At 58.2% G+C, this 57,433-nt stretch carries 50 protein-coding genes and 1 pseudogene (1 of these 51 running past the window's edge); 19 read left to right on the forward strand and 32 right to left on the reverse strand.

Annotated features, from left to right (window positions below):
* The 7 genes from malQ to TU81_RS27835 all read right to left on the reverse strand — a co-directional run.
* Window positions 1-200: the 5' end (the start) of a 4-alpha-glucanotransferase gene (malQ, locus tag TU81_RS27805; RefSeq protein WP_048397660.1), read on the reverse strand. The gene continues 1,879 nt to the left of window position 1, outside the view; only the first 200 of its 2,079 coding nucleotides appear in the window; its start codon is at window positions 198-200; the stop codon falls past the left edge of the window.
* Window positions 197-1,993 (reverse strand): malto-oligosyltrehalose trehalohydrolase, encoded by a 1,797-nt coding sequence (gene treZ, locus TU81_RS27810; RefSeq protein ID WP_048397661.1) that lies wholly within the window; start codon window positions 1,991-1,993, stop codon window positions 197-199. The genes malQ and treZ overlap by 4 nt, the downstream gene beginning before the upstream one ends.
* A 13-nt stretch (window positions 1,994-2,006) precedes the next feature.
* Window positions 2,007-3,593 carry a glycogen synthase GlgA gene (gene glgA, locus TU81_RS27815; protein WP_048397662.1) on the reverse strand — a complete coding sequence of 529 codons (1,587 nt, stop codon included), beginning with the start codon at window positions 3,591-3,593 and terminating at the stop codon, window positions 2,007-2,009.
* Between the two features lie 598 nt (window positions 3,594-4,191).
* The gene (locus TU81_RS27820) at window positions 4,192-5,139 is read right to left on the reverse strand and encodes a D-2-hydroxyacid dehydrogenase family protein (RefSeq protein WP_038983500.1); all 948 of its coding nucleotides are present in this window, start codon (window positions 5,137-5,139) and stop codon (window positions 4,192-4,194) included.
* A gap of 14 nt (window positions 5,140-5,153) precedes the next feature.
* A complete protein-coding gene (locus TU81_RS27825) occupies window positions 5,154-6,191 on the reverse strand; it encodes an alpha/beta fold hydrolase (RefSeq protein WP_048397663.1) in 1,038 nt (345 codons plus the stop codon).
* A gap of 149 nt (window positions 6,192-6,340) precedes the next feature.
* Window positions 6,341-6,775, reverse strand: coding sequence for a YqaA family protein (locus TU81_RS27830; protein ID WP_038983496.1), 435 nt, complete (start codon window positions 6,773-6,775; stop codon window positions 6,341-6,343).
* A complete protein-coding gene (locus TU81_RS27835; protein ID WP_028940492.1) occupies window positions 6,775-7,221 on the reverse strand; it encodes a DUF411 domain-containing protein in 447 nt (148 codons plus the stop codon). The genes TU81_RS27830 and TU81_RS27835 overlap by 1 nt, the downstream gene beginning before the upstream one ends.
* Before the next feature lie 463 nt (window positions 7,222-7,684).
* Between TU81_RS27835 and TU81_RS27840 the strand changes: the two genes are divergently transcribed.
* Complete coding sequence (locus tag TU81_RS27840; RefSeq protein ID WP_038983494.1) at window positions 7,685-8,215, forward strand: hypothetical protein; 531 nt, start codon at window positions 7,685-7,687, stop codon at window positions 8,213-8,215.
* 19 nt (window positions 8,216-8,234) lie between these two features.
* Window positions 8,235-8,423 (forward strand): annotated as a pseudogene (locus TU81_RS29995) (LysR family transcriptional regulator); the annotation flags it as partial.
* Here TU81_RS29995 and TU81_RS27845 read toward each other — a convergent pair.
* The 6 genes from TU81_RS27845 to TU81_RS30540 form a co-directional block, all read right to left on the reverse strand.
* Window positions 8,399-9,346, reverse strand: coding sequence for a GNAT family N-acetyltransferase (locus TU81_RS27845; protein ID WP_048397664.1), 948 nt, complete (start codon window positions 9,344-9,346; stop codon window positions 8,399-8,401). The pseudogene TU81_RS29995 and the gene TU81_RS27845 overlap by 25 nt on opposite strands.
* On the reverse strand, window positions 9,346-10,635 hold the full coding sequence (locus tag TU81_RS27850) for an AMP-binding protein (RefSeq protein WP_038983491.1): 1,290 nt from the start codon (window positions 10,633-10,635) through the stop codon (window positions 9,346-9,348). The genes TU81_RS27845 and TU81_RS27850 overlap by 1 nt, the downstream gene beginning before the upstream one ends.
* Window positions 10,636-10,700: 65 nt before the next feature.
* Window positions 10,701-13,103 carry an aldehyde dehydrogenase family protein gene (locus TU81_RS27855; RefSeq protein ID WP_048397666.1) on the reverse strand — a complete coding sequence of 801 codons (2,403 nt, stop codon included), beginning with the start codon at window positions 13,101-13,103 and terminating at the stop codon, window positions 10,701-10,703.
* 1 nt (window position 13,104) lies between these two features.
* Window positions 13,105-14,235, reverse strand: a complete 1,131-nt coding sequence (locus TU81_RS27860) for a LuxE/PaaK family acyltransferase (protein ID WP_048397667.1) — start codon at window positions 14,233-14,235, stop codon at window positions 13,105-13,107.
* A gap of 21 nt (window positions 14,236-14,256) precedes the next feature.
* Window positions 14,257-15,498 (reverse strand): MdfA family multidrug efflux MFS transporter, encoded by a 1,242-nt coding sequence (locus tag TU81_RS27865; RefSeq protein ID WP_048397669.1) that lies wholly within the window; start codon window positions 15,496-15,498, stop codon window positions 14,257-14,259.
* Window positions 15,499-15,805: 307 nt separating this feature from the next.
* Window positions 15,806-15,943 (reverse strand): hypothetical protein, encoded by a 138-nt coding sequence (locus TU81_RS30540; RefSeq protein ID WP_167344830.1) that lies wholly within the window; start codon window positions 15,941-15,943, stop codon window positions 15,806-15,808.
* Window positions 15,944-16,100: 157 nt separating this feature from the next.
* Here TU81_RS30540 and TU81_RS27875 point away from each other — a divergent pair, with 157 nt between their 5' ends.
* The gene (locus tag TU81_RS27875; RefSeq protein ID WP_007901365.1) at window positions 16,101-16,289 is read left to right on the forward strand and encodes a hypothetical protein; all 189 of its coding nucleotides are present in this window, start codon (window positions 16,101-16,103) and stop codon (window positions 16,287-16,289) included.
* Here TU81_RS27875 and TU81_RS27880 read toward each other — a convergent pair.
* Complete coding sequence (locus TU81_RS27880) at window positions 16,279-16,668, reverse strand: fe2+ zn2+ uptake regulation protein (protein ID WP_048397673.1); 390 nt, start codon at window positions 16,666-16,668, stop codon at window positions 16,279-16,281. The genes TU81_RS27875 and TU81_RS27880 overlap by 11 nt on opposite strands.
* A gap of 235 nt (window positions 16,669-16,903) precedes the next feature.
* On the opposite strand from TU81_RS27880, the gene pvdQ reads away from it, so the two are divergent.
* The gene (gene pvdQ, locus TU81_RS27885) at window positions 16,904-19,249 is read left to right on the forward strand and encodes a bifunctional acylase PvdQ (protein ID WP_048397675.1); all 2,346 of its coding nucleotides are present in this window, start codon (window positions 16,904-16,906) and stop codon (window positions 19,247-19,249) included.
* Window positions 19,250-19,304: 55 nt separating this feature from the next.
* Here the strand turns inward: pvdQ and TU81_RS27890 are convergent, their stop codons facing one another.
* On the reverse strand, window positions 19,305-20,306 hold the full coding sequence (locus TU81_RS27890; RefSeq protein WP_048397677.1) for a FecR family protein: 1,002 nt from the start codon (window positions 20,304-20,306) through the stop codon (window positions 19,305-19,307).
* Window positions 20,307-20,517: 211 nt separating this feature from the next.
* Window positions 20,518-25,347 carry a dermonecrotic toxin domain-containing protein gene (locus tag TU81_RS27895; RefSeq protein ID WP_048397679.1) on the reverse strand — a complete coding sequence of 1,610 codons (4,830 nt, stop codon included), beginning with the start codon at window positions 25,345-25,347 and terminating at the stop codon, window positions 20,518-20,520.
* A gap of 267 nt (window positions 25,348-25,614) precedes the next feature.
* Here TU81_RS27895 and TU81_RS27900 point away from each other — a divergent pair, with 267 nt between their 5' ends.
* The gene (locus TU81_RS27900; RefSeq protein WP_048397682.1) at window positions 25,615-26,658 is read left to right on the forward strand and encodes an Ldh family oxidoreductase; all 1,044 of its coding nucleotides are present in this window, start codon (window positions 25,615-25,617) and stop codon (window positions 26,656-26,658) included.
* A gap of 127 nt (window positions 26,659-26,785) precedes the next feature.
* Here TU81_RS27900 and TU81_RS27905 read toward each other — a convergent pair whose 3' ends face one another.
* Window positions 26,786-27,103, reverse strand: coding sequence for a DUF883 family protein (locus TU81_RS27905; protein WP_038983475.1), 318 nt, complete (start codon window positions 27,101-27,103; stop codon window positions 26,786-26,788).
* A 165-nt stretch (window positions 27,104-27,268) separates the two neighbouring features.
* On the opposite strand from TU81_RS27905, the gene TU81_RS27910 reads away from it, so the two are divergent.
* Window positions 27,269-27,520: a hypothetical protein gene (locus TU81_RS27910; protein WP_007897387.1), complete on the forward strand. Its 252-nt coding sequence runs from the start codon at window positions 27,269-27,271 to the stop codon at window positions 27,518-27,520.
* 89 nt (window positions 27,521-27,609) lie between these two features.
* On the opposite strand, the gene TU81_RS27915 is transcribed toward TU81_RS27910, so the two are convergent.
* Window positions 27,610-28,524, reverse strand: coding sequence for a LysR family transcriptional regulator (locus TU81_RS27915; protein WP_048397685.1), 915 nt, complete (start codon window positions 28,522-28,524; stop codon window positions 27,610-27,612).
* An 85-nt stretch (window positions 28,525-28,609) separates the two neighbouring features.
* On the opposite strand from TU81_RS27915, the gene TU81_RS27920 reads away from it, so the two are divergent.
* Together TU81_RS27920 and TU81_RS27925 are read left to right on the forward strand one after the other, a co-directional pair.
* Window positions 28,610-29,533, forward strand: a complete 924-nt coding sequence (locus TU81_RS27920; RefSeq protein WP_048397687.1) for a carbon-nitrogen hydrolase family protein — start codon at window positions 28,610-28,612, stop codon at window positions 29,531-29,533.
* Between the two features lie 67 nt (window positions 29,534-29,600).
* A complete protein-coding gene (locus tag TU81_RS27925; protein WP_048397689.1) occupies window positions 29,601-31,178 on the forward strand; it encodes an alkaline phosphatase D family protein in 1,578 nt (525 codons plus the stop codon).
* Window positions 31,179-31,181: 3 nt separating this feature from the next.
* Here the strand turns inward: TU81_RS27925 and TU81_RS27930 are convergent, their stop codons facing one another.
* From TU81_RS27930 to TU81_RS27940, 3 genes are all read right to left on the reverse strand, one after another.
* A complete protein-coding gene (locus TU81_RS27930; protein ID WP_038983467.1) occupies window positions 31,182-31,667 on the reverse strand; it encodes an LEA type 2 family protein in 486 nt (161 codons plus the stop codon).
* A gap of 55 nt (window positions 31,668-31,722) precedes the next feature.
* Window positions 31,723-33,198, reverse strand: coding sequence for a nucleobase:cation symporter-2 family protein (locus TU81_RS27935; RefSeq protein WP_048397691.1), 1,476 nt, complete (start codon window positions 33,196-33,198; stop codon window positions 31,723-31,725).
* Window positions 33,199-33,350: 152 nt separating this feature from the next.
* Window positions 33,351-34,244, reverse strand: a complete 894-nt coding sequence (locus TU81_RS27940; RefSeq protein WP_038983464.1) for a LysR family transcriptional regulator — start codon at window positions 34,242-34,244, stop codon at window positions 33,351-33,353.
* Window positions 34,245-34,345: 101 nt separating this feature from the next.
* Between TU81_RS27940 and TU81_RS27945 the strand changes: the two genes are divergently transcribed.
* The 7 genes from TU81_RS27945 (at window position 34,346) to TU81_RS27975 (ending at window position 40,308) form a co-directional block, all read left to right on the forward strand.
* Entirely contained in the window at window positions 34,346-35,437 is a 1,092-nt protein-coding gene (locus TU81_RS27945) for a polyamine ABC transporter substrate-binding protein (RefSeq protein WP_048397693.1), read from the forward strand.
* Between the two features lie 21 nt (window positions 35,438-35,458).
* A complete protein-coding gene (gene speB, locus TU81_RS27950) occupies window positions 35,459-36,418 on the forward strand; it encodes an agmatinase (RefSeq protein ID WP_048397695.1) in 960 nt (319 codons plus the stop codon).
* A 207-nt stretch (window positions 36,419-36,625) separates the two neighbouring features.
* Window positions 36,626-37,342 carry a helix-turn-helix transcriptional regulator gene (locus TU81_RS27955; protein ID WP_038983462.1) on the forward strand — a complete coding sequence of 239 codons (717 nt, stop codon included), beginning with the start codon at window positions 36,626-36,628 and terminating at the stop codon, window positions 37,340-37,342.
* Window positions 37,343-37,394: 52 nt separating this feature from the next.
* Window positions 37,395-37,736 (forward strand): nuclear transport factor 2 family protein, encoded by a 342-nt coding sequence (locus tag TU81_RS27960; RefSeq protein WP_007897370.1) that lies wholly within the window; start codon window positions 37,395-37,397, stop codon window positions 37,734-37,736.
* 245 nt (window positions 37,737-37,981) lie between these two features.
* On the forward strand, window positions 37,982-39,100 hold the full coding sequence (zapE, locus tag TU81_RS27965) for a cell division protein ZapE (RefSeq protein ID WP_048397697.1): 1,119 nt from the start codon (window positions 37,982-37,984) through the stop codon (window positions 39,098-39,100).
* Window positions 39,101-39,118: 18 nt separating this feature from the next.
* Window positions 39,119-39,700 carry a DinB family protein gene (locus tag TU81_RS27970; protein ID WP_048397700.1) on the forward strand — a complete coding sequence of 194 codons (582 nt, stop codon included), beginning with the start codon at window positions 39,119-39,121 and terminating at the stop codon, window positions 39,698-39,700.
* Between the two features lie 116 nt (window positions 39,701-39,816).
* A complete protein-coding gene (locus TU81_RS27975) occupies window positions 39,817-40,308 on the forward strand; it encodes a GNAT family N-acetyltransferase (RefSeq protein ID WP_038983457.1) in 492 nt (163 codons plus the stop codon).
* Between the two features lie 199 nt (window positions 40,309-40,507).
* On the opposite strand, the gene TU81_RS27980 is transcribed toward TU81_RS27975, so the two are convergent.
* Both TU81_RS27980 and TU81_RS27985 read right to left on the reverse strand, forming a co-directional pair.
* Window positions 40,508-42,253 (reverse strand): phosphoethanolamine transferase CptA, encoded by a 1,746-nt coding sequence (locus TU81_RS27980; RefSeq protein WP_048397701.1) that lies wholly within the window; start codon window positions 42,251-42,253, stop codon window positions 40,508-40,510.
* Between the two features lie 198 nt (window positions 42,254-42,451).
* Window positions 42,452-42,634 carry a DUF6026 family protein gene (locus TU81_RS27985; RefSeq protein WP_048397703.1) on the reverse strand — a complete coding sequence of 61 codons (183 nt, stop codon included), beginning with the start codon at window positions 42,632-42,634 and terminating at the stop codon, window positions 42,452-42,454.
* Window positions 42,635-42,906: 272 nt separating this feature from the next.
* On the opposite strand from TU81_RS27985, the gene gnd reads away from it, so the two are divergent.
* The 3 genes from gnd to TU81_RS28000 are packed head-to-tail and all read left to right on the forward strand — an operon-like array spanning window position 42,907 to window position 46,224.
* Window positions 42,907-43,887 carry a phosphogluconate dehydrogenase (NAD(+)-dependent, decarboxylating) gene (gnd, locus tag TU81_RS27990; protein ID WP_038983452.1) on the forward strand — a complete coding sequence of 327 codons (981 nt, stop codon included), beginning with the start codon at window positions 42,907-42,909 and terminating at the stop codon, window positions 43,885-43,887.
* Window positions 43,884-45,410, forward strand: coding sequence for a glucose-6-phosphate dehydrogenase (gene zwf, locus TU81_RS27995; RefSeq protein WP_048397705.1), 1,527 nt, complete (start codon window positions 43,884-43,886; stop codon window positions 45,408-45,410). The genes gnd and zwf overlap by 4 nt, the downstream gene beginning before the upstream one ends.
* On the forward strand, window positions 45,403-46,224 hold the full coding sequence (locus TU81_RS28000) for a Cof-type HAD-IIB family hydrolase (RefSeq protein WP_048397724.1): 822 nt from the start codon (window positions 45,403-45,405) through the stop codon (window positions 46,222-46,224). The genes zwf and TU81_RS28000 overlap by 8 nt, the downstream gene beginning before the upstream one ends.
* A 130-nt stretch (window positions 46,225-46,354) precedes the next feature.
* On the opposite strand, the gene nhaB is transcribed toward TU81_RS28000, so the two are convergent.
* From nhaB to TU81_RS28015, 3 genes are all read right to left on the reverse strand, one after another.
* Window positions 46,355-47,857, reverse strand: a complete 1,503-nt coding sequence (gene nhaB / locus TU81_RS28005; protein WP_048397707.1) for a sodium/proton antiporter NhaB — start codon at window positions 47,855-47,857, stop codon at window positions 46,355-46,357.
* 77 nt (window positions 47,858-47,934) lie between these two features.
* Window positions 47,935-49,224, reverse strand: coding sequence for an NHL repeat-containing protein (locus TU81_RS28010; RefSeq protein WP_048397710.1), 1,290 nt, complete (start codon window positions 49,222-49,224; stop codon window positions 47,935-47,937).
* Between the two features lie 283 nt (window positions 49,225-49,507).
* Window positions 49,508-49,771 carry a hypothetical protein gene (locus TU81_RS28015; RefSeq protein ID WP_038983446.1) on the reverse strand — a complete coding sequence of 88 codons (264 nt, stop codon included), beginning with the start codon at window positions 49,769-49,771 and terminating at the stop codon, window positions 49,508-49,510.
* A gap of 343 nt (window positions 49,772-50,114) precedes the next feature.
* On the opposite strand from TU81_RS28015, the gene TU81_RS28020 reads away from it, so the two are divergent.
* Window positions 50,115-51,440: a sigma-54 dependent transcriptional regulator gene (locus tag TU81_RS28020; protein ID WP_048397712.1), complete on the forward strand. Its 1,326-nt coding sequence runs from the start codon at window positions 50,115-50,117 to the stop codon at window positions 51,438-51,440.
* A 171-nt stretch (window positions 51,441-51,611) separates the two neighbouring features.
* Here the strand turns inward: TU81_RS28020 and TU81_RS28025 are convergent, their stop codons facing one another.
* The 6 genes from TU81_RS28025 to TU81_RS28050 all read right to left on the reverse strand — a co-directional run bounded on the left by TU81_RS28025 (window position 51,612) and on the right by TU81_RS28050 (window position 56,928).
* Entirely contained in the window at window positions 51,612-52,892 is a 1,281-nt protein-coding gene (locus TU81_RS28025; protein WP_048397713.1) for a hypothetical protein, read from the reverse strand.
* A gap of 47 nt (window positions 52,893-52,939) precedes the next feature.
* Window positions 52,940-53,677, reverse strand: coding sequence for a hypothetical protein (locus TU81_RS28030; protein ID WP_048397715.1), 738 nt, complete (start codon window positions 53,675-53,677; stop codon window positions 52,940-52,942).
* 32 nt (window positions 53,678-53,709) lie between these two features.
* Window positions 53,710-54,390 carry a C39 family peptidase gene (locus TU81_RS28035; RefSeq protein WP_048397716.1) on the reverse strand — a complete coding sequence of 227 codons (681 nt, stop codon included), beginning with the start codon at window positions 54,388-54,390 and terminating at the stop codon, window positions 53,710-53,712.
* A 62-nt stretch (window positions 54,391-54,452) separates the two neighbouring features.
* The gene (locus tag TU81_RS28040; protein WP_048397717.1) at window positions 54,453-55,865 is read right to left on the reverse strand and encodes a hypothetical protein; all 1,413 of its coding nucleotides are present in this window, start codon (window positions 55,863-55,865) and stop codon (window positions 54,453-54,455) included.
* A gap of 51 nt (window positions 55,866-55,916) precedes the next feature.
* A complete protein-coding gene (locus TU81_RS28045; RefSeq protein WP_048397718.1) occupies window positions 55,917-56,489 on the reverse strand; it encodes a hypothetical protein in 573 nt (190 codons plus the stop codon).
* A gap of 1 nt (window position 56,490) precedes the next feature.
* The gene (locus TU81_RS28050; RefSeq protein WP_048397719.1) at window positions 56,491-56,928 is read right to left on the reverse strand and encodes a hypothetical protein; all 438 of its coding nucleotides are present in this window, start codon (window positions 56,926-56,928) and stop codon (window positions 56,491-56,493) included.
* Between the last annotated feature and the right edge of the window lie 505 nt (window positions 56,929-57,433).

Raw genomic sequence — 57,433 nt, forward strand, 5'->3', positions numbered from 1 at the left:
AGGTGCCGGGTTTGTTGCACCTCCTGCAATTGCAGCAGGCTGGCGTCGATTTCCTGGGCGGTATTGGCGGGATGGCCAAGTCCGCTGAGCACCGAGCGCAACACCGCCGGGGTCACTTTCTGTGGACGGCCATTGGCATCGATCCAGTCGACGGCCAGGCCTGCTCGGCTGGCCAGTATTTCCAGTTGCGCATTGCTCATGGGCGCTCTCCATCCGGGGGTAGCAAAGGGGCTGCGGCCGTGAGGCTGACTAGCGCGCAATACGGGGCAAGGGTGCCCTGATCCAACAGACCGGCCGATTGTGGCGGGTGTTCGAACAGCAATGTCGCGTCGGCCTGTGGGGTGTGGACCACGGGCGCGTCGCTGAGGTTCAGGTCAATGCGCAACTGACTGCCATCGCCCAACCGCCAGCGCGCGGTCACCGCGCCCTCGGCCAGTACCTGCGCGCCCAGCGCCTGCGCGCCGGGCAGGTGCGGGATGATGTGTTGATGGCGGATCTGCAACAGTTGCCGATACAGGTGGTAAATCGGCGATTGGCGGCTGGTGGTCAGTGTCGGCCGCGAAGCTTCGAAGGTTTGCGTCGCGTTCGGGTCGGGAATCTGCTCGCGTGTGTGCGGGTCGGCAAAGGCGCTGAACGCCGCGAATTCATTGCGTCGTCCTTCGCGCACCAACTCCGCCAGTTCACCGTGGTGGCTGGTGAAAAACAGAAACGGTTGCTCGGCGGCGAATTCGTCGCCCATAAACATCAGCGGGATCATCGGCGACAACAGCAGCAACGCGGTAGCGGCGGAAAGGGCATCAGGATGGGCCAGCTGATGCAGGCGCTCGCCAAAGGCGCGATTGCCAATCTGGTCGTGGTTCTGCAGAAAAAGCACGAAGGCCGTGGGCGGCAAGTGACCGCTCGGCTCACCGCGCGGCGTACCGTGGCGGGTGATGTGGCCCTGAAACACGAAGCCCTGGCTCAGGCAACGGGCGAGCTGTTCGGTGGGCTGTTCGGCATAGTCGGCGTAATAGGCATCGGTTTCACCCGTGAGCAGAACGTGCAGGGCATTATGGCCATCGTCGTTCCACTGCGCGTCGAAACCTTGCTCCAGCAGACTGGCCTGGTTGTGCTCGTTTTCCGCCATGAGCCACACGTGTCGCGCCGGATCGGTTTGTCGCCGCACCCGTTGCGCCAACTCCTGAAGAAAGTCCGGGTCTTCGATGGCATGCACCGCGTCCAGGCGCAGACCGTCGAAGCGGTACTCCAGCAACCACATCAGCGCGTTGTCGATAAAGAAGTCGCGCACCTCGCGCCGCCGGAAGTCGATCGCCGCGCCCCACGGGGTGTGTTTGTCTTCGCGGAAAAAGCCTTTGGCGTAGCGGTGCAGGTAATTGCCGTCGGGGCCGAAGTGGTTGTAGACCACATCGAGAATCACCGCCAAACCATGGCCGTGGGCCGTGTCGATCAGGTGTTTGAGTTGTTCGGGCGAGCCGTAGGAGGCTTGAGGTGCGTAAAGCAAAACCCCGTCATAGCCCCAGTTACGCTCGCCGGGGAACTGCGCCAGCGGCATCAGTTCGATAGCGGTAATACCCAGCTCGACCAGGTGTTCCAGATGCTGCTCAACCTGGCTGAAACCGCCGAGTGCCCCGACGTGCAGTTCGTAGATCACCGCCTCATTCCACGGTCGACCCTGCCAGGCGCGGTGTTGCCACCGATAGGCGAGGGGATCGACCACCACGCTGTGGCTGTCGATATCGCCCGCCTGGGCGCGGGAGGCCGGGTCCGGCACCGTAAGCTCGCCATCGATGTTGTAGCGGTAGCGGGTACCTGCGGGGCAGCGGGTCTTGATCACAAACCAGCCATCGGCCTGAGGCAACAGCGGCAAGGATTGTCCATCTTCCAGTTCGAGACTGACGAAAAACGCATCTGGCGCCCACAAGGCAAAACGCGTGTGTTCTGCGTCCAGCATGATTGCGCCGTGGGGCCAGGTCTCAAGGGTCCGTAACGGCATCGTTGAAAGCCTCTTACTGTTTGCCCGATTTTCCCAGCGCTTTAGCCACCAGTTGTTCGTAGAGTTCGGCGTAGGGTTCGACTGCCTTGCACCAGTTGAAAGGTGCCGTCATGGCGCGGCAACGCATGGCGTTGAGCAGACCGGGGAAGGCGAACACTTTGAATGCGCGGCTCAGGGCTTCGCGATAACTCTCCACCGTGGATTCATCGAAGAGGAAACCGGTCATGCCGTTTTCTATAGTGTCCGCCAAGCCGCCGGTATTGCGGGCCACCGGTAATGAACCGAAGCGCTGGGCGTACATCTGGCTCAAGCCGCAAGGTTCATAACGCGAAGGCATCAGCAGGAAATCACTGCCGGCGAACATCCGGCGAGCGTCGGTTTCATTGAAGCCGATGTGCACGCCGATTTGCCCGGGGAAGCGCAATGCCAGTTCACGCATGGCTTGTTCTTCTTCTGGCTCGCCACGGCCGATGATCGCGATTTGCCCGCCGTTGTCGACAATGTATTCGGCCACCGCTTCGGTCAGGTCCAGGCCTTTTTGGTAGACCAGGCGCGAGACCACGGCGAACAGCGGACCTTCAGAATCTTCGAGGTCGAACAGCCTGCGAACGTGCGCGGCATTCACGGCTTTACCGTCCCAATCGCCGATGCCGAACGGGTGGAACAGGTGCGGATCGGTGGCCGCGTCCCAGCTTTCATCGATGCCATTGGGAATCCCGCTGAGCAGACCTTGCTGGGTCTTGGCGGCGAGAAAACCGTCGAGGCCGCAGCCGAAGGCTGGCGTGGTGATTTCCTGCGCATAGGTGGCGCTGACGGTGGTGATGTGGCTCGAGTAGGCCATGCCCGCCTTGAGGAACGACATCTTGCCGTAAAACTCCATGCCTTCCTGTTGCAAGGCATGCATGGGAATACCGAGTTCCGGGCACGAGCCGAGGCTGGTGACGCCTTGGTACGCCAGGTTGTGGATGGTGAACAGGGTCGGGGTGCGTTGGCCACGCCAGTGCATGTAGGCCGGTGCCAGGCCAGCGGGCCAGTCGTGGGCGTGCACCAGGTCCGGGCACCAGTGAATTTGTGCGAGGTTGGCGGCGATATCGGCTGCTGCGAGGCCGAGTCGGGCGAAACGAATATGGTTGTCCGGCCAGTCACGGCCGTTGTTGGCGCCGTAGGGCGAACCCTCGCGCTCGTACAATTCAGGGCAGATCAACACGTAAATGACCAGGCCGTCGGGCATGTCCATGCGTCCGATCTTGCAGGGCGGCAACGCTGCGTGCCCGCCCAGTTCACCGATGATATGAATCGGGTTTTCGCTGTTCATCACTTGCGGATAACCGGGGATCAGCACACGGACATCGTGCAGATGCGCCATGGCCCGTGGCAGTGCGGCGGAAACGTCGCCAAGACCTCCGGTCTTTACCAGGTCGGCAATCTCCGAGGTGACGAACAGGACTCTCTTCTTGTTGGGATTCTGGCTGGCTATCGGTGCCAGCGTTTTGGGGACTGGCGCTTTGACCGATTTGGCACTGAGGACACCGACGGTGCTCGTTTCCCCGACCTGCTGATGAGCACGTTCTCCCTGGACATCTAAAGCCGCACTGATCATATGAATCTCCCGTGTTGTTGATCTAATTCTAGGTCTGGCACAAACGGTGTTCGTGGCCAAATCCTGTGGCCGGGCGCAAACGCGCTACGCATCGGTGAGCAAGTGCTGCCCATGCGCTGAAGCAGAATGGGTGAAGTGGCTGTTGCAAGGAATGCACCAGTCGCTGTGGCCCTACCTTTAACCTGACACGAGGCCAGTACCAAAAGTTTCGATTATTTTCACCGAATGACCAGCCGGTTTTACTCCGCGAAAATCAGTCTAGGCCAGAACTTAGAGCGGGGGCGGCTATAGGGTGGAATTGTTCGACAATCGGTCAAATGAGGGTACAGGCATGGGGTTTTGCGGGGAGGCGCACCGACGAAGTGCAGGTTTGTTTTTTTGCGTGGGTCAAATCGGGACCAGGAAGTCACGATAATCGGGCGTGATGGGGTATGGGATGCGCCATTGTGGTGCGCTGGATCCCTGGGAGATGTGGTGAGGTTGAGGGCCTCTTCGCGGGCAAGCCACGCTCCCACAGGTTTTGTGTCGGACGCCGGTATTGGGCACGACGCCAAACCTGTGGGAGCGAGGCTTGCCCGCGATGAACGATAACTCGGTTTCAGCCTAACAGCCGAACCGGCTTCCCAGCCGCCCAGGCCTGTATGTCCTCGATCATCTGCGAAAAGAACAGTTGGTAATTCTGTCGGCTGACATACCCGACATGAGGCGTGGCCAGCACGTTGTCCAGCGTTCGGAAGGGATGATGACGGGGCAACGGCTCGTGCTCGAATACGTCCAGCGCAGCGCCCGCCAGGCGTTTTTTCTGAAGTGCCTTGATCAACGCAGACTCATCGACAATCGGCCCGCGGGCGGTGTTGATCAGCCATGCCGTGGGTTTCATCCAGTCCAGTGCCTGGGCATCCACGATTCCCCGGCTGCGCTCGCTGAGCACCAGATGGACCGACAGCACATCGGCCTGCTCGAACAGTTCCTGCTTGCTGACATAGGTGACGTCGACCTCGGCGGCCCGTTCGGCGGTCAGGTTTTCGCTCCAGGCAATCACCCGCATGCCGAACACCTGACCGAATCGGGCTACCCGTTGACCGATGCTGCCCAGACCGAGGATCGCCAACGTCTTGCCCTGCAGGTCGCCGCCCAGCCCTTGTTGCCATTGGCCTGCGCGCAAGGCATTGGCTTCGGTCACCAGGTTGCGGGTCGCGGCCATGATCAGTGCCCAGGTCAGTTCGGGGGCGGCGTGTTTGTAGCTGTCGGTGCCGCAGACCTGAATGCCCAGCGCGGCGGCGGCTTTCAGGTCCAGGGCGGCGTTGCGCATGCCGCCGGTGACCAGCAGTTTGAGTGCGGGCAAGCGGCGCAGCAGGTCTTCGTCGAATCGGGTGCGCTCACGCATCACGCAGATCACCTCGAATGCGCCGAGCCGCTCGGCCAGGGTTTCGTTGTCGGCAGGGTAGTCATGGATAAAACTCACTTGGCCGATGCTGTCCAGCACCGACCAGCCCACCACGTCGCGAGCCACGTCCTGCCAGTCATCGATCACCGCAATCTGCATTAGCCTTTACCTCATCAAGGAACGGTATTGGTTTGGTTCAGCCAGCCGAGCAACGCCTGATGGAATTTTGCCGGTTCCTCCATCTGCGGCGCGTGGCCCATCCCGGGAAATTCGATCAGCGTCGACCGGGGAATCAGTTTGGCCACTTGCTTGCCGAGTACGTCGTAATGACCGATTTTCGCCTTGACCTCGGGTGGTGCGATGTTCTTGTTGATGGCCGTGGTGTCGGAGGTGCCGATCAGCAGCAGGGTCGGCACTTTCAGGTCCTTGAACTCGTAGTACACCGGTTGAGTGAAGATCATGTCGTAAATCAGCGCCGAATTCCAAGCCACCGCTGTTTTGCCCGGCCCCTTGGCCAGGCCTGCGTACATGTTCACCCAACGGTCAAATTCCGGTTTCCAGCGGCCATCGTAATAGGTGCTGCGTTGGTAGTCGTGGATACCTTGCGCCGTGACTTTCAGCTCGCGCTCATACCATTGGTCAACCGTGAGATAGGGCACGCCAAGGGCTTTCCAGTCTTCCAGGCCAATGGGATTGACCAGTGCCAGTTGTTCGACTTGATCGGGGTATTGCAGCGCATAGCGCGTGGCAAGCATGCCGCCGGTGGAGTGGCCGAGCAGGGTGGCTTTCTGGATACCCAAGGCCTTGAGCAGTTGCTGGGTGTTGGTCGCCAGTTGCTGGAAACTGTATTGATAGTGGTCCGGTTTGCTTGAGGTGCAGAAGCCGATCTGGTCCGGGGCGATGACCCGGTAACCGGCCTCGCTCAGCGCCTTGATCGAGCTGTCCCAAGTGGCGCCACAGAAATTTTTGCCGTGCATCAGCACCACGCTGCGGCCGTTAACCTTGCCTTGGGCGGCAATGTCCATGTAACCCATTTGCAAGGATTTGCCCTGGGACTCAAAGGCGAAGTGCTTGACCGTGTAGGGATACTCGAAGCCCTGAAGTTCCGGGCCGTATTCCGGCGTTTCGGCCTGGGTCTGGTCTTGGGCGAGAACCGGTAGTGCCGCCGTCAGCAGCAGGCCCGGTAACCAGCGGGAGAAAATGCGCGACATGGGTGAGCTCCACAGGAAATCTGCCGATGCTGGATCGGCATGATTAGGGTGACATTAAGACCGTGGTGTCCGATCTTGGGGCCGCTTCGCAGCCCAACGGGGGCAAGTCCCCTCGCCACAAAACATAGGCACTGGCCGCGCATGATCGTTCAACCCATCCACCCTAGCGTAGCAAGGGCCAACACACCGTAGCGGGCGCCCTTGGCGAGCGTCACGATCATCAGGAAACGCCCCAGCGGCTCGCGCATGACGCCGGCCACCAGCGTCAGTGGATCACCGATGATGGGTACCCAACTGAGCAACAACGACCAATGACCGTAACGCTGATAGTGCTTTTGGGCTTGCTCGAGATGGCGAGGGCTGACCGGAAACCAGCGCCGGTCGTGAAACCGCTCGATGCCGCGCCCCAGCCACCAGTTCAACAGCGACCCCAGCACGTTGCCCAGCGTTGCGACTGCCAGCAACGACCAAAGCCAATACTGGCCGCTGAGCAACAACCCCACCAGCACCGCTTCGGATTGCAGTGGCAGCAGCGTCGCGGCACCGAACGCCGAGAGAAACAGCCCGATGTATGCGCCGAACATCAATGGGCAGGGTAGTCCGCCACCACCACGTCAGTGCCGTCCTTTTTCAGGCCGATCACTTGGTAGGCATCGCTCATGCCGTCCATTTCCATGCCAGGCGAGCCCATGGGCATGCCAGGGGCGGCAACCCCCAACAGATCGTCACGCTTGCTCAAGGCCAGTACTTGATCGGCCGGCACGTGGCCTTCGACGAACTTGCCGTTGATAAGGGCGGTGTGACACGACGCGAGGCGAGGTGGCACACCGTGTTGTTGCTTGAATTGGCTCATGTCGGCTTCGACGTGGTCTTCAACTTTGAAACCGTTGGCTTCCAGGTGGCTGACCCATTTTTTGCAGCAGCCGCAGTTGGCATCGCGGTGAACTTCGATGGGGATCAGATCAGCAGCCTGGGCCAGGGAAGAAATGAAGAGGGCGCTCAGGGCGGCCAGACGCAGGTGGATTCGCATGGGGATCTCGTCTCGGGTTGTGGCCAAAAAGATGCATTTTGACCAGTTTACCCAACAAAGAGACAGGGGATTGTTTCGAAGTAATACAGCGTTGGGTAAACCCCCTCACCACAGGGGGCAATGCACAGCCTGTTGAGATCAACGAACCTTGAGCGCCAGCAAGTTGGTTTGCCCGGCACCATTGATACTAACAAACTAACCAAGGCGTACATAAAGGCTTGATTAGTTACCTGCGCCAATACCGAAAAGTTTATGTAGACCAATGAAACAAGGCGCTTCTTGGTTTGTATCGTAAATGTATAAGAATTGTAAAAAATGGAAATATTTGTTGGTGACGTTAGAGCGCACATCGATACTCGCCCGCACTTAACTCGGTTAAACAAGGAACTTTTATGGTCGCCTCACAAGGACGTCTGTGTGTTTTGGATGATCGGCATCCCGCCACACAGTCGGGAGCCCGGTCATGACAATCGGCTATACAGGTGCCTGGACGAGCAAGGCAGGTTTACTGGTCAAGGATACTGGCGGTGGCAAGCCTGTCACCCACAGCGCCAGGGTCAAGCAGATGCTGGCACTGGTGGGGAATAATCCCAATGCGCTGAATACGGCGAAAATGGATGAACAGAAACTGCACAGGAACATCAAGGGCTTCGATCCGGAAAATGTGTCCGCCAAGCAGCTGGGCAATCTCAGTGCCTTTTTGAGAGGTAAAGGACTGATTTCCGATATTACTTCGATGACCTTGCTTAATGCCGGTGACAAGTTTGACCGGTTTGGCGTACAGAAAGACCCGGATGCGAAATTCAATGCGCTGGAGTATTTCGCCACGCAACTGGACACCATTCAGAACAACAGCATCAAGGGTGACAAGTACGCCATTGGCCTGATCCCGGAATACAAGACGGCGATCTACGTACTGCAGAACTTGCAGGCTTACGGCAAGGGCAACGGCACGACGGTACCTAATGACAAGGGCGTTAACGCCAAGGCGTGATGTCTGGCAGCGCTGGCCCGCTCGAACTATCGAGGAGGGCCGTTTGATCGAGGTCTTGAGGGGCGTACCGCCGCCGGGTATGCCGCTGACGGTGCTCTATCCTCCTCATCGCCAGTTGTCCCGACGGGTGCGGGTGTTCGTCGACTGGATGGTGGAACTCTGTGCGCAGTCGGCCAATGGTTTTTACAAAAAAGACTCACGCGGCTGAGCGGTTACCAATAGGGCGTTGGCGTTTTGCTGCAAGTCGTTATGCAACTGTTGCATGTGCGCGCAGTGCAGGTTGAGGGATCGAGACTGGACGCCCCGATGAAACAGTGCGAACCAGCCATTGTCACTTGGCATGGGCATCAGGCCGGTGAAGGTGAAGCCCAGAGCCGAAAGGCTGCGCAAGTTCCGGGCGAAGTGCCAGGACAGTTCGAGTCTGGCCGAGATCAGCCAATGCCTGGGCAGTTGCCAGAGTTGCTCAAGCAAGTGTTTGTTCAAGCGTTGAATGACAATGTCGAACCGATGCTGATGTTGCTTGATTTGTAAGGGGATCGCGGGCTGTGACGCTTTGTCCCGGTGGGTTCCAAACACCGAGCACAGGTGTTGCAAAAACGCCCGGCAGCTTGCGGGCCAAGGGATATCGGGGAGCGGGCGGGCGTATCCGCCGATCATGTGATAGCCCATCACGATGGTTTCCGGAAGTGATTCAGCGAATGGCGAAGGGACGTAGTCGGGAAGCAATCCAGTACTGTAAAAGCCAATTCTTTCTGCCATGCGTTGAGTAAACGGATGGTGGGTCACTTGCTTGATCGAGGCGCTCTTGAGCCCCAAAGAGTCTGATTGCATCAGTAATTGCTGGCCCAGACGGGTCGCGATACTCTGCCCCTGCGCGGCGGGATGTACCACGCTGAGGGCCAGTTCCGCGGTACTCGACGGGATATCGCGACACAACGCGGCATGCCCGAGAACGCGTGCGTCGTCCACTGCCAGCATTGATTGCCAGCGACCCTCGGTGTTGTGCTGACTGATCATGTTCGGCAGATAGACATCCGGCTGGACGTAATGACTGCCGTAGACTTCTCGAAACAACCGGCTTACGCCATGTGCGTCGGAAGGCCGGAAGGGCCGAACAATCAACCGGGTCATCACACAGGCTCCAGCGGGGGAACGTCATACACGCGCAAATCCAGCACCCGCAGTTGTTTACCTGAACGAGGGTGAAGCTTCAGGTCTGTGGTTGCGCAGGCCAGCACCCGCAACTCCAGCAGACCCTCGCGGCTCAGGTCGTCGATGGCGGGGTAGTGGGCAAGCAGCGCTTCACGCAATGCGCGGCGTGCCGGCTCGACGGTTTGTAACTGAGGTTCGGGCACCCACATCAGGCTCAACAGATCCTTGTGGCCGACCTGTTCGATCAGCAATTGCCATTGCTCGCTGCGTGCTGCACGCTGAACGATCTCGTGTATTTCTTCGGTAAACAGCGACAGCACACCCACTCGTATTCGTTGACTGTGGGCGCTGCGCCCCTTGAGGGCGAATTTACGCATCGGGGTTGCAGCCGGTTCACGCCAGCAAGCACGGTCGCCTACCGGGTAACGCAGCAGCGGCATGAGCCGGCGTGTCAGGTTGGTCAGTACCAACAGCCCGGTGCGGTCGCATTCTTCAATCACTTCACCGGTGTCTTCATCGACGATTTCCAGCAAGGTTTGCGGTTCGAATACTCGATGTTCGCCCAATGCACAGCCGCGATCGCTGGCGCCTATGAGCCCGGCGTCTACGCTGGCATAGCCAATGGAGGCGATACGGGCGCTGGGGAACACCTCGCCGAGGATTGCCAACTGCGGGGCAAACAGGCTTTCGCCGCCATACAGCAGCGTCTCGACCCCACACAACACACGCTGATGCTGTGCCAGGTAGGCGGAGAGTTGCAGTAACTGTGCGGGCACTCCCGCCAGAACGTTGATCCGATGTCGTGCGATGGCATCCGCCAGTACGTCCAGCGCGACGTCTCCGGTAAACGGAAACTCAGAGATGGATCGCCCGACATGGGCCAGGGAGTCGTGGATAAACAGAAAACTGGCGTAGAGATCCCCTGAAAAAAACAGGTTGGCGACCCGGTCGCCGTCGTTCAGTTGAGATGATATGCCGGCTCCGAAAGTGCTGACAAAGGCTTGCCACTCCATGTAGGAGTAAACCGCCAGCTTGCCCTGACTGGTCGAGCCTCCGGTTTTAAACACCAGCGCATTATCGACGTGTCCGGTCAGAACCGGCCAACGACTCAAATCGTTGCTGCCGGTCCAATAGTCGGCCACGTTGGTTAACGGTAAATCCTTTAAAGTAATACTCTGCGCTGGCAAGTGCTCCAGGTGTCTGCTGTAGAAGCTGGAGTGTTGTCTTATATAAGGTATTAATTGTTCAAGCGAATAAGTTGATTTCACTGAGTTCTCTTTTTTTTATATCAGGCGTCTTGATTGGAAAACAACCTCGTTGAAGTCGTTTTGATTTATTTTCTTTGATCGATAATTAATGGTGTTTTTCCGCTGTGTCTGTTTCGGGTAAATGCCTGTTCGGCGCACGTCGTCACTTCCACAATTAAAAAAGCGGCGCCCAATGCATTTGCCAAGGCTTCATGTGTCAGCAGTTTTTCGCGTACCCAGACGGCATCCGCATCCACTCGAACCTGCATTCGTTCGATCCCGTCGGCGGTGTGGTCCAGAACAATTTGAATGGGGGCACCCACGCTGTGTTCCAGCTCCGAAGGGGAAATGAATTCCGTGCCAATCCGCACCAGCTTGCCGTGCCGCTGTAGCAGTTCGAATCGTGGCGTTTCCAGTCCGCAAGGACAGGCCCCGGGTATCCAGCGGCCGGTATCACCGATGTCATATCGGTGCACGCGCTGACCTTGTCGGGCGCGGGAGGTAAACAGCAGACGGCCGATCTCATTGGCCTCCACTGGCACATCCTGTTCGAGCCGAACGATTTCCAGATGCTGGGTTTCGCACATCAAGTGAAACACGCCATCTGCCGTAGCCCGGCACGCATGACCCAGTGGGCCTGCATCCACGGAGCCATAGAGGGCGGAGCGAATCGTCGACACCCCACAGCTTTCCATCAGACGTCGACTGGCCTCTCCCGGATGCTCGCCGCCAAGCAACACTTTGCCGATACCGGCATAGGCGCGAAGTCGGGCCTGCTCTTTGATAAACAGGCGATGTAGCGTACTGGGCATGCCGATCAGCACGGTGACACGTTGCTCCACAATCAGTCGGGCGATTTCACTGAAGTCGTCGTCCTGGGGAGCCCCCATGGGCAAATGCGCAACGCCCATCTGTTCAAGAATGTTCGAAAAGCTGAAAAAACCACCGTACAAGTTGCCACCATAGAACAGGTTCATCACCCGGTCCTGTAACGGATCGAGCCCGGCAGCGAACATGCCATCAGCCGCGGCGCGCATCTGTCGTTGGAAGTCGCGATAGCTGAAACCGGCCAGGGACGGGGTCCCACTGCTACCGCCGGAGCGGAAATACAACTGTGCTTCGGGACCGATCGGCTGGGTCGTGAAGGTGTCTTTGTCCATGATCGGGTCATGGGTTGTGTCGGGGGCGGACGGAACCGGGTCGAGCGTTGCACGGCCCGCCGATACATCCGGGGGCAGACTCACCGAGAGGCGGCGACTCAGACGCGACAGTGCGTAGACGCCATCGTGGGGCTCGCCGGCGTAGCCATCATGAATCAATCGACAAGGGGCAATGCGGGTGACGCCGGCATTGACCAGTGTTTGAACAAACTCGGGTGTCTCTGCCGGTGGACAAATCAGTGCGCAGCTTTGCAGGACGGTCCGCCAAGGCAAAAGTGTCTCGGTGATCAGGTGCCGCGGCACCGGCTTTAGCAGAATCGTACGAAACAGCGGCGACGGCGCGAGTGTCTGATTGTGCTCCCAGATAACACGCCATCCGGGGCCGGTCCACACCTGGCCGGTCTGGTTCTTGAAACATTGATCCAGCTGCGCCATGGCGGTGCGGGTAGTGATTTCCGACGCTTCCTGGTCCGTCGGCACTAACCCCGGCCATTGTGGGGCACGACGGTTGAGGGCTTCGGCCAGTCGATCCCCCAGCTCCTGCACAACAGCCGGATCGTCGCTGTCCACCAACACCCATTGAGGGCTGGAGCACGCCTGTTGATCCAGTCGACAGACTTCATCTGCCAGCGCATCGAGCGCCGAAGAGTTCGCCGCTTCAGGTGACAGATAGGCGAAGCTGATCTTGTGTCCCCAATCAATCCAGCGACAGCCGGCCGGTATCTGCTCACGTATTGCTTTGAGCGCCGTTTCGCCGCCCCAGGCGGATACCCCATCGGCCCAGGCACAGAGTTGGGCGATGCGAGAGGTGCTGACTGGCACAACCGCTAGGAATTCGGCCAGTCTGCCGCTGGTGTCGCAGCTGACAAGGGCGGCGAGCAGCTTCGCGGTCAAACCCTGATCGCTGGAGCTGGGGCGAAGCCAGTTGATGTTACCGGCCAGCAGGCTTTCAAGGACCGCGCAGAACGCCAGCATTGGCGCATTGCCGGGGGTTATATGCACGACTAGCCCCAACGGGTGCCAACTTTCGAAGCTAGGCTGCCGGTAGTCGATCCGTCGCATCGAACGCGGTTGCAGACCCAGTTCCCGCTCAAGCTTGGCACTCAGGTTGCTGCGCTGGCAGAAATCGATAAGCCCCTGATATTGCTCATCGTCGAGGGACAGATCCAGGCTACGAGCTTGCAACTGCGTGGCAAAGCGAGTGGCGGACTCGATGACGGTGTCGCTATCGATTGGCGCAGCCAGCAGCCGGGGCAATTGTTTTTGAAGGAGGTCGAGTGCGCTTTCAGGGGTGACGTCGTCACGCAACTGGCCATTGATCAGGTACATATCAAGCGCCCCTGAGCAGTTCTGAAGCGGCCATGGCACAACTGCGACTGGCGCTGGTACCGGCGCGTCCATGCAGCTCAAACCAATCGGTCGCCAGACCGCATCCGCAACTGACTCCGGGGTGCAATGTCGCCATATCGCCCATGACCACGGCATGGGCAGGGCTCGACGAAATGTAGGGAGAGACGAATTCCAGCAAGCCGCGCTGGCCGTATGGCTGGACAGTGAAATCGGATGGGTTGCGCACGAAAACCTTCGAGTAAACAGGTGCATGAAAATGATGGTGGGCACACTGGATATAGGGCACAGCATGCTCTACGGCGCCGTAGCCGTCCCGACAGCGAGACAGGTCGATACCCAATTGCCGGTTGATTCGGGCATACAATTGATGCAGGGGAATCTCCTGTGCTGCCTTGGTTTTCCAGCCGCCTCCCAGAAACACCAATGACTGGGCAGGCAACTGCAAATCGGCCACGCAGGTGTCTTCCATGTGCTGCAGTGCATGAGAAAGGAACGCGGGAAAACCCAGGATGCGAACGGGCAATCCTTCCTCGGCAAACTCCTGCAAGGCTCGAATCACACCAAAAAGGTCGAACTCGTGGCCTTTGCCGGTAAGGCGCAAGCCGTAAGCGACACGGTTGACGGGGGCGTAGCTGCAAAGAAACTGATCGGTATAAGCAGTTCCCAAGCTGATGGCAGCCTCGGGCTCATAGCTCAGGAGCAGGTAATTGCAGGGGCTGTGCGGAGTGTCCCAGCCGTAGTGCCGGAAAATGTGGCTCACCATGCCTTGTGCCGCGGCCATGCTGCGTTGGTCGTAACGCATGCGACTTTTCTGGCCGCTGGTGCCGGATGAAGTCAGCTCCAGCGCGCCTTCGCCTGTGGGACTGAAGACCAAATGACGCTTGAAGTAATTGGCGAAAATCGGCGGCAGCCTGGACCAGTCATCCAGTGTCTCCAGCGCGTTGGCATCAAGATCATTGGCGTTAAGCCAGCGTTCGTATCCAGGCGTATGGTGACAATGAAACAGGCTGATTTCACCCATGGCCCGGTCGAACAGGCCTTCCGGCACGGAATCAGGGCAATAGGGTTGCGTCAACGCGCAAAGCGCATCGGTGTAGGGTAGATAGATCATCAAAAGACCTTTTGTGTGGTGTCAGGCGGCATGCGCGATGGGGGAGCGCCGCAGAAACAGTCGCAAGGGCAGCAGGCACAAGAGCCCCGCGAGACCGGCCATCAGGGCAAAGGCTTCAAGGCTGTCACCGGCACCCAACGCAGCGATAATGGAGCCACCGACACCCATGACGGCGATGGAAATCATGCCAACCATGGCTGAAACCAGACCTTTGCTGTCGTCGCTGGAAAACAGTGCAAGCCGGTACAGTGCGGCATTGCTCATGCCAAGACCGATGGCATAAACCGACAGACAACTGACCAACAGAACCGTTGAAGCACCGATGAAGGTGATGGCGATCAATGCAACGAGCCCGCCGCAAAATGGCCAGAGCGCGTATCGAATCAGTTGGGTCAGTTCAGTGCTGGCAATCAGTCTGTTGAGTATCAGGTTACCGAGAATGACTGCCGCAAATACCGGGATCTGCCACAGGCCATAGTGCAGGGTAGAAAGGCCTTGGCTCCGGACCAGCAAGAGTGGCGCGAGCCCGATCCAGGCAATCAGCGGCAGACTCATCAAGCCCAAGGCGATGGTGGCGCTCAGGAATGGCGGGTTGCCGAGCAAGGCCGCGTAACGGCGCACCGTGCCACCCCATTCAAAGGGCACCGCGGCCAGTTGTTGCCCGTCCTGGCGTAAGGTGCCCACGGTTTCCGGCATGAACCAATAAAGCCCCAGCCAGACCATCGCGCCGCCGATACCCAAGAGTAAAAACAGCTCCCGCCAGGAGAGCCATTCCAGCGCCAGGCTACCGAGCAATGGACCCAGCAGCGGGGAGAGCAACGCAACGTTACCCAGCAACGCCATGATTTTCACCGCGTCGGCTTCGCAGAAGACTTCTTGCAGGGCTGGATAACTGACGGCGATGACAAATCCCAATCCCATGCCCTGAATCAGGCGCAAGCTGTTGAAGGCCAAGATGCTCTGCACGTAAAACGCCGCGGCACAGGCTAGAGCGAACCCCGCACAACCGATGAGTAACAGCCTGCGGCGACCGAAGTGATCAGACAGCGGACCGATAAGCCATTGCAGAAGAATGCCGCCAATCAAGTAAAGGTTGAAGGCAAAAGGAACGTGGCTCGGACTGGCATCCAGTTGACGAGTTACAGTCAACATGGCGGGCATGATCATGTCGCTGCCCATATAAGTCAGCAGTTCGAAAAGAGTGATTGCAAGGCAAAAACCAAACAAGTGATGGGGGCTGATATTTATTAACGGTTTGAGCATTGATATCCCTTTTTTATTCGAAGTTTTAGCGCTGGTTTATTTGTGATGTAGCGAGAATAGACACCGATAGCGAACAGCTCAAATGCATGATTGAGACTTAAAGCTTCAATGGTTTTCGCTATATTTCGAGGTGTGGGATGAAGTCGGAACGTGATAATTACGGTGGATTTAGCTGACAGACTGATGAGAATAGTAATGTACGAAAAATGCCCGCTAGAGAGCGGGCATTTGTTAAATGGGGCAGAGAATGATTGTTTTCTTACAAGTGAACGGCTGAATAGTTGTTGTTTATGTCAGTCATTTTAAATTATCGAGGTTGATAATAACCGGGGCCGCCACGGTCATAATGGTGGTCGCCATGCCAGCCGCCGTGGGGGAAAACGATGCAGCCACTCAGGGTCAGGAGAGCGAGCAGGGGAATCAGCAGTGTGATTCGACGGAACATTTCGGAATCCTCATGGGTTATCGCCGCAATGAAGTCAAAACTCTTCATCGGCTGTAACATGAGACCCCGTTTGCAGCCCCTCATTCCCGCAGAACGGTAGGGGCTTGGCATGCAACCGGATACAAACCGGATACATTTTTTGGTTCAGGAACCCGCAATGACCCAGTCGCAACGTTTGAAATACTCGATTCTGATTTCCCTGGTGGTTCTGGGGATTATGTTCGGCCTTTCCTGGCTGCAAAACGCAGGGATCATCACAGAGCAGCTGTTCCAGTACATCGCCATTGGCGTGGCGGTGCTCGTGGTGGTGATCAATGGCGTGATGCGTCGCAAGGTCAAGCCTTGAGGCCGGATTGCTCGCTGTAAAGGACGGCGGCGGCCTGTGGATGCAGGCTATAGCTTTTGTCCGGATTGAGGGTGATCACGCCTTCACCGCTCAAGCGTTTCAACACTTCACGGACACTGAGAAAGGACAGGGGAATGTCCAGGTCCAGCAAGTGACTGTGCACGCCACGCACGCCCAGGCTGCGGTCGCTTTCGGCGGCGGTCAGCAAGGCGTCGATGACTTTAAGACGAATCAGGCTGGTACGCAGGCCAAAACTCTTGAGTAGAAACCTGATCCGTTCGTTGCCGTGGCGTTCGGCTTGTTGATTGAAAACGCCGGAGCCCAGGGTGCTGGTCTTTGGCGCATGGCTACCGTCCGTTGGCAGTTGCGGGTTGTACATGCAAAAACTCCTTTTCAGAGCCTGATCCGGAAAAATGTGATGGGTGCTCTCAATCAATAAGACGAACGAGCCAGGCAAATAATGAAGACCCGCATGTAGAAAATTTGTTGCCGTTACGTCAGCGGCCCGTGAGCCGGGGCGTTGGGGCGCCCTCAAAGGCCTAAATTTTTGCTGTTTGCTTCGTTTTAAGGGGAGGCGCATTGCGTGTCATACGTCTTTTCGATCAGGAGCGAGCGTGATTATTTCCAGGCAGTTAACCAGGTTGAGCCTTGCGGGTGTGTTTCTGGGGCTGAGTCTTGCGGCAAACGCGCGCAGCCAGCCAGAGCAGGCGACGGCCGAGATTCGTCGAACCAGTTTCGGCGTGCCACATATTCGTGCCGAAAACGAGCGAGGCCTCGGCTATGGCATTGGCTATGCCTACGCTCAGGACAATCTGTGCTTGCTGGCCAATGAGATTGTCACCGTCAATGGCGAGCGCTCGCGGTATTTCGGCCCGGACCAGTTTACGGTTGAAGAGCGCGGGAACCTGGCCAGCGATGTGTTTTTCAACTGGCTGAATACCCCGCAGGCTGTCGCCGCTTTCTGGCAGGCGCAAACACCTGAAGTCCGCGAGCTCATCGAAGGTTATGTGGCGGGTTACAACCGTTCGCTGACAGAGCGCGGAGCGCAGGGTTTGCCGCAGCAATGCCAGGGTGAATGGGTGCGCGCGATTACTGCGCAGGACCTGGTCAAGTTGACCCGTCGTCTGTTGGTCGAAGGCGGCGTGGGGCAGTTTGCCGAAGCATTGGCGGGCGCTACTCCGCCGAAAACCGTTGCCCATCTGGCGGGCGAGCCGGCGTCGTTCCAGCTGGCGGCCTCGCGCATGCAACGCTTCGCTCTGGATCGCGGCAGTAACGCCGTGGCGGTTGGCAGCGAGCGTTCGTTCAACGGCCGCGGGATGTTGCTGGCCAATCCGCACTTTCCTTGGGTCGGTGGGATGCGTTTCTATCAGATGCACCTGACCATTCCCGGCAAACTGGATGTCATGGGCGCCGCATTGCCTGGTCTGCCGATGATCAATATTGGTTTCAACCAGCATCTAGCGTGGACCCACACGGTGGATTCGTCCAAGCACTTCACGCTATACCGTCTGCAACTCGATCCCAAGGATCCGACCCGTTACCTGCTGGATGGCAAGTCCTTGCCGATGAAAAAGCAGACACTGGCGGTGAACGTGAAGCAAGCCGATGGCCAGACCCGGCAGATTTCCCATGTGGTCTACAGCTCGCAATTTGGCCCGATTGTGCAATGGCCCGGGAAACTGGACTGGGACAACCAGTTCGCCTACAGCCTGCGCGATGCCAACCTGGAAAACGACCGGGTCTTGCAACAGTGGTATGCGATGAACCGTGCCGCCAGCCTCAAGGATTTGCAGGCATCGGTGCACAAGATTCAGGGGATTCCATGGGTCAATACCCTGGCGGTGGACGATCAGGGGCAGACGCTTTACATGAACCTGTCGGTGGTGCCGAACGTCAATGCCGACAAGCTGGCGAAGTGCAGCGATCCGCGGGCCGGATTACAGATGATCCTGCTCGATGGTTCCAACAGCGCCTGTGTCTGGGACATCGACCCGAACGCTGCGCAAAAAGGTATTTATGCGGCAGACAAGTTGCCGCAACTGCTGCGCAGAGACTTTGTGCAGCACTCCAATGATTCGGCCTGGATGGCCAACCCGGCGCAACCACTCACCGGTTTCTCGCCGTTGATCAGTCAAGACAATCAGCCATTGGGACTGCGTTCGCGCTTCGCACTGGAGCGTCTGGGCACCTTGAGCAAGGCCGGCCCTGTCGCTGCGGCAGATCTGCAACACATGGTGATGGACGATCAGGTGTATCAGGCGGCCCAAGTGATGCCGGATCTGCTGCAATTCTGTGCCGCGGATCTCGGCGCCGATGCGCCAACGCTTACGCCGCTGTGTGCCAGCCTCAAGGCGTGGGATCGCCGGGTGAATCTGGACAGTGGACTGGGCTTTGTGCATTTTCAGAATGTCATGGTGCCGTTACAGCAAGTCCCTGGCATCTGGCGTGTGAAGTTCGATCCGAAGGATCCGCAAAACACTCCACGTGGCCTGGCAATTGAACGTCCAGACGTCGCCAAAGCGATTCGGGCGGCGATGCTGGCTTCGGTCGAGCAGGTAAAAACCCTTGGCCTGAAAGCCGATAGCCGCTGGGGCGATATCCAGGTGGTCAGCAGTGGCGGGCAGCAAACGCCGATTCACGGTGGGCCGGGCACGCTGGGTGTGTATAACGCGATCCAAAGCGTGCCGAGAACCGACGGCAAGCGCGAAGTCGTCAGTGGCACCAGCTATTTGCAGGTGGTGACTTTCGATGACAAAGGGCCGCAGGCTCAGGGGTTACTGGCATTCTCGTTGTCCAGTGACCCGGCGTCGAAGTACTCCCGGGACCAGACACTGGCCTTTTCGAAGAAGCAGTTGAGTGTGTTGCCGTTCACCGAGCAGCAGATCACGTCCGATCCGCAGTACCAGGCTCAGACGATTCGCGAGCAGGATGAAAAAGCAGGGAAAATCGCCGCGCAGTAATCGCGATAGCGTTTGAATCAAAAGCGAAGGCCGCACCCCGCAAGGGTGGCGGCCTTCAGCTTTTTGGGGTTTGTTGCGGGATCGAATTGAGGACCGGATTGCCGTCCTTGTTGCGGGTCAGGTAGACCGGCAGCACCTTGGGCAACGAAGCCACCAGGTTGTTGAGCTCTTTGATGTTGTAGATACCGCCGAGGCGAATCGAGCCGGTACTGTGGTCCGCGATCATTACTGGCTTGTTCAAATAACGATTGATCAAGGGCAGGGCATCGGTCAGCGTCAGATCATCGAGCACCAGTTTGCCGCTGCGCCACGCCAGCGAATGGTCATTGGCAGAAGTCTGGCTGATTTGCGGCGTGAAGTCGCCGTGTCGGTAACGTGCCTGCATGGCAGGTTCGAGACGTGAACCCTCGCCGGGCAGAGCACCGTTGCTGGTCACCAGCACGGAACCTTCGATCAGGTTCACGCGTACCTGGTCTTCATACATCCAGACGTTGAATTGGGTGCCGGTGACGCGAATCCTGCCGTCGGCCGCTTTGACGATGAAAGGGTGCTGGGTGTCGTGACTGACGCTGAAGAATACTTCTCCTTTCTTCAGCGTGACACGACGCTGATCCTTGTAATTGCTGAACGTCAGTTCACTGCCCAGGTTCAGCTCCACCTGGCTGCCATCACTCAGCGTGACCTGGCGAACATTGTCGGTCGCCTCGAAATGCTGATAGGCATTGGGTAGCCATCCCAGGTTCCATCCGGTGTATGCCGCCAGTGGCAATGCCAGGGCGCAGACGGCGGCGGCAATGCCGAAGGTGCGCCATGGCGTTGCTGGTCTGAGGCGAACAGCCGGCACGGCGGATTCGGGACGCGGCAAATCCCCAGCCACATCCCAGATCTCCAGCATGGCTTCGTACTCGAAGGCATGCAGAGGATGGGCATCACGCCATTGCTCGAACGCCAGGCGTTCTTCGGCCGTGCAGTCGGTGGCGTGCAGACGCATGCACCAGTGCGCAGCGGCATCGGTGATGGCGTCGTATTCAGCTTGCGAAAGAGTGTGGTCGGTCATTGACTCATCCTGATTTCCTGCATTCTAACCTTGAGGGGAAGTCTGCGAGAACAACCGTCATGGCAATTGCCCATCAAAGTGCAACTTATTTTTCACCCGGACACCCTTAAAACAGAGGGCGCCGGGCAGTATCCATAAATGAAGTGAAAAAAGGGTCAAGGTCAGCAGGACTGATCTCTGTCCTGGACGAGAAAAGCTACCTGCAGTTCAGTCAAACCGGGTGCGAAACTGGCACCGGATCCAGCTGTCGACCCATTTCACATATCAGCCGAGCGATCGAATCGGCGTTGCGCAAAATGGTGTCGATGCGCAGGTTCGCATCCCGTGGATTGCGGAAGGCGTTACGAGCTTCATCCATTGTCGTGCAACCCGTTGTTTTGAGGATGTCCTTACCCACATGATCCAACCCGTCAATCGAGTCCAGACTGATCCATGACTGCAAAGTATCGTTCCAGCGCGCAAACAGTTCTTCCCTTGGGGTGTCCAGGGACAGTGCCTGTCGCTGGAAATCCTCCTGCGTCTTTTTGGTTTTCGCACCGAAACGGGTGACGGTGGCGATGAGATCGCTGTACGGACGCCTTGCCTCAAGTGACGCAATATCTACGGTCTTTGAAAAAAGATGGGAGAACTCATGAATCAGGGTAACGGCCCGGGCATGGTCGTCGACGTCGAAAGGCTCAGTCAAACAAGACTTGTACCAATCGAGTTCCGGGTCAAAAAACCTCTCTGTGAAATGCACACGCTTCTGTGCGTCGTCATGCACAACAAAAGCAATCGTAGTGTCGAGCCCATATTTGTTTGAACCGACCACAAAACGATCGGTATTCATCAAATCCTCGTTTGGGTCCACCAACGCTTTGCAAATGGGAACGATGACCTTCTTGATTTTGTCGAGGGTACTGGCGTCAATGTTGCCGACATCAAAAAAGGCCTTGAGAAAGGTATCCAGCCGCGTCCCTGGGTTCGAGTGTCTGAGCTGCGCGAGGTTATGCAGACTGTTAAACGCGTAGTTGCGAGCCAGATCGATGGCTTGCACGATCATGCGTGCTTTTTCCGGGTGTTTTGCCCGAATGTCTTCCATCCCGCGGGCTTCGATATTCATGACCTCTCTGACCGTGAGGCTGGAAGCAAATTGATTGTGCATTTTCGACAGGGCTTTGCCGTAGTGAATCGTATGCGAGTCCGGATCGATCACCAATTGATTGCCAGGCGCTGTTAGCAACGCGGGCCCCTGTTGTTGGTCTTTAATCATTCGCCAGATCGCCCCGGCTTTCGCGACGCGGTATACCTTTCCACCGACCGGGGCGTAGGTTCGTTTGCTGGTCGCCTCCAGATAAGTGCCATCGGTCGTGCGTCTGGTCAGATCCTTCAACGCCACGGTCGTGGTCTCGAAAGGCTGTAACACCGTGCGTGTCGGTGCAGTCGGTTTTACGTGCGACCATTGCGGGACAACCAACGGGTTGGCAGCAGGTGGAGTGGTGGCCGTTGCTGGCGCCGACTCGATAGACGCCTCCAGCGACAGTCGTCCCAGCGACACCAATTGCGCGGCACCGGCAATAAATGCCTGCAACGCCCGTTTCCAGTGATGATCCTGCAGCGCTTCGGCGGAGTCTTTGAAATCCTTGTAGCTTTGCCACAGAAACAGCAAATAGGAGAGTTTGCCCGGCAACAGACCCGAGACCAGTCTGATGCCAGAGCTGAACAGGTTTTTGGCGGCTTCCCATTCCTGCTGGCCAGTGATTTTGGAGTGGCTGTCGAGCATCTTCGAAAGAAGGCTGACGTTATCGTTGAACAACTGTGCAAACAGGTTGCCCCTGATGGGGCTGGAGGCGAGGGTGATTTCGCTCTGTTGTCCGACAGTGGACTTGAACAAGTTGCTGAACGAAGACTGTTCAGCCTCGGGCAGCCTGCGAATGATCAGTTCCTGGAGTGGCCCTGGTGTATTGATCGCTGAGATAACGCTGGCTTCGTTCTCGAACTCGGTGAATATGGAACCTGCGTGGTAAGGCGCATAGAGGATTTGCGACCCGTTATGTCCGGCACCGGGGCCGATCAGGTACAGGCCCAGGGTTTTGACCGCTGTGGCGCCTGCTGTCTTGATCAGCTCCAGTGGCCTGGCGATGGCATGGGCACCTGCTACAGCCGCGCGGGCGATTGCGTCCGGCATGTCGAGGACCTGCCAGATCAAATCAAAGGCGCTGCCGGAAAGACGTTGCTGCAGTTTCAGTGCATGAGCGTGTTGCAACAGTTGCCACGGTAGTTGCTGAACAAAACGCTGCATTCGACTTTTGGCATCGGGGCCAGCCTTGGTCAATGCATCTTTCACCCGCTTTGCATAATCGCTCTGAATATTCAGTGACTGCACAAGCTGACGCACGGCGTCCTGATTCAGGCGTTCGGGAAGGGCCTGAGAGGTTGTCGATGCAATCTTGAACCCGATGCCTTGACTCACGTTGACAGGGTTCAGGGCAAACTCGGTCAAGCTACGCGACGACCCGGTCAGTGCCAGGTCGGGCGTGATTTTGATATGGTCGGGGTTAAGTTCCGTTCCAGGGAATCGGCTGCCCATCAATGATACTAATCGCTCATGCACATAGGACGTCAGGGTCTGGATCCCGTGCAAGTAGTCCTTGTCGTCGGTGACGCTGTTGCGGTACTGCTCCAGCAATTCGATGTGCAACTGCTGTTCTTCGAGTGGGGCCATTCCGAGCCATGCAGGCAGGGACTGTTGTCGGGCGATTGCCTGGGAGATCAACATGGCTCGTTGCAAGTTGGTGTCGATGACCCTTTGCGTCATGTTTTTCAGCGCTTTGATCTGCTGCGCATCGCCCAGCTTCAGGCTGCGCAGGTATTCGCAACGGGCCAGGAAGTGGTCAATGGAGGATTGCGCAAGGCGCTGCAACACATGGCCTTCAATCAGTCGCAACGAGTTGAGCTTGTAGCGCTGGTGGAATGTGCGCTGGTTCGGGCTGAGGTTTTCCAGCAGTTGCAGGCGTTTGTTGGCGTCGAGCAGTCGCCGGTTCAGTTCCGTCGTTGCGCTGTCGACCGTCGCAAAAACTTCCAGCCCGGCCGCAGGCGTCCACAGAATGGCCCGACCGGAATGCTGGATATCGAGCCCGCCACGCTCGGTCAACAGGAGGCAATTGGCCAGGGGCAGCACATCGTTCTGCCCGGAACATTCAAGAATCAGTGAATAAGCATCAGGCCTGAAACCATTGAGGGCGAGGCGCGTTCGTCGATCCGGTCGATCCGGATTGAGCACCGTATCGACAATGGCCCGGTCAGTGCCCCGCAGCGTTGCGTTGAGCCCCCGAAGACTGGCCTCCCCGCGCAAACCCACGGAAAATGCGTGGGTTATCCGGGGTTTCAGTTTCTCCAGATAAACGCTCTGTAGCGCCAGAGAGGCGATCGGCTGGGAGGCGAACTCCGCGCTGAGCAGCGATTGGACATCGCTGAAGGTTTTTACGAAAGCTGCTGCCTTGTCTGCCAGCACCAGGGACGGCAGTTGGTTGCCAGACAACACCGGCCGGGTACTCCAGCGTCCCTGAACATTGAGCGTCAGCAATTGATCGCTGATCATCGCGCGTATGTCCAGAGCTTTGTCGAACAAGGCATGGACGTTTACGGCGCCATCGCTGTGGCGGAAAACCTGCAGAACGTATTCCATGTTTTGCAACTGCTTGGTAATGATCGCCTCAAACAGCTTTTTGAATATCGACCCTGAAATCACCTCGCCGGAAACCTGTGGGTGATTGAAGCCGATGAACCGGTTACGTTCGTCCAGACTCAAGAGGCCGTAGAGCTCATCCTCGTGAGCGGCCGCGCTGAATTTGCTCAGCAAGGTGTCTTTGAGGTCTTGATAGTCTTTCAGAACCTGAAGGCCCTGGGAGGGGGTGTAAAGAAAGGTATTGGAAGGGGAGTGGCTGATCATCAGCGAGCCCGCCAGCTCTACATAGTTGGCCTTGTATTCCCACAGACGCACGGTTTCAAGAGTGAGTGTCGAAGACGTGCCGGCTGTTGGCTGAATCAGGGGGTGCAGGGCCTGGCACTCTTCAGGGCTGATGATCTCGGCTTCGCGCTTGAACAGGAACTCTGCGCGCGCCTTTTCCCGGATGGCCCGGCTGAAAAAATCGCGACGAGATGCACCGTCGGCAGCCGCAGTGTCCCAGTAGCGCTGCAGTTTCCCGGAGAGCAGGTTCATCAGTTTGCCGGATACGGTTTTTACAGCGGTTTCCCAGTGGCTCTGGTCGGTGTCCGTCGGTTCTTTTTCCGGATGGGAAAACGTGTAAAGCTGCCCGTTCGGCCACCGTTGATGGCGATAGTACGACAGCACGGCGTCACTCAAGGACATGGAGTTGATCCAGCGGCGGGTCGGGGCACTTTTCTGGTTGCCGTCATGGGCTTGTGCAACGGAATAAAAGTTGAGTCGGGTCTGGCTTTGATCAAGGCCCGGGAATGGCGATTGCAGCAACTCATCAAGCAGCGTAGCGAGCAGTGAAGTGAGCGTTGGCAGCTTGACCAATTCGTCCAGCATGGCCTGCTCGTTCATTCCCTGATTCTTGGTGATGTCGGTGCGCTGGTCTTCGAATACGTCGCCTTCGATGGCCTGAAAGTTCACCTGGATATTGGTTGCGGCTGCCAGCGTTTTGCGCGCAGACAACGACATGAAGGCCAGCAGGTCATCGTCCTCGGTCGCACTGTTCAGCTGACGTTTAAGCTGTTCGGTCAAGGCTGAGCGGCTGTCGAACTTCTTTATGCCGGCGTACGGGGTGTAGAGAATCTCACCCTTGGCATCCGGAGTGAGGCTCAACACGAAACTGCCGGCCAAAGGGATGGGGTCCATAGCGTCCGACTTCAGCAGAATTTTTTCGGCGAACATTGATGGGGTCTGTTGACTGCGTAACCTTTGGCTCGCCAGTTCCAGATGACCGAGCCATTCGAAATCCTTGCGCGTCAGCCCATGGATTTTACCCAGGTCATTCCAGTGGCCGGGTGCGTGCAGGGCCTCGGGGAAAAACAGTGGAGCGGGGGGTGTGGGCATCGTCGAGTCTCGTTCAGGGCGCGGCTGAATGCGCCAGTGGGTTGAGGCTCAAGACTAAAAGTCGCGGGTGAGTCAAAGGTGGTAGATAGTTACCGCATGGCCGCCCGATGTTTGTGCAAACATGCGCCAAAGCAGCTTTTCGGTTAAATCGGCTCTGGTCAGGTGCACCGGTTCAAGCGAAAGGTTGACAGGCTACTCGTCGCCCGTTGTTAATCGGTTGGTTTTCGTACGCTGTTGCCCCCTCCAATAATTACTCTGGAGCTTCAGATGTCTGCGCCACACGATCATGTGTCTACTGCGGTTTCGCAAAACCTGTCCTTCGAAGCGCTGATGGCGTTGCTCGAGCAGATCTTCCTGCGCCACGGCACCTCAGCCGATGTCGCCAGAACCTTGGCCTTCAACTGCGCCGGTGCCGAGCGCGACGGGGCTCACAGTCACGGTGTGTTCCGTATTCCCGGTTATGTGTCGACGCTGCAAAGCGGCTGGGTCAATGGTCAGGCGGTGCCGGTGGTCGAGGACGTGGCCTCGGGCTTCGTTCGGGTTGACGCCGCTAATGGTTTTGCCCAACCGGCCCTCGCGGCGGCGCGGTCATTGTTGGTCGAGAAAGCCCGCAGTGCCGGCATTGCGGTGCTGGCCATCCGTAATTCCCACCATTTCGCCGCCCTGTGGCCAGACGTCGAGCCGTTTGCCGATGAAGGGCTGGTGGCACTGAGCGTGGTCAACAGCATGACCTGCGTGGTGCCGCATGGAGCCGATCGTCCGCTGTTCGGGACCAACCCGATTGCCTTCGCCGCCCCTCGGGCCAACGGTGATCCGATCGTCTTCGACCTGGCAACCAGCGCCATCGCCCACGGCGACGTACAGATCGCCGCCCGTAAAGGCGAGCGCTTGCCGGCGGGCATGGGTGTGGACAGCCTCGGCCAGCCGACCCAGGACCCGAAAGCGATCCTTGAAGGCGGCGCGTTGCTGCCGTTTGGCGGGCACAAGGGCTCGGCGCTGTCGATGATGGTGGAGCTATTGGCGGCGGCGTTGACCGGTGGCAATTTTTCTTTCGAGTTCGACTGGTCGAACCATCCGGGGGCGAAAACACCCTGGACAGGTCAACTGCTGATCGTGATTGATCCGAGCAAGTCGGCGGGGCAGAGTTTTGCCGAGCGCAGTCAGGAACTGGTCCGGCAGATGCACGGTGTGGGGCTCAAGCGGCTACCGGGTGATCGACGTCACCGGCAGCGCGCCAAAGCCAAGGTCGAAGGCATTGCACTCGACCCTCAAACATTGGCAGATCTGCGGGAACTGGCCGGGCTTTTGTAGGAGCCAGGCTTGCCGGCGAAGTCGGACTTGAGATCGCCTTCGCCGGCAAGCCTGGCTCCTACGAAAAGCGGTTCATTCGCTTAACTGACTGGCATTACGGCAAGCCTACAGGTCCAGTGTTTCCCAATTAACGTCGGCCCAACAACAGCCCCACCACCAAACCGAATCCGGCGGAGATGGCCACGGTTTGCCAGGGATGGCCGCCGATGTAGATTTCGCTGGCCTCGACTGCGGGCCTGGTCCGGTCACGCATACTTGAGACTGAACCCCGGGCCTGCTGGAGCTTCTGGGCGATTTGCCCTCGAAGGGTGTCCGCTTCCTCACCGACCAGTGAAGCACTGCTCTTGAGCAGTTTTTCCGACTCTTCGATCAGGGACTGAAGTTCGCTGAAGACCTGATCCTTGATTTGATCCTCGGCGACTTGATCGATGATTTTGCGGGCCATTAGAGTACTCCTTGCAGATAAATGGGCAGTGAACAATGGAGTCTGGCGCCATGGCAAAAGTTGCAGTCATTTTGCGTGGCGACTCCACCCTGAAGAAAAATCCAGGGCCGGACATTTCCTCCTACAGTGTAAGATGTCGCCTATTTTACGCAGCAGGTATCTTCCATGAGCTTCAATCTGGCCGACAAACCCCTTGCCGAGCGCGCGGCGCTTGAAGATGAAAAATCCCGTCTGTTCGAACTCTGGCAAAACAACCTGGGCAAATCCAAGGGCGAAGCCGCACGGTTGTTCGGTGAACGCGCCAAGCGCAAAGGCAAATGGGCCGAGTGGGTCCGCGCCGAACTCGACGGCATGTCGCCGCCGGAATTCGCCAACATGGTGCGCAGTGAAGTCAATCGTTTGATGGCGGCTAAATAAACTCGACCCCGTAGGAGCTGCCGAAGGCTGCGATCTTTTGATCTTTTTTCAAAAAGCCAAGATCAAAAGATCGCAGCCTTCGGCAGCTCCTACGTGTGAGAAAAAGTCGCGATAATCGCTTCGCGCACTTTCAATACCACCGGATCGAGCTGCGTACTGGTGCGCCAGCCCAGCTCGATCGGGTAGCGTGGCAGCGCCAGAGGGCAGGGCAGCAGCGCCAGCCCGCTAAGCGCGGCGATACTTCGAGCCGCATGGGCTGGAATAGTCGCCACCGCCTGGCTGCCCTTGAGCAGATACGGCAACGCGGCAAAGTGCGTGGTCGACGCGCATACCCGTCGACTCAGCCCCAACGCCGCCAGGCCTTCATCGGTAATCCCGATAAAACCGCCCGATGACACCAGAATGTGCTCGCGGGCGACGAACGCCTCAAGGCTGAGAGTCTCCTGTCCCTCGGCCAGACTGAGGGGATCCACCAGGCACAAATAACCCCCTTCACCCAGCACCTGACGACTGAGCAAACGCTCGGCGAATCCGCCGGCCGTGATCGCCAGATCGATGCTGCGTTCCATCAAGGCCCGGGCGACAATCTGGCTATGGGTCTGGCGAAAGATCAGCCGCAGTTTCGGCGCGCGATCGGCGATCTCGTCAATCAATCGTCGCCCGTAGGCGATTTCGAAATCATCCGACAAACCCACCGTCACCGAACGTCCGTCGTAATGATTCGCCGTCGGATCGACCATAGCCAGGCTCTGGCGGCATTTATTCAGCGCATCGCTGACCACCGGTTTCAACTGGTTGGCCTTGAGGGTCGGCGCAAGACCTCGACCCGTGCGCACGAACAACTGATCGCCATACACTTCTCGCAATCGGCGCAACGCCGCGCTGACCGCCGATTGCGTCACGCCTAGACGCAGCGCGGCACGGCTGGCGCTGGATTCTTCATGCAAGGCTTCGAAGACCTTGAGCAGGTTGAGATCGACGTTGGCGATATTCATTTGGTTCATATCATTCAGCAGTGAATCGGGCTTTATTCATGATCCTGTGGCGCCGGAGAATGAGCAACACCTCATTACTGACGGAGTCACCGCGATGCCCAAGTCCATCGTTGCTGCCCTGCAAATCGGCGCCTTGCCCGGCGGCAAGGCCGATACCCTCGATCAAATCCTCTCTTGGGAAACTGCCATTATCGAATCCGGCGCCGCACTGGTGGTCATGCCGGAGGCGTTGCTCGGCGGCTACCCCAAGGGCGAGGGTTTTGGCACGCAACTCGGCTATCGACTGCCGGAAGGGCGTGAAGCGTTTGCGCGGTATTTCGACAACGCCATCGACGTGCCCGGTGCCGAGACTGAAGCCTTGGCCGGGTTGTCCTCACGCACTGGCGCCAACCTGGTGATCGGTGTGATCGAGCGCGTGGGCAGCACCTTATATTGCACCGCGCTGTATTTCGATCCGCAGGCGGGGCTGGTCGCCAAGCACCGTAAATTGATGCCCACCGGCACCGAACGACTGATCTGGGGCAAGGGCGACGGCTCGACCTTGCCGGTGATCGACAGCCAGGTTGGGCGAATCGGCGCAGTGGTGTGCTGGGAAAACATGATGCCGCTGCTGCGCACCGCGATGTACGCCAAAGGCGTGGAGGTCTGGTGCGCGCCGACGGTGGACGAGCGGGAAATGTGGCAAGTCAGCATGCGCCACATCGCCCATGAAGGACGCTGTTTTGTGGTCAGCGCCTGTCAGGTCCAGGCTTCACCGAAAGCCTTGGGCGTGGAAATCGCCAACTGGCCGGCGCAGCGCCCGTTGATTGCCGGCGGCAGCGTGATTGTCGGGCCGATGGGCGACATTCTCGCCGGGCCGCTGCGTGACGAGGCGGGTTTGCTCACCGCCGAAATCGACACCGACGACCTGATCCGCGCCCGTTATGACTACGACGTGGTCGGGCACTACGCGCGCCCGGACGTGTTTGAGTTGACGGTGGATGAGCGGGCCAAACCGGGTGTGCGGTTTAATACGTAAACCTGTGGATGTGTGATTGTCGTCTAGTCTCTAGGCGTTCACACCCCTGTCAACGGATGGACTGTCCATGAGTTTGTTACTTGGCCCGATTCTGCAGTTTCGTGGCATCAACAGTAATGTCTATAACGTGTCTGCTCTAGTGGTTTTACCCTTGGGCGCGTCATCACCCAGCGTAAAAGTACCCGGCGGTGTCACTGCCAGCAAACCGTTGGCCACCGCCGATATCCCGTTGCTCAATCCTCAGTACCGCGTCTGGCGCATCGATTTAAAAGCGCCGCAAGACCAGGCTGTTGCGAGCACTTACACGATCAAGATAGAGGGCGCGGAGGCCAACTTCGTCGTTCCGGCCGAAGGGCAGTCGCCGCGCATGGCCTATGTGTCGTGCAACGGTTTCTCGGACCCCAAGGACATGGAGAAAGTGGACAGGAACAATGAGCGCTGGGAGCACATGTGGGGCTCTCATCAAAGCAAGCCCTATCACCTGTTGTTGATGGGGGGCGATCAGGTTTACAGCGACGACATGCGCAGCAACGTGTCGTCGATGAAAACCTGGTTTGCCAAGCCCTTCGCCGACCGTCGAAAGGCGGCCTACAGCAAGGTGATCGAAGCCGATCTGGACAAGTTTTTCACCAGACTGTACCTGGAGCACTGGAAGCAGCCTGAGGTTGCGAAGCTGCTCAGCGCCGTTCCGACGGTGATGATGTGGGATGACCACGACATCATCGATGGCTGGGGATCCTACGATGAGATACTGCATTCAAGCCCGGTGTTCCAGGGGCTGTTTGCCACGGCCAAACGCTATTTCAGGATTTTCCAGCAGCAATTGATCCAGACACATCCGCACCTCAAACCGTCTGCCGATACTCATCCCTGTGCGATTCCCGACACCGCTGACGGCTTTCACCTCGGGTTCACCGGCCTGGGTGAATTGGCATTGCTGGTTCCCGACCTGCGCAGCGAACGAGCGCCGGATTTGACGACTCCGCCGGCTCGGCCAACCCGGATCATTTCGCCCGTCAGTTGGGATGCGATTTATGCCTGGCTGGGCAAGGTCAAGGCACATAAGCACTTGCTGCTGATGTCGAGTATTCCCGTGGGCTACCTTGATTTGCAGGCGGCCGAAAAGGCACTGGACCTGATCTCGGGACAACAGGAACTCGAGGACGATTTGCGCGATCATTGGCGAAGCCTGCCCCACCGAGACGAACGCAAGCGGCTGATCATGCGGTTGCTGGATTTCGCCCATGCCGAGTCATGCAAGGTCACGCTGGTGTCCGGTGATGTTCATGTGGCGGGCGCCTGCGTGATCGAATCGACGTTGTCCCGGCATCGCAACGACGGTTCAGGATTGATTTACCAATTGATTTCGACCGGGGTCGTGCATCCTTCACCGCCGGTGCTGGCGGTGCAGTTTCTGGAGTCCATTGGCAAGCAACAGGAACAAATCGACTACGGCATCACCGGAACCATGTTGCCCATCGGTGCACGAGGGCGTTACCTGATCGCCGCAAGAAACTGGCTGGCGATAGAACCGGATGAAGACAGCACCGGCAAAAGTCGGCTCTGGGCCAACTGGCACGTAGAAGGCCTCAAACATTGTGTGACCCAGGTGATCGATCCGGTTAAGCCGCGGGCCGAACCGTAAGCGTTACCACGTGCCGGTGGTCGGCTCCGGCAGGCTGAGTTTGCCGCGATCAAGGAAACGCATCGTGCCGAACACGCCACCGGCCAGTTTGCCCCGAAGCACATAAGGCATATTGTCCAGTGTCTGCGTCTGTCCCAGCCCGAGGGTCTGACGCAGCACCGAGAAGGCCGAAACGCTCACCGGCACAACAATCACCGCTTCAGAAAAACGCGGGATCGAGCCCGATTGATCGCTGACACCGGAGGCGAGTGATTGACCGTTCACCTCCAGATCCAGGGCCACGCCGTTGTAGTCGATTGCCGTTTCATTGGGGTTTTGCACGCGCAGTTTTACCGCGAAACGCACTTCCAGTTCCTGGCTTGGCAGCGGCTCGATACCGACCACGTTGATGTTCAGTGGGTCGTGTTGGGGGAACAGGGCGCAGGCGCTCAGGGAGAGCAACAGGAGGGACAGAGGCAGGTATAGAGAAAGTGCGAACAATCTGCGCATGGACAGGTTCTCGTAAAGAAAAAGGCCGAGCCGCTCGTGGCTCGGCTCTTGAGCATTACGCACGGTTCAACTGTGCGACAGCCGCAGGTGAAACGGGTTCACCCTTGGCCGCAACATCCGGGTTCTGCATCACCTGAAGCACGGAGGCTTCCGGGTCGAACTCGTCTTCTTCCAGCTCGATGAACTCTTCGGGCAAGAAGATATTCAGCACGATAGCGCACAACGCACCGACGGTGATCGGTGATTCGAAGATGTTGTGCAGCGCCTTCGGCAACTCGCGCAACACTTCAGGCACCGCCGCAACGCCCAGGCCCATGCCGAGGGACATCGCCACGATCAGCATGTTGCGTCGATGCAGGCCGGCCTCGGCGAGTATCTTGATCCCGGCCACTGCCACGGTGCCGAACATCACCAGTTCGGCGCCGCCGAGCACTGGTTTCGGCATCAATTGCAGCACCGCGCCAATCATCGGGAACAACCCCAATACCACCAACAGGCCGGCGATGAAAAACGCCACATAACGGCTGGCCACGCCGGTGAGCTGAATCACGCCGTTGTTTTGGGCGAAGGTCACCATTGGCATGCTGTTGAACACCGCAGCCATCGCCGAATTGAGACCGTCGGCCAGCAATCCGGATTTGATCCGGCGGATATAAATGGGGCCTTTCACTGGCTGCCGGGAAATCATCGAATTGGCGGTCAGGTCACCGGCAGCCTCGAGGGGCGACACCAGGAAAATCACCGCCACCGGCACGAACGCCACCCAGTCGAATGAGAATCCGTACTTGAACGGTACGGGCACACTCATCAGTGGCACGGCGGGCAGGCTGGTGAAATCGACCTGGCCCATGAACCACGCGACCGCATAACCGAGGGCCAGGCCGATGACGATCGCGCCCAGGCGCAGGAACGGCACATCCACCCGGTTCAACACTACGATGGTTCCCAGCACAAGTGCGGCCAGCACCAAGTGGCTGGCCGCGCCGAGATCCGTCGCACCGAATCCGCCGGCAATGTCGGTCATGGCGACCTTGATCAGCGACAGGCCCATGAGGGTAATGATGGTGCCGGTCACCACCGGGGTGATCAGCATCCGCAGCTTGCCGATGAACTGACTCAGCACCACTTCGATGAACGCGGCGAAAAAGCACACGCCGAAAATCGTCGAGAGGATTTCATCGGTGCCACCGCCCCGCGCCTTGACCATGAAGCCGGCGCTGAGAATCACACTGATAAACGAGAAGCTGGTGCCTTGCAGGCACAACAGACCGGAGCCAACCGGGCCGAACCGCCGCGCCTGGACAAACGTGCCCAGCCCCGAAACGAACAACGCCATGCTGATCAGATAAGGCACTTCACTTTGCAGGCCCAGGGCGCTGCCCATGATCAGTGTCGGCGTGATAATGCCGACGAAACTCGCCAGCACGTGCTGCAGGGCGGCGAAGACCGTGGCGGTCAGGTGGGGGCGGTCATCGAGGCCGTAAATCAGGTCGTTGTTGCGTGGGGAGGCGGTTTTTTCAGATTCGGTCATGGTCAGGTGCGTGCCAGAAGGCGGGCCGGTCAGAAAAGGGAGCGCAGGATGCCAGAACGGTCTGGCCACGGCAAAAGCAAGGTCAAAAGATCGCAGCCTCGTTTCACTCTGTAGGAGCTGTCGAGTGAAACGAGGCTGCGATCTTTTGATCTTCAAATAAACGCCGCAAGCAGATCCTCTTCAAACGCTTTTTGCGCATCCCCCGGCACCTGAGCGCGATGGCGGGCCAGATGGAACGCCACCTCAAAACTCATATCGCCCTGGCGCACGGCGCGCAGCAACCCTTTGTCTTCCCAGCTGCGGGCGAAGTGATCGGGCAGATAGCCAACGTGTTTGCCGGAAAGAATGAAGGCGAGGGTGCCTTCGACCTGCTCGGAACGGGCCGAACACATCTTCCCCTGAAACGGCTCGTCGCTGCGCAGGAAGCGGTAGGGGTGATCGACCCGGTCGCAGGCCTGAAGTGCTTGATCGTCAGGCGCCGCATCGGTAAACAGCGGATGCCCGGGGGCGCAGTACAAGTGCTGGGTTTCAGTGAACAGTTCGCGGTAGTCAAAAGCGCTCTGCACCTGTGAAAAATAGCCGATCGCCAAGTCCAGTCGTTGTTGCAGCAACAGCCGTTCCATCTCGCCGGGCATGGCGCTGATCAACTCGATACGCACCGATTCATCCCGCTCGCGAAAGCGCCGGATCGCCTCGGCAACCCGTTGCAGTACCGATTGATCAAGCGCTTCGGACAAGCCCAGGCGCACTTCGCCGATCAAGCGTCCGGCCACGCCGTTGGATTGATGACGGAACGCTTCGATCGACTCGAACAAGGCGCGAATGGCAAGAAGCAACTGCTCGCCTTTTGGGGTGATTTTGAACCCGCCCTTGCCGCGACTGCACAGGCGATAACCGAGCCGGGTTTCGAGCCTGGCCATTTGCTGGCTGATGCTCGACTGGCTCAGCCCCAATTCACCCTGAGCCGCGCTGAAGCCACCGCATTCCACCACGCTGACAAACAGGCGCAGCAGGTGCAGGTCGAGGTCGTGAAGTTGACCGAGCATCAAACATTACTCCGCAATAAAGTCAGGATAACTAACTTGGTATTTTTCCAATGTAACTGACCACGCATCCTGCAACCACTTCCTCCGGTCAGGTGTTCGTCATGGCTCCGCTCTTCAAGCTGTGTTTACCCGCGCTGTTCCTCGCCATGGCCGTGCCGGCCCAGGCTGAGGAAAAAGTCCTCAATCTTTACAGTTGGGCCGATTACGTGGCGCCCGACACCTTGCAGCGCTTCGAAAAGGAAACCGGCATCCATGTGCGCTACGACACGTTCGATGCGCCGGAAGTCCTGGAAACCAAGCTGCTCACCGGCGGCAGCGGTTATGACGTGGTGGTGCCGTCGTCCAGTGTGCTGGCGCGTGGGCTGGCGGCGGGCGCGCTGAAGGAAATTCCTCACGATGGCCTCAAGGGCTACGCCAACCTTGACCCGGACATGCTGGAAAAACTGGCGGCGGTCGACCCCGGCAATCGCTATGGCGTGCCTTACACCTGGGGCACGCTCGGGTTGGGAATGAATGTCGAAGCAGTGCAGCAGCGCGTGCCCAACGTACCGCTCAACAGCCTGGACCTGCTGTTCAAACCCGAATACGCCAGCAAGCTGAAAGATTGCGGCATCGCGATTCTCGATTCGCCGCAAGAGGTGATCGGCCTGGCGCTGCACTATCTGGGTAAAGATCCCTACAGCACCGACAAGACTGATCTGACAGCCGCCGACGCGCTGTTGCATCAGTTACAGCCGTCGGTGCTGTACGTCGCCACCGGCCGACAGATCAACGATCTGGCCAATGGCAGCGTCTGCCTGGCATTGACCTACAACGGTGACGCGAGCATGGCCGCCGATCAGGCGCGCAAGGCCAACAAGCCGTTCGAAGTGGCCTACCGCATTCCGCGGGAGGGCACGCTGGTGTGGCAGGACAACCTGGCGATTCCCAAGGACGCGCCACACCCCGAAGCCGCTCGGGCCTTCATCGAGTTCATGTTGCGCCCCGAATCTGTCGCCGCGCTGACCAATACGCTGTTCTTCGCCACGGCTAATCAGGCGGCGACGCCGTTGGTGGATGAGGCAGTGCGCAACGATCCCGATATTTACCCGCAGAGCGAGGTGCGCGAGCGGTTGTACGCCGACCGCAGCATGAGCCTCAAGGACATGCGTCAGCGCACCCGTCTGTGGACCACTTTCCGTAGCCGCCAATAAGCCAACAATAAGGAACACACCATGGACGTCCCTGCACAGAACGATCAGGCCATGACCCGAGACAGTCTTTACGGGACTGCCGCCGAAAGCACCTACGCCGGTATCACCAGTTTCATGCGCCGTCGCTACAGTCGCGACTTGCGCGGTGTCGACGTGGTGGTCAGCGGCGTGCCGTTTGACACTGCCACCAGCAACCGCCCCGGCGCGCGTTTCGGACCGCGCGGCATTCGGGCGGCATCCACCGGGATCGCCTGGGAACGCCATTGGCCGTGGACGTTCGACCCGTTCGATCATTTGGCGGTGATTGACTACGGTGATTGCGCCTTCGATTACGGCACGCCGCAGTCAGTGCCGGAAAGCATCGAGGCCCACGCTGAGCACATCCTGAGCGGCGGTTGCGCGATGCTGACGTTTGGTGGCGATCACTTCATCAGTTATCCGCTGCTCAAGGCTCATGCCCGTCAGCATGGCCCGTTGTCGTTGATTCACTTCGACGCCCACAGCGACACTTGGCCGGATGAGGAGGGCAAGCGCGTCGACCACGGCACGATGTTCTGGCACGCGGCCAAGGAAGGGTTGGTGGATCCGTCGCGCTCGGTACAGATCGGGTTGCGCACCACCAATGATGATCATCAGGGCTTTCAAGTGCTGGATGCGCGGCAGGTGCATCGGCAAGGGTGTGAAGCGATCGTCGAGGCGATTCGTGCTCGGGTTGGTGATCACCCGGTGTATCTGACCTTCGACATCGATTGCCTCGACCCGGCCTTTGCGCCGGGCACCGGAACGCCCGTGTGTGGTGGCTTGAGCACGGTGCAGGCGCTGGAGATTCTCGGCGGTTTGCGTGGGATCAATCTGGTGGGGATGGACGTGGTGGAAGTGGCGCCGGCCTACGACAGCGCGGACATCACCTCATTGGCAGCGGCGACATTGGCCATGGAGATGCTGTGTTTGTATGCGGCCAGGCATAAGGTCGATCGGTAACACACAAACCAATGTGGGAGCGGGCTTGCTCGCGAAAGCGGAGTATCAGCCAACAGAAATGTTGAATGTTAAGCCGCTTTCGCGAGCAAGCCCGCTCCCACATTTGATCTATGTCCGGCCATTGGAGCGAGGTGTTATCGCTCCTGCCAGTTTCTGACAACAGCCTCTGCTAAGCTCCGGCGACTTTTCAAAAAGAGCCTGCCGACCGTGTCGCGAACCAGCCGTCTACTGACTTTGTTACAAGTGCTGCGGGGCAAAAGTCGTCCGGTAACTGCCGCGACATTGGCCAGCGAGCTGGAGATTTCCGAGCGCACGCTGTACCGCGACATCGCGGAACTCACCGCGCTCGGCGCGCCGATCTTTGGCGAGGCGGGGATCGGCTATGTGTTGCGCAGTGGTCTGTTCCTGCCACCCTTGATGCTCAATGCCGATGAAACCGAAGCCATTGTGCTCGGGTTGCGCTACGTGGATCAGCGTGGCGATGAGGTCTTGGGCAAAGCCGCGGCCGGTGCCTTGGCAAAAATCGCCGCGGTGCTCGACCCCGCCGCCCAAGAGGCCTTGCGCAACCCGACAGTACTGCCCGGCCCACCGGGTTATGGCTATCCGCAAAATGCCGTGCCCTTGAATGTGTTTCGCCAAGCCATCCGCGATCAGGCCAAGCTGCACATCGACTACGCGGACGCCAACCAGGTGCCGAGCCAGCGGCTGATCTGGCCACTGGCCCTGGGTTTTCTCAACGAGGTGCGGATCATCGTCGCCTGGTGTGAATTGCGCAGTGCCTACCGCACGTTTCGCACCGACCGGATCTCGGCTGCCAGCGAGCAGGGTGAACGCTACCCGGGGCGGCGCAGCGACCTGTTGCGCACCTGGCGCAAGCAGATGCAACTCGACGAAGCAGGGCGTTTCACTCCTGACAAGAACTGACACAGGCTTGTTTTAGCATGGCTCCAGAATCAACTCATAAGGAGCCGTAAACATGTCCAATCCAGCCTCTTCACTGGCCCCCGCCATCGCTGCCTACATTGCTGCCGCCAATGCTCGCGACACGTCGAGGGTTGCCAGTTTTTTTGCTGAGGATGCCAACGTGTTCGATGAGGGGCAGCATCAGGTCGGCACGCAAGCCATCGCCCAATGGATGCAAGACACCGCACAACGTTATCAGCCAAGGGTCGAGGTGCTCGACGTTCAGCTGCGCACCGGCAAAGTGCTGGTGCACAACCTGATCTCCGGCACCTTTCCCGGCAGCCCGCTGGAACTGCGCTACATGTTCCGCCTCAATGAGCAGGGCAAGATTGCCAGGCTGGATATCTCGCTGTAACCCGGTGCTGTGTGGCGGTGCGAAACCTGTGGGAGCGGGCTTGTTGTGGCGAGGGGGCTTGCCCCCGTTCGGCTGCGAAGCAGTCGTAAAACCTGTACATGCGGTTTAACTTTGAAAATGCCGGGGGCGCTTCGCACCCCAACGGGGGCAAGCCCCCTCGCCACAAAAGCCCGCTCCCACATGGATTGTATTTGACTACTGGTATCAGGCTTCACCCGCAGTCCCAGAGACGTATACTGCCGCGTATGAATGTCGACTCTCCCTTAAGCGCCTGGCAACACGCCATCGAACAGAAGGGCTTCGTCCAGGACGAAGCCCAGGAACATGCCGTGTGGGCGCTGCAAAAATGCCATGAAGCCTTGCATGAAGGCCGTACACCCATTACTGGCGTGTACCTCTGGGGCCCGGTCGGGCGGGGCAAGACCTGGTTGATGGATCAGTTCTACCAAAACCTGCGCGTCCCGGCCCGGCGTCAGCACTTTCATCACTTCATGGGCTGGGTGCATCAGCGCTCCTTTCAATTGACCGGCACCGCCGACCCGTTGAAAGCGCTGGCCCGCGAACTGAGCCAGGAAGTGCGCGTGCTGTGTTTCGATGAACTGTTCGTCAACGACATCGGTGACGCCATCATTCTCGGGCGTTTGTTTCAGGTGATGTTCGAGCAGGGCGTGGTGGTGGTCTGCACCTCCAATCAGCCGCCGGATCAGCTGTACGCGGATGGCTTCAACCGTGACCGGTTCGTGCCGGCCATTAGCGCGATCAAGCAACACATGCAGGTGATTGCGGTGGATGGCGGGGAAGATCATCGTCTGCACCCTGGTGCCGCTCTGCAGCGTTATTGGGTGAACGTACCGGGTCAATCCGGCGTCTTGAGCGAAGTGTTCAAGGCCTTGACCGTCGGCCAGTCGCTGTCCAGCGATCCGGTCAAGATCGGCTACCGTTCGGTCAATGTGATGCGGGCCAGTCAAACCGTGCTCTGGTGCCGTTACGCCGAGCTCTGCGAGCAGCCGTTTGCCGCCATGGACTTCATGGCCCTGTGCGATACCTTCAGCGCTATTCTGTTGAGTGACGTGCCAAACCTCAGCGCGCAAAAACGCGAAGGGCGCATCGCCCGCGGCACTGAAGACGGTGTCGAGCGGGTGGCGGCGGGGGACCGCGAGTTGCCGCAGTTGTCGGTGCATGACGACGGCGTGCGCCGGTTCATCGCCCTGGTGGACGAATGCTACGACCGCAAGGTGCCGCTGTACCTCGAAGCGCAGGTGCCGATGGAAGCGTTGTACACCGAGGGCTATCTTGCGTTTCCGTTCCGTCGCACCCTTAGTCGTCTGCAGGAAATGCAGCTACAACGTTTCGCCGAGGCTTGATATCCGGGAGGAGCGAACATGAATCAGCCCTTGTCTCACCATTTGCTGACCATGGCCTATCAGAACGCCTGGGCCAATCATCGACTGGCCAAGGCCTGGCTTCAGCTAAGCCCGGCCGAGCTGGCGGCGCCGCGAGTCAGTTTCTTTCCCAGCCTCAGCGCGACCCTCAACCACATCCTGACCTGCGACTGGTTCTATGTGGATGCACTGGAGCGGGAGTTGCGCGGTGACGAACCGCATCCAGATTGCTACGTGTTTTTCAACGAAGACGAGCCGTTCACCCACGGCGCCGACCTCAAGCGCGAGCAAGCCCTGGTGGGCCGCCGACTGATCGCGTACTGCGAGCAACTGCGCGATGCAGACCTCGGACGGCTCGTGACCATCGCGCGCGACACCCCGCAACATGACAGCCGTTTGCGCATGCTGTCCCATTTGTTCGAGCATCAGATTCATCATCGCGGGCAGGTTCACGCGATGCTCAGTGGCACCTCGGTCACGCCGCCGCAACTGGACGAGTTTTTTTGTGCCGGTGAGGCAGAGTTGAGGGCCGAGGATTTTGCTGAGTTGGGGTGGACCGAGGCATTGATCTGGGGCGTTTGAGAAGGAACGATCACAACAGGATCTGGTTGTCGGCACCCCGGCACTCGCGATAAGGTCGCTGGACCTTTCAGTGCGCAAGAGGCGAACTGGGGCAACTTGTGTGATTGAGGGTGGAAATGGAATCCGCAGAAATTCTTGTGCTTCAGGCCAGCTACACCAACCCGGTGCATGCCGAGGCGATTGGCCTGGTGTTGAACCACTACGCCGAAGACCCGATGGGCGGCGGTCACCCGTTACCCGCCGATAGGCTGCAACAATTGCCGGGGGAACTGGCCAAACGTCCTCATGCCTTCAGCGTACTGGCGTTTGTTGGCGGTGAGCCGGCAGGGCTGGTCAACTGCTTTGAAGGTTTTTCGACCTTCGCCTGCCGGCCGCTGGTCAACGTGCACGATGTGGCAGTGGTGTCGAAGTTTCGCGGGTTGGGGCTGAGTCAGAAGATGCTGCACAAAGTCGAGGACATCGCACGCCAGCGCGGCTGCTGCAAAATCACCCTGGAAGTACTGGAAGGCAATGCGGTGGCTCAGGCGGCTTATGGCAAATTCGGTTTTGCGCCAGGCATGTTCGACCCGGCGCACGGGCGGATGCTGTTCTGGACCAAGCCGCTTTAATTCGCGATCCACAATCTTTTGGGAGCGGGCTTGTGTGGCGAGGGGGCTTGCCCCCGTTCGGCTGCGAAGCAGTCGTAAATCCTTTACATGCGGTTTAACTTTGAAATGCCGGGGGCGCTTCGCGCCCCAACGGGGGCAAGCCCCCTCGCCACAGTGCTCCTCGCCACACATGCCCGCTCCCACAGGATCCGCGCCAAAACTACTGCTGAACGACTTCCGGCATGATAGGCGCGCCCTTGGGTTTCATCAGGCTGAAGTCAATCAACGGCCGCTGCTGACGCTCATAAGGGTTGCCGATCATCAATGGTCGAGGCTTGAAGCTGTCGCTAACCAGGCTTTTACTGCGGTCCAGTTCATCGAAACTCAAGCCGGCCAGATCCGCCCAAGTGTGAATCAGTTGCGAACTGCTGTACGGCCGGCCCAGATCGCCGGCAAAACTCCAGTCATGGGTTTCGCGCCATTTCGGTGAAGCCCAGGCCATGAACGGAATGGTGTACATCGGCGCCGTCGGTTTGCTCTCGTTACGGCCCAGGGTTTTATGGCCCGGGGAGTCGAAGACGTCTTCGCCGTGGTCGGAGAGGTAGAGCAAGAAGCCGTTCGGATCAGTCTTGGCGTAGTCCTTGATCAGGCTCGATACCACGAAGTCGTTGTAAAGCACTGCGTTGTCATAGCTGTTGTACGTCGGCACCTGATCGTCACGCACGCCGTCCGGAACACCTTTGCGGTCGGTGAACTTGTTGAACGTCGACGGGTAACGGTACTGGTAGCTCATGTGCGTGCCGAGCAAATGCACAACGATCAGCTTGCGCGGCGCCGCGTCAGCCAAAGCCTTGTTGAACGGCTCGATCACATCGCCGTCGTACTGGGCGGCATTCTGGTTGCGGTTGTTGTTCAGGTACACCTGCTCGTCGGCCTGCTGGGAGAAGGTCGTGAGCATGGTGTTGCGCTTGGTCATGGTCTGCTGGTTGGTGATCCAGAAGGTCTTGTAACCCGCCTGTTTCATCATGCTGACCAGTGACGGTGTCGTCAGGTAGCGGTCCGGGTTTTCTTCGTCGGCGAAGGTCAGTACCTGCTGCAACGCTTCGATGGTGTAGGGGCGCGGCGTAATGACGTTATCGAAAACCGCCAGTTGGTCCTTGAGCTTGTCCAGTTCCGGCGTGGTTTCCCGAGGGTAGCCGTACAGGCTCATGCGCTGACGATTGGTAGATTCGCCGATCACCAGCACCAGGGTTGCCGGCTGATTGGCCATCGAATCAGTGAGGTTCTTGAGCGGTGGGATCTTGCTGGCGCTGTCGAGCATGTCTTGCATGCCAGCCAGGGTATTGAGGTAACGGTGATAGGCCACGGCCATCTGCCACGGCACCGCGGGCTCGATGCGGGTTTCGAATTTCTCGAAGCCGCCCGCCAGGCTGCCGGTGCGCACGGTCTGCTTGATCATCGGGTAACCGATCACCGCCACCAGAATGGCTGTCGCTGCAATCAGCGCCTGGCTGCGTGGCAGGTACACCGGACGCAAGCGGGTCCAAAGGAAATACGCGAACGCGGTATGGGCGAGGAATGCCGCCACCATCCACCAGGCAAAATACTGGGTCATGTACTCGCCGGCTTCAGACACGTTCGATTCGAACATGATGAAGATGACGCTCTGGGAAAACTCCTGCTGATAGATGAAGAAATAACCGAGGCTGGCCATCGAACAGGCCCACAGCACCACGCCGATCAGCGCGGCCATCACACGTGTTTGCCTAGGGAATAGCAGCATCGGCGCCAGCCAGATGGCGCTCATGACAAAGGCCTGGCGGAACCCGGTAAAACCGGAGGTGCCCGTCAGCTGAATCAACAGTTGGGTAATGCCGGAAAAATACCAGAAGAACAGAAATAACCAGAGAAATCCTGCCCAATCAAAACCTTTCGCAGACGTTTTGCTGCGTTTAAACAAAGCCATTCACCACTCCAGCCTGATAATTACTTCGGCCGTCAGCACTCTCCCTGTCGCAGACGAACGAACGCCGCGCGGATACCGAGCGGCCACAATGAGCCGGAGTATCGACAAGAAGGTGTGAAAACTTTGTGAGTTGCCAGAGCTGGCAGGCTTGCAGCGAGTCGGAAACAGCGGCGGCTGCTTCCGAGTCAAACGAGGGGGTCAGGCGTGGGGAGCACGTTGGGTGACAGGCCAGGGCTGAACCTCATTGCCTTGGGTCAGCAGCCGCAATTGCGCGATTTCCCGCTTCAACTGGTCATGCTCGTCTTTCAACTGGCGCAGTTCATCGCGACGGATCGTGACGTAAAGGGTTTGTGCTGGCAGTGCTGTGTGTACGGTGCCCATTGCTCACCTCGCAAATGGCTGTCTCAACTGTAAGTCCGCTCCCGAAATCGGGTGCTCACTTACTATCGGCGCCAATTTTGATTTCTTTTACCCCTGAAGGGAACTTTTTTATTTTTCATGGTCGTTGTGTCTTCGGCACGATTCGCGACGTTATCCATCTGGATCGGGCACAATGCCCGGAAACTTCATCCCCATACGCTGGACTAACTCGAATGAGTCGCGTTGGGCTATAACCTTTGACACACTTTATTTGTAGTAGGGAGCATCAGTACATGCAACTCGGGATTATTGGACTGGGCCGCATGGGCGGCAATATTGCGCGGCGCCTGATGCTCAACGGACACACCACCGTTGTTTACGACCGCAATAGCGCCTTTGTCGACACCCTGGCTGAGGAAGGCGCCACCGGTGTTGCCGACTTGCCAGCTCTGGTCGCTGGCCTGGCCAAACCACGCGCGGTATGGGTCATGCTGCCCGCCGGCGCACCGACCGAAGACACCATCGACACCCTGAGCACCTTGCTTGAAGCTGGCGATACCATCATCGACGGCGGCAACACCTTCTATAAGGATGACATCCGCCGGGCCAAAACCTTGTCGGAAAAAGGCCTGCACTACATTGACGTCGGCACCTCCGGTGGCGTCTGGGGCCTGGAACGTGGCTACTGCATGATGATCGGCGGCGATGCCGAGACCGTTAAGCGCCTCGACCCGCTGTTCGAATCCCTCGCCCCGGGCATGGGCGACATCCCGCGCACCAAGGATCGCCAGTCCGATGACGATCGCGCCGAGCGCGGTTACATCCACGCAGGCCCGGCCGGTTCTGGCCACTTCGTGAAAATGATCCACAACGGCATCGAATACGGAATGATGCAGGCCTTCGCTGAAGGCTTCGACATCCTCAAAACCAAGGCCAGCACCAATCTGCCGGAAGATCAGCGCTTTGACCTGAACGTCGCCGACATCGCCGAAGTCTGGCGTCGTGGCAGCGTAGTGTCGTCCTGGCTGCTCGACCTGACCGCCGACGCCCTGGCCAGCGACCCGAAACTCGACGGTTATTCTGGTTCGGTGGCTGACAGTGGTGAAGGTCGCTGGACCATCGAAGCGGCCATGGAGCAATCGGTGCCGGTACCGGTGCTGTCGAACTCGCTGTTCTCGCGCTACCGTTCGCGCGGGCAAGGCACCTTTGGCGACAAGATTCTCTCTGCCCAGCGCTTCGGCTTCGGCGGCCACGTGGAGACCCCGAAAAAATGACCCATGTGATCCGCAGGAAATCCAAGGCAGAACCCGCACCGCCCACTACGCTGTTTCTGTTCGGTGCCCATGGTGATCTGGTCAAGCGCCTGCTGATGCCGGCGCTGTACAACCTGAGTCGCGACGGTTTGCTGGGGAATGGACTGCGGATCATCGGCGTTGATCACAACGCCATCAGCGACGAAGCCTTTGCCAAAAAACTCGAAGATTTCATTCGGGCGGAAGTGGCGGCCAAGGTCGGCAAGGGCGATCACGCCCTTGATCCGGCGTTGTGGGCCAAACTGGCCAAGCACATCAGCTACGTCCAGGGCGACTTCCTTGACGAACGCACCTATGAAACACTGGCGGCGAAAATCGCCGCCAGTGGCACGGGCAATGCGATTTTCTACCTGGCCACCGCGCCGCGCTTTTTCAGCGAAGTGGTGCGGCGTCTCGGTGCTGCCGGATTGCTGCAAGAAACCCCTGAAGCGTTCAGAAGGGTGGTGATCGAAAAACCTTTCGGCTCCGACTTGCACACCGCCGAAGCTTTGAACGCGTGCTTGCTCAAAGTGATGACGGAAAAGCAGATCTACCGGATCGATCACTATCTGGGCAAGGAAACCGTGCAGAACATTCTGGTCAGCCGGTTTTCCAACAGCCTGTTCGAAGCCTTCTGGAACAACCATTACATCGACCACGTGCAAATCACCGCCGCCGAAACCGTCGGCGTGGAAACCCGTGGCAGTTTTTATGAAGTCACCGGCGCCCTGCGGGACATGGTGCCCAATCACCTGTTCCAATTATTGGCGATGGTGGCCATGGAACCACCGGCCGCTTTCGGCGCCGATGCGGTACGCGGCGAAAAAGCCAAAGTAGTCGGCGCGATCCGCCCCTGGACGACCGAGGAAGCGCGAGCCAACTCGGTGCGCGGCCAATACACCGCCGGCGAGATGGGTGGCGAGCCGCTGCCCGGTTATCGCCAGGAAGCCAACGTGGCGCCCGACAGCACGACCGAAACCTATGTCGCGCTCAAAGTCATGATCGACAACTGGCGCTGGGTCGGCGTGCCGTTCTACCTGCGCACCGGCAAGCGCATGAGCGCGCGCGACACCGAGATCGTCATTTGCTTCAAACCGGCGCCGTACGCGCAGTTCCGCGACACCGAAGTCGATGAGTTACAGCCGACCTATCTGAGGATCCAGATTCAGCCCAACGAAGGCATGTGGTTCGACCTGCTGGCCAAGCGGCCGGGGCCGGCGTTGAACATGGCCAATATCGAGCTGGGTTTTGCCTACAAGGATTTCTTTGAAATGCAGCCGTCCACTGGCTATGAAACCTTGATCTACGACTGCCTGACCGGCGATCAGACGCTGTTCCAGCGTGCCGACAATATCGAGAACGGCTGGCGCGCCGTGCAGCCATTCCTCGACGCCTGGGAGCAGGACGCAACCCTGCAGAGCTATGCGGCTGGCGAAGACGGACCCCAGACTGCTGACGAGCTGCTGACCCGCGATGGTCGCGTTTGGCACAGCGTCGGTGAGTGACGTAACGCAACAACCCATCCGTTTTCTGCTCAGTGACATGGACGGCACGTTACTGCTCCCTGATCACAGCCTCAGTCAGTGCACGATCGAGGCTGTCCGCGCCTTGCGCGAGGCCGGCGTACTGTTCAGCCTGGCCACCGGGCGTCCGCCCAAAGCCATGTTGCAGCAGATCGAAGCCCTGGGTGTCGATCTGCCGACGGCGGCCTTTAATGGCGGCACCATCGTCAACCCGGATGGCAGTTTGCTGGTTGCGCATTATTTGCCGGCCACGGCAGCGCTGACGGCGCTGACGCTGTTTGCCGATCAGCCGGACATTGAGGTTTGGGTATTCAGTGGCGGCGATTGGCTGTTGAAGGATCCGTACGGCCCGATGGTTCCGCGAGAGCAGCACGGCCTGGGTTATCCGCCGGTGGTGGTCGAAAGTTTTGAGCCTTACCTGGCACGTATCGACAAAATCGTCGCCGCCAGCAACAACGCCGAACTGTTGATCGAACTGGAAGCGCAGTTGCTGCCCAAGGTCGAAGGGCAGGCGCAGGTTTCGCGTTCACAACCGATCTATCTGGACGTGACGGCGATGCTGGCCAACAAGGGCGAGGCATTGGCGACACTGGCCGAGTTTCTCGGGGTGCCGCTGGAACAGACCGCTGCCATGGGTGATGGCGGCAACGACCCTGCGATGTTTCACCGGGCCGGGTTGTCGATCGCCATGGGGCAGGCGGAAGAGGCGGTGAAGCGTCAGGCCGACGTCGTGACCGGGGCCAATACCGAAGACGGCGCGGCCCAGGCGATTGAGCGATACATCCTCAAACACTGAATACATAATCGACTGTAGGAGCTGTCGAGTGAAACGAGGCTGCGATCTTTTGATTTTGATTTTGATTTTTTAAGATCAAAAGATCGCAGCCTCGTTTCACTCGACAGCTCCTACAGTGAGTATTGCGCTGTTACAGCCAGTAGCTCACGGCGTACCAGCCAAGAACCCCCATCACCACGGTGTAAGGCAGCGCCATCCACACCATCCGCCCGTACGACAGGCGAATCAGCGGTGCAATCGCCGAGGTCAGCAGGAACAGGAACGCCGCCTGACCATTGGGCGTTGCCACGCTCGGCAGGTTAGTGCCGGTATTGATCGCAATCGCCAGGGTTTCAAACTGTTCGCGGCTCATTTGGCCGGAGAGGAACGCCTGCTTCACTTCGGTGATGTAAATGGTCGCCACGAACACATTGTCGCTAATGGCCGACAGCAAGCCATTGGCAATAAACAACATGCCCGGCTGTTGATCTGCCGGCAGCGCCAGCACCCACTGGATCAGCGGCGCGAACAGTTGCTGATCCTGAATCACCGCCACCACTGCGAAAAACACTACAAGCAATGACGTGAAGGGCATGGCGTCCTTGAAGGCATTGCCGAGACGGTGTTCGTCGGTAATGCCCGTGAACGCGGTGATCAGCACGATTACCATCAAACCGATCAGGCCGACTTCGGCGATGTGAAACCCCAGCGCGGCAATCAGAATCAGCGCCGCCGCCCCTTGCACCATCAATGCGGCGCGCTGACGTGCAGTGCGTGCGGCGTTGTCTTCGGCGGCGTAGTTGGCCAGCACCGTACGCACGTTGTCCGGCAGCAGCGTGCCATAGCCGAACCAGCGCAGCTTCTCCAGTAGAACGCAGGTCACCAAACCGGCAGCCAGTACCGGCAACGACACCGGGGCGACTTTCAGAAAGAATTCGGCGAAGTGCCAACCCATTTCATGGCCGATCAGCAGGTTTTGCGGCTCGCCAACCAGTGTGCACACACCGCCCAACGCCGTGCCCACAGCGCCGTGCATCAGCAGGCTGCGCAGGAAAGCGCGGAACTGTTCCAGGTCGGCATGGTGGAGTGTAGGCAAGTGCCGGTCATCGCTGATTTCGCTGTCCTGGCGCGGATCGGTGCCCGAGGCGACTCGGTGGTACACCGAATAGAACCCCACGGATGCACTGATAATCACTGCCGTCACGGTCAGCGCATCGAGAAAGGCCGACAGAAACGCTGACAGAAAACAGAACATCAACGCCAGCAGGGCCTTGGAGCGAACCCCCAACAGCAAACGCGAGAACAGAAACAGCAACAGGTCTTTCATGAAATAGATGCCCGCCACCATAAACATCAGCAGCAGGATCACCGGGAAGTTATGCACCAACTCGTCGTAGAGCGCCTGGGGCGTGGTCATTTTCAGCAGCAGCGCTTCGACCAGTAGCAAGCCGCCGGGCATCAGCGGATAACACTTGAGCGCCATGGCCAAGGTGAAGATGAACTCCAGCACCAACAGCCAGCCGGCCGCCACCGGACCGACCGTCCATAACACCAGAGCGTTGAGAATCAGAAAGCCGACAATGCTCGCCTTATACCAACGAGGTGAGTGCCCGAGAAAGTTGTGCGCGAACGCCTGGGCCATTGAACCGGACATCGGCTACTCCTTGTATTAAGAAGCGCGCAACTTGCCGTAAGAACAACAGAAGATCAAGTGCAGGAAATGACGTTGGCCTAACACTGATAACGCGCGACGATTGCGCGGCAGTTTCCGTCCAGTGAATAGCCACCTATGACAATGCAGCCGTCGGCCTGAATGGCCAATGAAGTAGCGGTATGCGAACCGCGACCCAGGCGTGTGCGACACCAGCCGATGCCCTTGGCAAAACTGCGATCCAGCTGCCCACTGGGTAAATATCGGGCAAAAATGAAATCGGCTTCGATCCCGCCGACCATCGATCCAACTGTTAGCACACGTCCGTCCGGTTGAGTCTTGGCGGCGGTCCAGCAGCAACTGCTGCGGCCGACGCCTAATAGCTTTGGCTGACCACCGTTGCAATGAGTATCGGGTCGGCCATTACTGTGAACTTTCAGGGACAGGCAGAGCATCGGGTCGCGACTGCTGCCAAAACAATGCAAGTCACCATTTTCATGCTGGACGATCTGGTTGATCTGAGCGCTGTGCTCCCGTGCCTTGAAGGACATGAAACCATCCACGGCGAAGCTGTCATCCAGTCGGCCGTCCGGGTGGTAGCGCGCCAGCAGACCTTCCTCGGGAAAATTGATTGATCCACTCACCAGGATCCGGCCATCGCGTTGCACCATCAGGCTGCTGAGCCAGGTGTTCATCAACAAGTGTCGGACCATGACGAAACCGCGACCGTTGAAGCTGTCGTCCAGCGAGCCGTCGGCGTTGAGTCGTATCAGCATGCCGACGTGATCGGTCTGTTCGAAGTAATGATTGGCCAGCAGCAGGATTCGACCGTCGTCCTGCACACAGACATCACAGGCTTCGGTGCTCGGCACGCCGGGCGGTAACCAGGCGTCGCGAGCGCCCCGGGAAAGATTTCCCGGCAGGTGCACCACGCAACGTCCATTGTCGCCGAAACCCTGGACCGGGCAGCCTTGCTGATCAAACATCGCCAGGGCGGGCAGCGTACGGTGAGCATTCTCGTAGTGCAGTCCGGCCACCAGAATGTGCCCGTTGGGCAATGCCCGTACCTTGCCAGCCATGGCCTCGAAGCCGAGTGCGAACTGCCCGCTGATGCTGCCTTGTTTGCCGAATGCCAGATCCGCCGAACCATCTGCAAGCAGGCGGGCCAGGCCAAAGCGCTGGCCGCCCGGCGTACCGACCTTTGCCGCCACCAACAACCGGCCGACGTGGTCAATCGCAACGTCATTGGCCATGCTGGAGAGACTGCCGGCGAAATACACTTGAGTCTTGCCGGTGCCAGCGAAATTCGTATCGAGCCGTTCGGCGCCATTCACGGTTGCAGGTAAGGCAAAAGCAGTCTGGGGTGACATGCATGCATCTCCTTGCCAGTCGTCCTTGTCTGGTTACCCGAGTAGTGACTGAATGAGCAGATCATTCAATCCCTGAATGACTCGGCGCACAACTGTTTTCATGACCCGGGTGAGGGGCGTTTTGTGCCAGAACAATGTCTTTTCGAACCACTGAAAAGCCTGCCAAGTAATCTGGCGGATTAGAAGTTGAAACAGGCGAGTGGTATTGCGCGGATGACTGTAGAAAATCGTCTACTAAGAGGAAGAGGGGGGCGGATTGCCGGGAGGCAATCCGCGAAAATACTTAGTGCGGCATGGACCACGATTGCAGCTTATAACCTTCCTGGCTCAACTCGGCACGGGCTTCTTCCAGCACATGTTCGAATTGCTCTGGATCGGAATAGGCGCTGCTGGGGATTTGTTTGCAGCTGATGCGAGTATTGGTGCGATCAATGATGGCCAGGCTTAGTTCACCACCGTCTTGTAGAGCCCAGGCCACGCATTGAAAGGGTTGGAATGCGCGGTCGGCAATCAAAAGTGCTTCGTTGATACGGAGCGGGGCGTTCATGGGATCTTCTCTCTGTATGCCCAATCAAGTGATGTGCCGTCGGTTGGGCTTACCGTTCGGCTGGTTACTTGTACTGATGCCCGCAACCGGGGGTTGGGTCACACACAATCAAAAGAAATTTCAACTTTCTTTGATTGATTCGATATTTAGGTCGTTTCTGAAAGCGGAATGAAAGGTTCAACTCGTTAGGCAACTAACCAAGTGACTTCTTATAACTAATAAGCAAACAGCCCTATAAGCAATCGATACAAGCCAGCGTCAAAATCTTGCTAGTGTTACAACGAAGCCCGCCAAATGACTGTTTTTAATAATATTTCCTACTATTTGGCGTCAAGGAACAGTCATGATCGAAGCGCCTGCCTTACGACGTCTTTTAGTAGTGGATCCTTGCGACGACTGTCACCGTTTGTTGCCGGGTTTACGCGCCGTGGGTTGGGATGTTGACAGCTGTACCCTGGAAAACGCCACCGAACGAACCTGCGATGTCGGCTTGTTGCGTTTGCAGCCCTTTCATCTGGAGCGCCCGGAAGCCGTCAAGGAATTGATCTCCCATAGCGGTACCGAGTGGATTGCGGTGCTGAATCAAGAAGTCCTGCGATTGCAAAATGTCGGGGACTTCGTCTGCGAATGGTTTTTTGACTTCCATACCCTGCCGTTCGATGTCTCACGGGTTCAAGTCACCCTGGGCCGCGCGTTCGGCATGGCGCGCCTGCGCGGCCAGGGCACGGTTCATATCGATCAGCCTGAACACGAACTGCTTGGCGACAGCAAACCGATTCGCGAACTGCGCAAACTGCTGAGCAAACTGGCGCCCACCGAATCTCCGGTGCTGATCCGCGGCGAAAGCGGGACTGGCAAGGAATTGGTCGCCCGCACCCTGCATCGACAATCCCAGCGTCACAGCAAACCGTTCGTGGCGATCAACTGCGGCGCGATTCCCGAACACCTGATCCAGTCCGAGCTGTTCGGCCACGAGAAGGGGGCCTTTACCGGCGCTCATCAGCGCAAGGTCGGGCGGATCGAGGCGGCCAACGGCGGAACGCTGTTTCTCGATGAAATCGGTGATCTCCCCCTGGAGCTGCAAGCCAATCTGCTGCGCTTCCTGCAGGAAAAACACATTGAGCGCGTAGGCGGCCATCAGCCTATTCCCGTGGATGTGCGGGTATTGGCGGCGACGCACGTCGACCTTGAAGCGGCCATCGAGAAAAAAAGCTTTCGCGAAGATCTGTATTACCGCTTGAACGTCTTGCAAGTGATCACCGTGCCGCTGCGTGAACGCCATGGTGATCTCTCGATGCTGGCCAACCACTTTTCCCATTTCTACAGCCAGGAAACCGGCCGTCGTCCGCGCAGCTTCAGTGAGGACGCGCTGATCGCCATGGGCAAGCACGATTGGCCGGGCAATGTCCGTGAGTTAGCCAACCGGGTACGGCGCGGGCTGGTTCTGGCCGAAGGACGGCAGATCGAGGCGCGAGACCTGGGGTTGATCAGTCAACACATCTCCGCTACGCCGATGGGCACCCTTGAAGATTACAAGACCCGCGCCGAGCGTCAGGCGCTGTGCGATGTGTTGAACCGGCACAGCGACAACCTGAGCGTCGCCGCCCGAGTCTTGGGCGTGTCGCGGCCGACTTTTTACCGATTGCTGCACAAGCACCAGATCCGCTAGGGCGGGTGAAACGAAGAGGCCCGCTGCGACATTCATCGCAGCGGGCCTTTTCCATGAGACTCCTTGTGGGAGCGGGCTTGCCCGCGATAGCGATATGTCTGTTACATCATTGTCGAATCTGCCGACGTCATCGCGGGCAAGCCCGCTCCCACAGGTATTTGCGCTGAACTCTTAGAAGTAGTAAGGGAATTTCAGGCTGAAGGAAAAATCTGGCGAGTCGTCGGTCAGGCCGATGGCCAGGTTGGGAACGATCGTCAGGTTCTCGGTTGCTGCCAGAGTCATGCCGATGTTGAAGTTGGCCGAGTTGTAGTCGCTGTTGGAAATCGATTGCCAATCGCCACCGTCCGGCTTGATCTTGCTCTTGCTGGCGAACTGATCGGTGAACGAGAACGACATACTCATCTTCTCGTTCAAGGCGAATGCAATGCCGGCGCCGACCTGCCAGGAATCACCCAGTTTCACGTCCCCGGGCACCTTGGAGTTGACCTGAGGGCTGATGTCGCTGAAAGAGTCTTCCATGTTGTAGGTGTAGGACAGGCTGCCGAACAGCACGGCCGGGTCGAAGCTCTTGACCAGCGAGAGACCCGGGGTGATCGCCCAGACACCATTGCCGGTAGGCAAGTCCTCGGGTACCGAGAGGTTATCGTTGTTCGGGTCATTGACCAGCTTGATGCCGTAAGGGTCCTTACCGGTCGGCGCCTTGACGCGCAGTGTAAAGACCGCGTCGGGTAGATTGGCCGACTCATCCAGAAATTTGTAAGCAACGCCAACGTTCACATCGCCGATGGTCGGGTCGCGGGTAACGGTTGCGTCCGACGTCACCGGGCCTGCGCCGCCGGCGCCACCGGAGGAATACGTTGACTCGCGATAAACCACGGGGACGTTAATGTCGAACTGCCAACGTTGTGCCACGTTGTAGCGGGCGGTCAGGTCCAGGGTCCAGTTATCCGCCTTGATACGGTCGAGGTTGATGTTGCCGAGGAAAATCGCGTCCAGTGCCAGGAAGCCATTGAGTACCAATGCACGGGTATCGTAGTGCGTATAGGTCAGGCCGGTTTCGACGCTGAACTTGCCGCCACCGAAGAAGCCGCTGGCTTCGTCATACAGGTTGGAAACGCTTTGCGCAGGCTCCGAATCCTCTTGGAGCGATTGGCCGTATGAACTGCCCGTGGTTCCCGGCGCACCGGCGGCCACCGTCTGGCCACTCCTGGGCGTTTCCGCGGGGGATTTGGTCAGGCGTTTGGGAGCAGGTGTCGCAGGTGCTTCTTCGACTTGGCGAACGCGTTGCTCGAGTACCATCAGCGCGTTCTGTTGTACTTCGTAACGCTGTTTCAACTCCATGAGTTCTTGTTTTAGTGCTTCGACCTGGGGGTCCGTTGCTGCGTGCAGCAGTGTTGTCGGGGCCAGGCTAGTCAAACAAACGATAGCTCTGAACGTCAACGATCGGTGCATGGGTTAGCCGTCCATTTCTGACTACATCGGATGAGACTGAGCGTAGATCAGAATCCTTGGGTGCGAAGACCTTTGAGCTGGTCCAGGTTGCCGTTCAGCGACCCGGTTGTCGCGTTGTCACGCAGCACGACATTGAAGGATGTGAGGTTGTTGACCTGGTTACCACCGCCGAGCAAAGTCGTGTTCTGCATCAGCCCACCCTGGGCCAGGCGTTGTACGGTACTGCCTTGGTTGTTGTTGGCCACGATATTGAGTTGCACACCCGTACCGGTCGAGGCAACGCTCAACGAGCCTGCGCCATTGGCGCCGACCAACGTCGAGCCTGCGGCCAACGCTTGGCCCTGCTGTTGCGTTGCTGGCGCTTGGCTAGCCTTTGTGACGTTGATGTAAACGTTGTTGTAGGCAGAGTTATGGTCCCCGGCAGCACGCACGACTTGAGTGACGCCTTCGGTGCTGTTGAGGCCGCTGCCGCCAGTGACGGTACCGGTGCCTTGCGAACGCGCTGAGCCATTACCTTTTTCGTCGATCATCGACACATAGAACTGAGGCTTGATGGTCGATTGTTGAATTTGCATCGAGGAAGTTGCCCCGATCACTTCACCGTTGGCATTTTGCCAAGTGCTGGTCATGACAATGCCGAAACTGATGATCCGCCCCGGCATGACATAGCGGCCGCGCAGGGTCGCCAACTCCTGATCCTTCAGTTCAATGGGTTTGAACGTCTGTGCCTGGGTCGGCAGGCTGGCGGCCAGGCAAACCACGACCAGCCAGATTGGAGTCTTCATTGGATGCTCCCGGAGCGTCGTGCTCCTTGTTATTAGAAGAAGTCGCTTTGGATGAATCCGAAATCCATCAACTCTGCGTCTCGCACCGGAGTGAAGGTATTGATGCGGTTCTTGGCGGTCAGTGGCAGGGGTGGGTCGAGCAACGCATTGGTTTTGTCGTAGCCCTGGCCGATGACGGCAAAGATGATGCCGTTCCAGCCTTCTACAAAGTCGTCGACTTTGTAGCGTTTATGACCGAGTACCGGATCTCCGATATAGACCCAGCCCTTATGGACTTTTTGCATGACCACAAAATGTTTGTAGCCGCGGATATCAAGGAGTACCACAACCGGAATTCTGATTTCGCTCAACGTTTCCGGGGCTACCCGATAGCCACGGGCCCGCATGCCGATACTTTCCACGTAACGCTTCATGTCGAGCATTGAGAAGCCTTGGACGCGGACAAGATCTTGATCAGAGTGCGCCAGCATGCCTTCGATGATCTGTTCTTCATTCACGTCCAGCCAATAGGCTTGGCGCAAGATGGTCGCCAGAGCAGCTGCGCCGCAACTGAAGTCGGTTTTCTGTTGCACCAGGTCGGCAAATTTACGCTCGCGTACGCTCTGGATCGGCTTGTACACCACCGCGCCACCGGGCAGGACGGAAAGCGGCATTTGCGCAGCCTCAATCACACTGGCCACGCAAAGCAAAAATGCCAAGACGATAATGCGCATGAAAAGACGCCTTCTGGTGGTGTTGAAACAGGCCCCCGTCAGGGGGCCTCCAGAGACAGCAATTAGAACGAGTTGTTGGAAATGGCCAGCGAGTTACTTTGTTGGTTACCCACGCCAGCAGCCACGTTGACGCCCAGGTTGCCACTGCCACCATTCACCGAACCGTTCAGGGTTGCAGTGTTGGTCACAGGGTTGGCCCAGCCAGTTGGAGTCAGCACTTGATAGGAGTAGGTGTTGCTCAAATCATATGAGCTGCTTTCACTGTAGCTTTTCGCTTTGTCGTACGCAGACTCGGACGATTTACTGCCCGATTTTTCGTACGAGGATGCGGACGATTTCTCATATGATTTATCGTACGAGGAATCGTACGAGGAATCGCGCGATCTGTCGTACGAGGAGTCGCGTGATCTGTCGTACGAAGAGTCGCGCGATCTGTCGTACGATCTGTCTCTCGATGCGTCAAGCGTTGCGTCAATCGATGCGTTAAGCGATGCGTCGGCAGTCCTGCTGCGGGTGCGATCGCCATTGCCATTATTGAAGGTACGGGAACTGGAAGCCGCCGCAGTAGCGTCTAAAGTAGCGCTCAAGGAAGCACTCAAAGAAGCACTCGAAGAACCGCTCGCATTACTGCTGCTTGAACCGCTCGCATCACTGCTGTTAGAGCCGCTCGCATTACTACTGCGAGAACCACTTATATCAACGCTTTTGGAACCGCTGGCATCAAAGCTCCTGGAACCGCTCGCGTCCCAGCTTGAAGAAGCGCTTTTACTGCCGCTAGCCTCGGATGACTTATCGCGAGAGAAACTACCGCTGGCCGAGTTGGTAACTGTCATTGTATCCAGGCGGTACGTCCGATCGGCGTTGTTATTCACTACCAGGCCAGGACCTTGTTGATCGGCAGAGGCGGTGGCTGTTGCGTTGCCGAGCGGGGCATTGGTGTTGGCAATTGCCATGGTGTTTTTCTGCTGGTTAAGGTCGCCGCCAGCAATGTTGATACCCATGTTACCGCTGCCGCCATTACCCGATCCGTTCATCACGGCAGAGGCTGTGCTGCCGAAGTTGTTGACCCTGTTATTGTCGCTGTATTGCGTGACGTCGGCGGTGGCTGTGGCAGTGCCGAACACGAAGCTGTTGTCCTGACTGGAGTTTGAGGCAGCATTGGCGATGGCGGACGCGTTGTCTTGTTGGTTGCCGCTACCTGCTGCCACGTTGACGCCGACGTTGCCGCTGGCACCTGTGGCAGAGCTGTTCATTTCAGCTTCGTTAATCGTCCCTTCGTTACGGATGCGGTTGTCGGTACTGCTCTGGTTATCCCACGCATTGGCCGTCGCATAGACAGGGATCTTTGTTGGAGGAGGGGTGTGATGGCCATTGTGGTGGTTGTTACGCCAATCGTTCTGCCCAGCTTGTACAGCAACAGCCATGACCGCAGCAATTGCGAAAACCAGAGGCTGGAGTGCCATCGAAGGTTTCATGGTGATTCTCCGTACTTATTTTAGGTTAAGTGTTGTTTCTACCTTTTTGGATCAATCCATGACCCGTACGCTCAAGGTGTTGGCCGTTCGGTTTCCCACCCCGGCGCTCTGATTCAACTGGATCACCCCACGGCTACCGGTGAAGGCCTGATCGCTGGTAGCGACCTGGCGATTGCCTGGTGCAGAGTCAGTTGGATCGGAGTTGTTGATCAGCGTCACGTTCTGCTGCATGAGGACGCTGTCGTCGATACTTTGCGGTTGTTGACTGATGCTTATCCGCAGGGCATTGGCTTGCTGGTTGCTGGCGCCCGCGCTCTGGTTGACGCCCAGAGCGCCACTGCCGTTGCTGAAGGAGTCGCCTTGAATGCTGGATCGAGCATCGATCCTGGGGTCGACCTCCGTCCGCAGACGTTGGCGAATCTGCGTGGTCGCGCTGGCTCCATGGCCAACGGCGATGGCTCGGGCGTTGGCCTGTTGCTGCAAATCGCCGGCAGCCTGGTTGACGGTGAGGTTGCCCTGGTACTGCATGCCCGAAGCGTCGATTTCGGCGTTATTGATGACGGGAGGTTGGGCAAAGGTCGATGCACTGCAAAACATGGCAATCATCAGCAGCGTACGATTCATCTTAACGGTCTCCCGTTACGACGTTCAGAGCACCCAGGCCTCGCTGGATGTTTGAATTGACCATGTTGGCAATACCGTTGCCCGAATTTCCCGAACGTCCAGCAGGGAGGTTGGAAAGCTGGGTCTGGTTGGTGAGATTGCCACCCAGGTTGTTGGTGTTTTGATTGACCAGGCGGGAGATGCCTGCGCCACTGGCGACGTTGGCAAAGTCACCGTCGCTCAACTCGTTCGTTTGCCTGAGGACTTGTTTGGACGGGTTGGCATTGGCGGTCGTGGGGCTAGGGTCGGGAATCACCGGCGCACGCGTTGCCATGCGCGGTTGGACATCACGTTTGATAATAATGATGCCGTTGTCAGCCTGTACGGGCAGGCTGACACTTGAGCCCAGTACGCATCCGATCAATAGGAGGCTATAGATGCTGTTATCAAATGTCCCCACGGCGGCAATTCCTTCTTTGTTGTGGGCTGGTCCTGAATCAGCGTTGTGAAGGAGTGAGCGAAAGCTGTGCCGGTTTTTGATTATTGTTTTGATTCAGAGGGTTATCGATCAAGGTTAGTGGATCGATGGAGGGTGCTGTTTCAGGCCTGAGACAACCGCCGGGTCGCAAAGTGATAAAGGGATCGCAAACACTCTGGATCCAAGCTTTGTGCGGGGATGTATCGACGCCTTAACACATCGCATGACAAGACGATGACCAGCGTTGAAACGGGCTGTTTGAGAGGGGATGCGTGTTTCAGAAACGGACGTATTTGCAAAAAATGCTGGAGTATTGGCCGGTGCCCGTCAGCTCAATGCAATCCCTGTGGGAGCGGGCTTGCCCTAATGCCAGTCAGTTAAGGTGCGAAACCTGTGGGAGCGGGCTTGCTCGCGAAAGCGGTGGGTCAGGCAACATCAATGTTTACTGTGCCGCCGTCTTCGCGAGCAAGCCCGCTCCCACATGGAT

This window comes from Pseudomonas lini, assembly GCF_001042905.1.
GTDB lineage: Bacteria > Pseudomonadota > Gammaproteobacteria > Pseudomonadales > Pseudomonadaceae > Aquipseudomonas > Aquipseudomonas lini.

Bases quoted from the DNA above. Each gene is read 5' to 3' on its own strand.
- zapE (WP_048397697.1), top strand. From the start codon at position 37,982: ATGAATGTCGACTCTCCCTTAAGCGCCTGGCAACACGCCATCGAACAG.
- TU81_RS27970 (WP_048397700.1), top strand. From the start codon at position 39,119: ATGAATCAGCCCTTGTCTCACCATTTGCTGACCATGGCCTATCAGAAC.
- speB (WP_048397695.1), top strand. From the start codon at position 35,459: ATGGACGTCCCTGCACAGAACGATCAGGCCATGACCCGAGACAGTCTT.
- TU81_RS27905 (WP_038983475.1), bottom strand. From the start codon at position 27,103: ATGGCCCGCAAAATCATCGATCAAGTCGCCGAGGATCAAATCAAGGAT.
- TU81_RS28045 (WP_048397718.1), bottom strand. From the start codon at position 56,489: ATGAATCGTACGCTGCTGATGATTGCCATGTTTTGCAGTGCATCGACC.
- TU81_RS27845 (WP_048397664.1), bottom strand. From the start codon at position 9,346: ATGACCCGGTTGATTGTTCGGCCCTTCCGGCCTTCCGACGCACATGGC.
- TU81_RS27895 (WP_048397679.1), bottom strand. From the start codon at position 25,347: ATGCCCACACCCCCCGCTCCACTGTTTTTCCCCGAGGCCCTGCACGCA.
- TU81_RS28025 (WP_048397713.1), bottom strand. From the start codon at position 52,892: ATGCACCGATCGTTGACGTTCAGAGCTATCGTTTGTTTGACTAGCCTG.
- TU81_RS27830 (WP_038983496.1), bottom strand. From the start codon at position 6,775: ATGTTCGGCGCATACATCGGGCTGTTTCTCTCGGCGTTCGGTGCCGCG.
- TU81_RS27880 (WP_048397673.1), bottom strand. From the start codon at position 16,668: ATGTACAACCCGCAACTGCCAACGGACGGTAGCCATGCGCCAAAGACC.
- TU81_RS27935 (WP_048397691.1), bottom strand. From the start codon at position 33,198: ATGACCGAATCTGAAAAAACCGCCTCCCCACGCAACAACGACCTGATT.
- TU81_RS27910 (WP_007897387.1), top strand. From the start codon at position 27,269: ATGAGCTTCAATCTGGCCGACAAACCCCTTGCCGAGCGCGCGGCGCTT.
- TU81_RS27920 (WP_048397687.1), top strand. From the start codon at position 28,610: ATGCCCAAGTCCATCGTTGCTGCCCTGCAAATCGGCGCCTTGCCCGGC.
- TU81_RS27855 (WP_048397666.1), bottom strand. From the start codon at position 13,103: ATGTACCTGATCAATGGCCAGTTGCGTGACGACGTCACCCCTGAAAGC.
- TU81_RS27840 (WP_038983494.1), top strand. From the start codon at position 7,685: ATGACAATCGGCTATACAGGTGCCTGGACGAGCAAGGCAGGTTTACTG.
- TU81_RS27915 (WP_048397685.1), bottom strand. From the start codon at position 28,524: ATGAACCAAATGAATATCGCCAACGTCGATCTCAACCTGCTCAAGGTC.
- TU81_RS27980 (WP_048397701.1), bottom strand. From the start codon at position 42,253: ATGGCTTTGTTTAAACGCAGCAAAACGTCTGCGAAAGGTTTTGATTGG.
- TU81_RS27890 (WP_048397677.1), bottom strand. From the start codon at position 20,306: ATGACCGACCACACTCTTTCGCAAGCTGAATACGACGCCATCACCGAT.
- TU81_RS28035 (WP_048397716.1), bottom strand. From the start codon at position 54,390: ATGCGCATTATCGTCTTGGCATTTTTGCTTTGCGTGGCCAGTGTGATT.
- TU81_RS27900 (WP_048397682.1), top strand. From the start codon at position 25,615: ATGTCTGCGCCACACGATCATGTGTCTACTGCGGTTTCGCAAAACCTG.
- TU81_RS28015 (WP_038983446.1), bottom strand. From the start codon at position 49,771: ATGAACGCCCCGCTCCGTATCAACGAAGCACTTTTGATTGCCGACCGC.
- TU81_RS27985 (WP_048397703.1), bottom strand. From the start codon at position 42,634: ATGGGCACCGTACACACAGCACTGCCAGCACAAACCCTTTACGTCACG.
- TU81_RS27940 (WP_038983464.1), bottom strand. From the start codon at position 34,244: ATGCTCGGTCAACTTCACGACCTCGACCTGCACCTGCTGCGCCTGTTT.
- gnd (WP_038983452.1), top strand. From the start codon at position 42,907: ATGCAACTCGGGATTATTGGACTGGGCCGCATGGGCGGCAATATTGCG.
- glgA (WP_048397662.1), bottom strand. From the start codon at position 3,593: ATGATCAGTGCGGCTTTAGATGTCCAGGGAGAACGTGCTCATCAGCAG.
- TU81_RS27925 (WP_048397689.1), top strand. From the start codon at position 29,601: ATGAGTTTGTTACTTGGCCCGATTCTGCAGTTTCGTGGCATCAACAGT.
- TU81_RS28040 (WP_048397717.1), bottom strand. From the start codon at position 55,865: ATGAAACCTTCGATGGCACTCCAGCCTCTGGTTTTCGCAATTGCTGCG.
- TU81_RS28010 (WP_048397710.1), bottom strand. From the start codon at position 49,224: ATGTCACCCCAGACTGCTTTTGCCTTACCTGCAACCGTGAATGGCGCC.
- TU81_RS27860 (WP_048397667.1), bottom strand. From the start codon at position 14,235: ATGATCTATCTACCCTACACCGATGCGCTTTGCGCGTTGACGCAACCC.
- TU81_RS28020 (WP_048397712.1), top strand. From the start codon at position 50,115: ATGATCGAAGCGCCTGCCTTACGACGTCTTTTAGTAGTGGATCCTTGC.
- TU81_RS28030 (WP_048397715.1), bottom strand. From the start codon at position 53,677: ATGAAGACTCCAATCTGGCTGGTCGTGGTTTGCCTGGCCGCCAGCCTG.
- TU81_RS27930 (WP_038983467.1), bottom strand. From the start codon at position 31,667: ATGCGCAGATTGTTCGCACTTTCTCTATACCTGCCTCTGTCCCTCCTG.
- treZ (WP_048397661.1), bottom strand. From the start codon at position 1,993: ATGCCGTTACGGACCCTTGAGACCTGGCCCCACGGCGCAATCATGCTG.
- TU81_RS27960 (WP_007897370.1), top strand. From the start codon at position 37,395: ATGTCCAATCCAGCCTCTTCACTGGCCCCCGCCATCGCTGCCTACATT.
- TU81_RS27975 (WP_038983457.1), top strand. From the start codon at position 39,817: ATGGAATCCGCAGAAATTCTTGTGCTTCAGGCCAGCTACACCAACCCG.
- TU81_RS27820 (WP_038983500.1), bottom strand. From the start codon at position 5,139: ATGCAGATTGCGGTGATCGATGACTGGCAGGACGTGGCTCGCGACGTG.
- TU81_RS30540 (WP_167344830.1), bottom strand. From the start codon at position 15,943: ATGTTCCGTCGAATCACACTGCTGATTCCCCTGCTCGCTCTCCTGACC.
- TU81_RS27825 (WP_048397663.1), bottom strand. From the start codon at position 6,191: ATGTCGCGCATTTTCTCCCGCTGGTTACCGGGCCTGCTGCTGACGGCG.
- nhaB (WP_048397707.1), bottom strand. From the start codon at position 47,857: ATGTCCGGTTCAATGGCCCAGGCGTTCGCGCACAACTTTCTCGGGCAC.
- TU81_RS27945 (WP_048397693.1), top strand. From the start codon at position 34,346: ATGGCTCCGCTCTTCAAGCTGTGTTTACCCGCGCTGTTCCTCGCCATG.
- TU81_RS27875 (WP_007901365.1), top strand. From the start codon at position 16,101: ATGACCCAGTCGCAACGTTTGAAATACTCGATTCTGATTTCCCTGGTG.
- TU81_RS27865 (WP_048397669.1), bottom strand. From the start codon at position 15,498: ATGCTCAAACCGTTAATAAATATCAGCCCCCATCACTTGTTTGGTTTT.
- zwf (WP_048397705.1), top strand. From the start codon at position 43,884: ATGACCCATGTGATCCGCAGGAAATCCAAGGCAGAACCCGCACCGCCC.
- TU81_RS27835 (WP_028940492.1), bottom strand. From the start codon at position 7,221: ATGCGAATCCACCTGCGTCTGGCCGCCCTGAGCGCCCTCTTCATTTCT.